The sequence below is a fragment of the Rhizobium sp. P1_E6 genome (genome assembly GCF_056405875.1).
In genome coordinates this window covers 1-55,949 of sequence record NZ_JBFUBG010000024.1, presented here as the reverse complement: position 1 = coordinate 55,949, position 55,949 = coordinate 1, and the positions used below count along the sequence as shown (strand labels likewise).

At 60.3% G+C, this 55,949-nt stretch carries 54 protein-coding genes and 1 pseudogene (1 of these 55 running past the window's edge); 26 read left to right on the top strand and 29 right to left on the bottom strand.

Translation table 11 applies throughout. The features are described from left to right. On the top strand, positions 1 to 279 hold the 3' portion of the coding sequence (locus AC1D35_RS14840; protein ID WP_477938809.1) for a DNA polymerase III subunit chi. 171 nt of this gene lie to the left of the window's left edge; 279 of the gene's 450 nt are visible here — the last part of the coding sequence; the start codon falls outside the window, past its left edge; its stop codon occupies positions 277 to 279. 110 nt (positions 280 to 389) lie between these two features. On the opposite strand, the gene AC1D35_RS14835 is transcribed toward AC1D35_RS14840, so the two are convergent. From AC1D35_RS14835 to AC1D35_RS14815, 5 genes and pseudogenes are all read right to left on the bottom strand, one after another. Next, positions 390 to 941: a GrpB family protein gene (locus AC1D35_RS14835; protein WP_113311630.1), complete on the bottom strand. Its 552-nt coding sequence runs from the start codon at positions 939 to 941 to the stop codon at positions 390 to 392. 75 nt (positions 942 to 1,016) lie between these two features. Next, on the bottom strand, positions 1,017 to 1,943 hold the full coding sequence (locus AC1D35_RS14830; protein ID WP_477938807.1) for a Gfo/Idh/MocA family protein: 927 nt from the start codon (positions 1,941 to 1,943) through the stop codon (positions 1,017 to 1,019). 88 nt (positions 1,944 to 2,031) lie between these two features. Then, positions 2,032 to 2,349: pseudogene (locus AC1D35_RS14825) on the bottom strand (polysaccharide deacetylase family protein); the annotation flags it as partial. A 47-nt stretch (positions 2,350 to 2,396) separates the two neighbouring features. Then, positions 2,397 to 4,283 (bottom strand): ABC-F family ATP-binding cassette domain-containing protein, encoded by a 1,887-nt coding sequence (locus tag AC1D35_RS14820; protein WP_113509190.1) that lies wholly within the window; start codon positions 4,281 to 4,283, stop codon positions 2,397 to 2,399. Positions 4,284 to 4,391: 108 nt separating this feature from the next. Beyond that, positions 4,392 to 5,444, bottom strand: a complete 1,053-nt coding sequence (locus tag AC1D35_RS14815) for a GGDEF domain-containing protein (RefSeq protein WP_477851820.1) — start codon at positions 5,442 to 5,444, stop codon at positions 4,392 to 4,394. Between the two features lie 248 nt (positions 5,445 to 5,692). On the opposite strand from AC1D35_RS14815, the gene AC1D35_RS14810 reads away from it, so the two are divergent. Together AC1D35_RS14810 and ndk are read left to right on the top strand one after the other, a co-directional pair. Next, positions 5,693 to 6,382, top strand: coding sequence for a glutathione S-transferase family protein (locus AC1D35_RS14810; RefSeq protein ID WP_113295255.1), 690 nt, complete (start codon positions 5,693 to 5,695; stop codon positions 6,380 to 6,382). Positions 6,383 to 6,465: 83 nt separating this feature from the next. Beyond that, a complete protein-coding gene (gene ndk, locus AC1D35_RS14805; RefSeq protein ID WP_016553456.1) occupies positions 6,466 to 6,888 on the top strand; it encodes a nucleoside-diphosphate kinase in 423 nt (140 codons plus the stop codon). A 75-nt stretch (positions 6,889 to 6,963) separates the two neighbouring features. On the opposite strand, the gene AC1D35_RS14800 is transcribed toward ndk, so the two are convergent. Beyond that, positions 6,964 to 7,470: a hypothetical protein gene (locus AC1D35_RS14800; protein ID WP_113312283.1), complete on the bottom strand. Its 507-nt coding sequence runs from the start codon at positions 7,468 to 7,470 to the stop codon at positions 6,964 to 6,966. Continuing rightward, positions 7,467 to 8,015, bottom strand: coding sequence for a CGNR zinc finger domain-containing protein (locus tag AC1D35_RS14795; RefSeq protein WP_477938804.1), 549 nt, complete (start codon positions 8,013 to 8,015; stop codon positions 7,467 to 7,469). The genes AC1D35_RS14800 and AC1D35_RS14795 overlap by 4 nt, the downstream gene beginning before the upstream one ends. Positions 8,016 to 8,081: 66 nt before the next feature. Here AC1D35_RS14795 and AC1D35_RS14790 point away from each other — a divergent pair, with 66 nt between their 5' ends. After that, the gene (locus tag AC1D35_RS14790) at positions 8,082 to 8,978 is read left to right on the top strand and encodes a branched-chain amino acid ABC transporter permease (RefSeq protein WP_115035379.1); all 897 of its coding nucleotides are present in this window, start codon (positions 8,082 to 8,084) and stop codon (positions 8,976 to 8,978) included. On the opposite strand, the gene AC1D35_RS14785 is transcribed toward AC1D35_RS14790, so the two are convergent. From AC1D35_RS14785 to AC1D35_RS14765, 5 genes are all read right to left on the bottom strand, one after another. Beyond that, the gene (locus AC1D35_RS14785; RefSeq protein WP_113312281.1) at positions 8,979 to 9,440 is read right to left on the bottom strand and encodes a molybdenum cofactor biosynthesis protein MoaE; all 462 of its coding nucleotides are present in this window, start codon (positions 9,438 to 9,440) and stop codon (positions 8,979 to 8,981) included. It abuts the gene before it with no gap. A gap of 33 nt (positions 9,441 to 9,473) precedes the next feature. Beyond that, positions 9,474 to 9,728, bottom strand: a complete 255-nt coding sequence (moaD, locus tag AC1D35_RS14780) for a molybdopterin converting factor subunit 1 (RefSeq protein ID WP_113295260.1) — start codon at positions 9,726 to 9,728, stop codon at positions 9,474 to 9,476. Then, positions 9,725 to 10,315 carry a CDP-diacylglycerol--glycerol-3-phosphate 3-phosphatidyltransferase gene (gene pgsA / locus AC1D35_RS14775; RefSeq protein WP_113295261.1) on the bottom strand — a complete coding sequence of 197 codons (591 nt, stop codon included), beginning with the start codon at positions 10,313 to 10,315 and terminating at the stop codon, positions 9,725 to 9,727. The genes moaD and pgsA overlap by 4 nt, the downstream gene beginning before the upstream one ends. Before the next feature lie 110 nt (positions 10,316 to 10,425). After that, positions 10,426 to 12,468: an excinuclease ABC subunit UvrC gene (gene uvrC / locus AC1D35_RS14770; protein WP_477851817.1), complete on the bottom strand. Its 2,043-nt coding sequence runs from the start codon at positions 12,466 to 12,468 to the stop codon at positions 10,426 to 10,428. Next, positions 12,465 to 13,232, bottom strand: a complete 768-nt coding sequence (locus tag AC1D35_RS14765) for an SDR family oxidoreductase (RefSeq protein ID WP_113308413.1) — start codon at positions 13,230 to 13,232, stop codon at positions 12,465 to 12,467. Before AC1D35_RS14765 ends, uvrC begins: the two co-directional genes overlap by 4 nt. 363 nt (positions 13,233 to 13,595) lie before the next feature. On the opposite strand from AC1D35_RS14765, the gene AC1D35_RS14760 reads away from it, so the two are divergent. Then, entirely contained in the window at positions 13,596 to 14,228 is a 633-nt protein-coding gene (locus AC1D35_RS14760; RefSeq protein ID WP_113308414.1) for an outer membrane protein, read from the top strand. A gap of 89 nt (positions 14,229 to 14,317) precedes the next feature. Here AC1D35_RS14760 and AC1D35_RS14755 read toward each other — a convergent pair whose 3' ends face one another. Both AC1D35_RS14755 and AC1D35_RS14750 read right to left on the bottom strand, forming a co-directional pair. Beyond that, positions 14,318 to 14,914 carry a glutathione S-transferase gene (locus tag AC1D35_RS14755; RefSeq protein WP_113308415.1) on the bottom strand — a complete coding sequence of 199 codons (597 nt, stop codon included), beginning with the start codon at positions 14,912 to 14,914 and terminating at the stop codon, positions 14,318 to 14,320. A 57-nt stretch (positions 14,915 to 14,971) separates the two neighbouring features. After that, positions 14,972 to 15,841, bottom strand: a complete 870-nt coding sequence (locus tag AC1D35_RS14750; RefSeq protein WP_477938799.1) for a 23S rRNA (adenine(2030)-N(6))-methyltransferase RlmJ — start codon at positions 15,839 to 15,841, stop codon at positions 14,972 to 14,974. A gap of 17 nt (positions 15,842 to 15,858) precedes the next feature. Here AC1D35_RS14750 and AC1D35_RS14745 point away from each other — a divergent pair, with 17 nt between their 5' ends. The 3 genes from AC1D35_RS14745 (at position 15,859) to AC1D35_RS14735 (ending at position 19,943) form a co-directional block, all read left to right on the top strand. Further along, entirely contained in the window at positions 15,859 to 18,048 is a 2,190-nt protein-coding gene (locus AC1D35_RS14745) for a molybdopterin oxidoreductase family protein (RefSeq protein WP_113308417.1), read from the top strand. Next, positions 18,045 to 18,638: an NUDIX domain-containing protein gene (locus AC1D35_RS14740; RefSeq protein WP_113308418.1), complete on the top strand. Its 594-nt coding sequence runs from the start codon at positions 18,045 to 18,047 to the stop codon at positions 18,636 to 18,638. The genes AC1D35_RS14745 and AC1D35_RS14740 overlap by 4 nt, the downstream gene beginning before the upstream one ends. A gap of 135 nt (positions 18,639 to 18,773) precedes the next feature. After that, the gene (locus AC1D35_RS14735; RefSeq protein WP_113308419.1) at positions 18,774 to 19,943 is read left to right on the top strand and encodes an alpha-D-ribose 1-methylphosphonate 5-triphosphate diphosphatase; all 1,170 of its coding nucleotides are present in this window, start codon (positions 18,774 to 18,776) and stop codon (positions 19,941 to 19,943) included. A gap of 10 nt (positions 19,944 to 19,953) precedes the next feature. Here AC1D35_RS14735 and purN read toward each other — a convergent pair whose 3' ends face one another. Next, complete coding sequence (gene purN / locus AC1D35_RS14730) at positions 19,954 to 20,619, bottom strand: phosphoribosylglycinamide formyltransferase (protein WP_113308420.1); 666 nt, start codon at positions 20,617 to 20,619, stop codon at positions 19,954 to 19,956. Beyond that, positions 20,616 to 21,689, bottom strand: coding sequence for a phosphoribosylformylglycinamidine cyclo-ligase (gene purM, locus AC1D35_RS14725; RefSeq protein WP_113308421.1), 1,074 nt, complete (start codon positions 21,687 to 21,689; stop codon positions 20,616 to 20,618). The genes purN and purM overlap by 4 nt, the downstream gene beginning before the upstream one ends. Positions 21,690 to 21,934: 245 nt before the next feature. On the opposite strand from purM, the gene AC1D35_RS14720 reads away from it, so the two are divergent. From AC1D35_RS14720 to ppx, 4 genes are all read left to right on the top strand, one after another. Beyond that, positions 21,935 to 23,059 (top strand): AI-2E family transporter, encoded by a 1,125-nt coding sequence (locus tag AC1D35_RS14720; protein ID WP_113295271.1) that lies wholly within the window; start codon positions 21,935 to 21,937, stop codon positions 23,057 to 23,059. After that, entirely contained in the window at positions 23,052 to 23,765 is a 714-nt protein-coding gene (gene hdaA / locus AC1D35_RS14715) for a DnaA regulatory inactivator HdaA (protein ID WP_113308422.1), read from the top strand. Before AC1D35_RS14720 ends, hdaA begins: the two co-directional genes overlap by 8 nt. A gap of 66 nt (positions 23,766 to 23,831) precedes the next feature. Then, on the top strand, positions 23,832 to 26,036 hold the full coding sequence (locus AC1D35_RS14710) for an RNA degradosome polyphosphate kinase (RefSeq protein WP_113295273.1): 2,205 nt from the start codon (positions 23,832 to 23,834) through the stop codon (positions 26,034 to 26,036). Between the two features lie 10 nt (positions 26,037 to 26,046). Further along, positions 26,047 to 27,567 carry an exopolyphosphatase gene (ppx, locus tag AC1D35_RS14705; protein ID WP_113295274.1) on the top strand — a complete coding sequence of 507 codons (1,521 nt, stop codon included), beginning with the start codon at positions 26,047 to 26,049 and terminating at the stop codon, positions 27,565 to 27,567. Positions 27,568 to 27,641: 74 nt separating this feature from the next. On the opposite strand, the gene AC1D35_RS14700 is transcribed toward ppx, so the two are convergent. The 4 genes from AC1D35_RS14700 to AC1D35_RS14685 all read right to left on the bottom strand — a co-directional run bounded on the left by AC1D35_RS14700 (position 27,642) and on the right by AC1D35_RS14685 (position 32,891). Then, positions 27,642 to 28,997, bottom strand: a complete 1,356-nt coding sequence (locus AC1D35_RS14700) for an esterase-like activity of phytase family protein (RefSeq protein ID WP_113308423.1) — start codon at positions 28,995 to 28,997, stop codon at positions 27,642 to 27,644. 109 nt (positions 28,998 to 29,106) lie between these two features. Further along, complete coding sequence (locus AC1D35_RS14695) at positions 29,107 to 30,168, bottom strand: adenylate/guanylate cyclase domain-containing protein (protein ID WP_113308424.1); 1,062 nt, start codon at positions 30,166 to 30,168, stop codon at positions 29,107 to 29,109. A gap of 72 nt (positions 30,169 to 30,240) precedes the next feature. Further along, positions 30,241 to 31,392, bottom strand: a complete 1,152-nt coding sequence (rnd, locus tag AC1D35_RS14690) for a ribonuclease D (RefSeq protein WP_113295277.1) — start codon at positions 31,390 to 31,392, stop codon at positions 30,241 to 30,243. Positions 31,393 to 31,499: 107 nt separating this feature from the next. After that, on the bottom strand, positions 31,500 to 32,891 hold the full coding sequence (locus tag AC1D35_RS14685; RefSeq protein ID WP_113308425.1) for a multicopper oxidase family protein: 1,392 nt from the start codon (positions 32,889 to 32,891) through the stop codon (positions 31,500 to 31,502). Positions 32,892 to 33,141: 250 nt separating this feature from the next. Between AC1D35_RS14685 and aspS the strand changes: the two genes are divergently transcribed. Continuing rightward, positions 33,142 to 34,932 (top strand): aspartate--tRNA ligase, encoded by a 1,791-nt coding sequence (aspS, locus tag AC1D35_RS14680; protein WP_113308426.1) that lies wholly within the window; start codon positions 33,142 to 33,144, stop codon positions 34,930 to 34,932. 68 nt (positions 34,933 to 35,000) lie between these two features. Here the strand turns inward: aspS and AC1D35_RS14675 are convergent, their stop codons facing one another. Further along, positions 35,001 to 36,191 carry a hypothetical protein gene (locus AC1D35_RS14675; RefSeq protein WP_113308427.1) on the bottom strand — a complete coding sequence of 397 codons (1,191 nt, stop codon included), beginning with the start codon at positions 36,189 to 36,191 and terminating at the stop codon, positions 35,001 to 35,003. Positions 36,192 to 36,416: 225 nt separating this feature from the next. Here AC1D35_RS14675 and parC point away from each other — a divergent pair, with 225 nt between their 5' ends. Together parC and AC1D35_RS14665 are read left to right on the top strand one after the other, a co-directional pair. After that, positions 36,417 to 38,672 carry a DNA topoisomerase IV subunit A gene (gene parC, locus AC1D35_RS14670; protein ID WP_113308428.1) on the top strand — a complete coding sequence of 752 codons (2,256 nt, stop codon included), beginning with the start codon at positions 36,417 to 36,419 and terminating at the stop codon, positions 38,670 to 38,672. A gap of 193 nt (positions 38,673 to 38,865) precedes the next feature. Beyond that, positions 38,866 to 39,363 carry an SRPBCC family protein gene (locus AC1D35_RS14665; RefSeq protein WP_113308429.1) on the top strand — a complete coding sequence of 166 codons (498 nt, stop codon included), beginning with the start codon at positions 38,866 to 38,868 and terminating at the stop codon, positions 39,361 to 39,363. A 9-nt stretch (positions 39,364 to 39,372) separates the two neighbouring features. On the opposite strand, the gene AC1D35_RS14660 is transcribed toward AC1D35_RS14665, so the two are convergent. The 4 genes from AC1D35_RS14660 to hemB form a co-directional block, all read right to left on the bottom strand. Then, positions 39,373 to 40,251 carry a DMT family transporter gene (locus AC1D35_RS14660; protein ID WP_477938792.1) on the bottom strand — a complete coding sequence of 293 codons (879 nt, stop codon included), beginning with the start codon at positions 40,249 to 40,251 and terminating at the stop codon, positions 39,373 to 39,375. Continuing rightward, positions 40,251 to 41,027: an arginyltransferase gene (locus AC1D35_RS14655; protein ID WP_113308431.1), complete on the bottom strand. Its 777-nt coding sequence runs from the start codon at positions 41,025 to 41,027 to the stop codon at positions 40,251 to 40,253. Before AC1D35_RS14655 ends, AC1D35_RS14660 begins: the two co-directional genes overlap by 1 nt. 182 nt (positions 41,028 to 41,209) lie before the next feature. After that, positions 41,210 to 41,668, bottom strand: coding sequence for an RDD family protein (locus AC1D35_RS14650; RefSeq protein ID WP_113295286.1), 459 nt, complete (start codon positions 41,666 to 41,668; stop codon positions 41,210 to 41,212). A gap of 73 nt (positions 41,669 to 41,741) precedes the next feature. Beyond that, positions 41,742 to 42,755: a porphobilinogen synthase gene (gene hemB, locus AC1D35_RS14645; RefSeq protein ID WP_113295287.1), complete on the bottom strand. Its 1,014-nt coding sequence runs from the start codon at positions 42,753 to 42,755 to the stop codon at positions 41,742 to 41,744. Positions 42,756 to 42,890: 135 nt separating this feature from the next. On the opposite strand from hemB, the gene AC1D35_RS14640 reads away from it, so the two are divergent. Together AC1D35_RS14640 and ldtR are read left to right on the top strand one after the other, a co-directional pair. After that, positions 42,891 to 43,328: a DUF6163 family protein gene (locus AC1D35_RS14640; protein ID WP_113308432.1), complete on the top strand. Its 438-nt coding sequence runs from the start codon at positions 42,891 to 42,893 to the stop codon at positions 43,326 to 43,328. A gap of 128 nt (positions 43,329 to 43,456) precedes the next feature. Next, entirely contained in the window at positions 43,457 to 43,969 is a 513-nt protein-coding gene (gene ldtR / locus AC1D35_RS14635; protein ID WP_113295289.1) for a transcriptional regulator LdtR, read from the top strand. A 178-nt stretch (positions 43,970 to 44,147) separates the two neighbouring features. Here the strand turns inward: ldtR and AC1D35_RS14630 are convergent, their stop codons facing one another. After that, the gene (locus AC1D35_RS14630; RefSeq protein WP_477938789.1) at positions 44,148 to 44,867 is read right to left on the bottom strand and encodes a hypothetical protein; all 720 of its coding nucleotides are present in this window, start codon (positions 44,865 to 44,867) and stop codon (positions 44,148 to 44,150) included. Positions 44,868 to 45,113: 246 nt separating this feature from the next. Here AC1D35_RS14630 and AC1D35_RS14625 point away from each other — a divergent pair, with 246 nt between their 5' ends. The 6 genes from AC1D35_RS14625 to AC1D35_RS14600 all read left to right on the top strand — a co-directional run bounded on the left by AC1D35_RS14625 (position 45,114) and on the right by AC1D35_RS14600 (position 51,793). Beyond that, positions 45,114 to 45,863, top strand: a complete 750-nt coding sequence (locus AC1D35_RS14625) for a DUF4145 domain-containing protein (RefSeq protein ID WP_113308434.1) — start codon at positions 45,114 to 45,116, stop codon at positions 45,861 to 45,863. A gap of 621 nt (positions 45,864 to 46,484) precedes the next feature. Further along, complete coding sequence (locus AC1D35_RS14620) at positions 46,485 to 47,786, top strand: L,D-transpeptidase family protein (protein ID WP_113295292.1); 1,302 nt, start codon at positions 46,485 to 46,487, stop codon at positions 47,784 to 47,786. A 179-nt stretch (positions 47,787 to 47,965) separates the two neighbouring features. Further along, positions 47,966 to 49,264, top strand: a complete 1,299-nt coding sequence (glyA, locus tag AC1D35_RS14615; protein ID WP_113308435.1) for a serine hydroxymethyltransferase — start codon at positions 47,966 to 47,968, stop codon at positions 49,262 to 49,264. A 110-nt stretch (positions 49,265 to 49,374) separates the two neighbouring features. Beyond that, positions 49,375 to 49,851 carry a transcriptional regulator NrdR gene (gene nrdR, locus AC1D35_RS14610; protein ID WP_113295294.1) on the top strand — a complete coding sequence of 159 codons (477 nt, stop codon included), beginning with the start codon at positions 49,375 to 49,377 and terminating at the stop codon, positions 49,849 to 49,851. Between the two features lie 2 nt (positions 49,852 to 49,853). Beyond that, entirely contained in the window at positions 49,854 to 51,173 is a 1,320-nt protein-coding gene (gene ribD / locus AC1D35_RS14605; RefSeq protein WP_477851812.1) for a bifunctional diaminohydroxyphosphoribosylaminopyrimidine deaminase/5-amino-6-(5-phosphoribosylamino)uracil reductase RibD, read from the top strand. Next, the gene (locus tag AC1D35_RS14600; RefSeq protein WP_113295296.1) at positions 51,173 to 51,793 is read left to right on the top strand and encodes a riboflavin synthase; all 621 of its coding nucleotides are present in this window, start codon (positions 51,173 to 51,175) and stop codon (positions 51,791 to 51,793) included. The genes ribD and AC1D35_RS14600 overlap by 1 nt, the downstream gene beginning before the upstream one ends. On the opposite strand, the gene AC1D35_RS14595 is transcribed toward AC1D35_RS14600, so the two are convergent. From AC1D35_RS14595 to AC1D35_RS14585, 3 genes are all read right to left on the bottom strand, one after another. Further along, entirely contained in the window at positions 51,774 to 52,289 is a 516-nt protein-coding gene (locus tag AC1D35_RS14595) for a GNAT family N-acetyltransferase (protein ID WP_113295297.1), read from the bottom strand. The genes AC1D35_RS14600 and AC1D35_RS14595 overlap by 20 nt on opposite strands. Before the next feature lie 42 nt (positions 52,290 to 52,331). Beyond that, complete coding sequence (locus AC1D35_RS14590; protein WP_113308437.1) at positions 52,332 to 52,826, bottom strand: cupin domain-containing protein; 495 nt, start codon at positions 52,824 to 52,826, stop codon at positions 52,332 to 52,334. Positions 52,827 to 52,947: 121 nt separating this feature from the next. Further along, positions 52,948 to 53,307, bottom strand: a complete 360-nt coding sequence (locus tag AC1D35_RS14585) for a hypothetical protein (protein WP_113295299.1) — start codon at positions 53,305 to 53,307, stop codon at positions 52,948 to 52,950. Positions 53,308 to 53,652: 345 nt separating this feature from the next. Here AC1D35_RS14585 and ribH point away from each other — a divergent pair, with 345 nt between their 5' ends. The 3 genes from ribH to AC1D35_RS14570 all read left to right on the top strand — a co-directional run. Beyond that, on the top strand, positions 53,653 to 54,108 hold the full coding sequence (ribH, locus tag AC1D35_RS14580) for a 6,7-dimethyl-8-ribityllumazine synthase (protein WP_477938785.1): 456 nt from the start codon (positions 53,653 to 53,655) through the stop codon (positions 54,106 to 54,108). Between the two features lie 2 nt (positions 54,109 to 54,110). Continuing rightward, positions 54,111 to 54,593, top strand: a complete 483-nt coding sequence (gene nusB / locus AC1D35_RS14575; protein WP_113308438.1) for a transcription antitermination factor NusB — start codon at positions 54,111 to 54,113, stop codon at positions 54,591 to 54,593. A 195-nt stretch (positions 54,594 to 54,788) separates the two neighbouring features. Beyond that, positions 54,789 to 55,949: sodium/proton-translocating pyrophosphatase (locus tag AC1D35_RS14570; RefSeq protein ID WP_477938783.1), on the top strand; the 1,161-nt coding region annotated here is incomplete at its 3' end.

Sequence of the window (55,949 nt, the reverse complement as noted above, 5' to 3'; positions counted from 1 at the left end):
CTGCCGCATGGTACGGACGAGGCCGATTTCGCCGAGGATCAGCCCGTTCTCCTGACCGTTTCGCCTGACAATCCGAATGCCGCCACCGTCCGCTTCATCGTCGACGGTGCCGAGCCGCCGGCCGTCGCGGATTATGAGCGCATCGTCTTCATGTTCGACGGTTACGATCCGGAGCAACTTGAAGGCGCGCGCGCCCAGTGGAAGAAGCTGAAAGGCGAGGGGCATAACCTCACCTATTGGCAGCAGACGCCGGAAGGGCGGTGGGAGAAGAAGGCCTGACTAGAGCATGTCGCGCAAAAGTGTGCCGCGGTTTTGCGATAACGACATGCAAAAACAAAGGCCTGAAGCGTGGCAAGCGCGTCTGAAAGATCGCGACACGCTTTAGGCCCTCAGGCGAGGCCCGCTTCCGCCAGAACCCTGTCGATGAAATCCTTCTTCGCTCCGGTATAGGCGGCGCGGCTCTCGGCATATTTCTGCGCCAGGCCGATCTTCAACTCCTCATAGGCAAGCGCGAGAGCCGGATCCTTTTGCAGCCTGTCGCGGAAGAAGACGTTCCGCCTCCAGTTGAAGCCCCGATATTCGACGACATGGGCGAGATGCGTGCGCGTCTCGCCTGTGATGCCGCGGCCGAAGAGATGGTCGTCGGGCACGATGTCGGCACCGGCATAGTCGTAGCCGATCGCTTCCATAGGCTTGATGCAGGCAAGCCCGTCATCAAGGCGCCGAACGCCGATCAGGATATCGATGATCGGTTTCGCCTTGATGCCTGGAATGGCGGTGCTGCCGAAGTGCTGGATGTCGATTGCCAGAGGGCCAAGCGCGTCGCGAATCCTGGCCTCCTCCAGCAGATAGGCCTCCCGCCACTTGGCATTGGGGTCGGCAAGCCTCACCGCCAGATGCGGGACGCCCAACCCAAACGATTCATCCTGCTCCTGCTGCATGGAAAACGTCCCTCACGTTTCGTTTTCCTATCCTAGCATTCTGCAGGCGCAATGGCATCTGCCTGCGAAATCCGATCAGTCGTGGAACGCCTCGACGAATTTGCGCTTGCCGAGCATGAAGGCATCGGCGACATGGCGCAGCGGCGCCAGATCGACATCCGACTTGCCGGCCTTGATGAGTTCGGCAAAACGGCGGTAGAGCGAAGGATATTCGGCTTCAGGTGCAGAGAATGTTAGCACGCCATTGACCGAGAGCTTCGAGCCGCCTTCGGAAAGAACCATCTGTCCGGCCGCCGTTTCGGCGATGATGTCCCAGCTCTGCTTGCCCGTCTGGCGCCAGTCGAATTCGGCATGAACGGGAACGTAGTCGACATTGCGGAAATGCAGATCGGCAGCAATCGGCGAGTCGCGGTTTTCAGGGAATTCCAGCGTGCCGGCGCTGAGGAACATTGCCTTGGGCAGAATATGCGTGACGATCGAGAGCGCATTGATACCTGGATCGAAAACGCCGAGGCCTCCGGCCTGCCAGATCCATTCCTGGTTCGGATGCCAGTGACGCACGTCTTCCTTCCAGATGACGTGCATGCTCTTTATCTCGGTCGAGGCAAGGAACGACTTTGCGGCTTCGACGGCGGCTGCATAACGCGAATGCCAGCTTGCAAACAGCGTCGCACCCTGCTTGGTCGCGAGGTCTTCCAGATCTGCGACTTCGCTCAGTGTTGCGCCCGGCGGCTTTTCGAGGAAAACGTGCTTCCCGGCGGCCAGCGCCTTGTAGGCAGCTTCGTAGCGATACTGCGGCGGCATGCAGAGCGAAACGGCATCGATCGAAGGTTCCGCTGCCAGCATGTCTTCGATCGACGTGTAGGCGGCAACGCCGTCTACCGTGCCGTTGCGGCTTGCCGTCGCCACCAGCTTGAAGTCGGCATTGGCGGCAATGGAGGGGAGATGCTGGTCGCGGACGATCTTGCCGACGCCGACGATGGCGAGGTTGATGGCTGACATGGTGAAGCTCGCGTTCGGTGTTTCGCTAAAAGTATGACTTATTGCGCGCCGTTTTATCAGAAAGCGGTCCGTGGGCAAGTCATCGCAATCAGAGCGAAGCCATTTCCACCGGCGCGGAGCTCTTCCTGAATTTCAGCGTCACTACCTTGTAACCCTCCGCCTCGAGTTTCGAAAGCAGTGTTGGCAATATCGTGGCGGTGCGTTTGTGAATGTCATGCATCAGGATGATGCCGCGGCCGCGCTTGTGCAGAAGGTCCATCGTCAGTTTGATGACAGCAACCGGCGTCGTATTGAAATAATTCTTGCTGTCGATTTCCACATCCATGACCACCATGTCGCGCATGGCAACGGCAGCCCGGAGCTTGTGGTTCTCGGCGAGATAAGGGAAGCGGAAGAAGTTCAGGTTGCCTTCGGCCGACCCGGCTTCAAAAATGGTGGTCGGGAGATGACGCCTCAGTTGGCCATCGCTTCCTCATATTCGGCGGAAAGTTCCAGCCATTGCTCTTCGGCGGCGGCGAGCTTCGCGGCAGCTTCGCCGCGCTGCTTGGCTTTTTCGGCGGCTTTGGCGGGCGCTTTTTCGTACAGCACTGGGTCTGCAAGCTCCACATCAAGTCCCTGAATCAGTTTCTCCAGCTTGCCCGTCAAGGATTCGATTTCGTTGATCTTTTTCTTGAGAGGGGCAAGCGAGGCGCGCTTGTCGGCATTCAGCTTGCGCTGATCGGCCCTCGATGCCTGGTCTTCAGACTGTTTCTGCTTTTCGTCGTCTTTTTTTTTGCCCGAAGCGACGATCAGGTCGCGATATTCTTCCATATCGCCTTCGAAACTCGTCACCGTGCCGTTGTTGACCAGCCAGAGGCGGTCGACGGTTGCCTCGATCAGGTGCCGGTCGTGCGAGATCAGGATGACCGCGCCGTCATAATCGTTCAGCGCTTCGATCAGCGCGCGGCGACTGTCGATGTCGAGATGGTTGGTCGGCTCGTCGAGGATCAGGAGGTTCGGCGCATGGAAGGCAGCAAGCCCCATCAGCAGGCGTGCCTTTTCGCCGCCCGAGAGATCCTTGGCCGCCGTCGCCATCTTTTCGGTCGCAAGGCCCATCTGTGCCACGCGGGAGCGCACCTTGGCTTCCGGCTCGGTTGGCATCAGCCGGCGCACATGCTCGACAGGTGTTTCGTTGGGCACGAGGTCGTCGAGTTGGTGTTGGGCAAAGAAGCCGATCTTCAGGCTCGGCGCCAGGCGTAAGTCGCCGCTCTCCGGCGCCAGCCGTCCCGAAATGAATTTCGCGAAAGTCGACTTGCCGTTGCCGTTCGAACCAAGAAGAGCGATGCGGTCGTCATTGTCGATACGCAGGTTAAGCCCCTTGAGGATCGGCTTGCCCGGCTCGTAGCCGACGGCGCCGCCGCTGATCGCGACGATCGGTGAGGCCGGTTGCTTTTCCGGCTCCGGGAAGGTGATCGGCTGGACGTGATCCTCGATGACGGCCGCAACCGTGCCCATGCGCTCCAGCGCCTTGACGCGCGACTGGGCCTGCTTTGCCTTAGAGGCCTTGGCCTTGAAGCGGTCGATGAAGCTCTGCAGGTGCTTGCGTGCGGCGTCGTTCTTCGCCTTGGCCTTCATCTGCAGCTCGTCGGCTTCCGCCTTCTGCCGTTCGAACTGGTCGTAATTGCCGCGGTAGAAGGTCAGTTTCTTCTGGTCGAGGTGAACGATCGAATTGACCGCGTTATTGAGCATATCCCGGTCATGGCTGATGATGATGACAGTATGCGGATAGCGGCGGATATACTCCTCCAGCCACATCGTGCCTTCGAGGTCGAGATAGTTGGTCGGCTCGTCGAGCAGCAGCAGGTCCGGCTCGGTGAAGAGCACGGAGGCGAGCGCCACGCGCATGCGCCAGCCACCGGAGAAGGACGAGGCGGGCCGTGCCTGCGCTTCCTGATCGAAGCCGAGGCCCGAAAGAATGCTGGCGGCGCGTGCCTCCGCCGAATGGGCGTCGATATCGACGAGGCGCATCTGGATCTCGGCGATACGATGCGGATCGGTTGCGGTCTCCGCCTCGGCAAGCAGTGCCGCGCGCTCCTTGTCGGCAGAAAGCACGATCGTGATCAGCGAATCCTCTGTTCCCGGCGCTTCCTGCTTCACCTGACCCATGCGCGCATTCTTCGGGATCGATATTGTCCCGCTTTCCGCTCCCAGATCGCCGGTTATGACGCGAAAGAGAGTGGACTTGCCGGCGCCATTGCGCCCCACGAGCCCGGCTTTCGTGCCTGACGGCAGCGAGACGCTGGCATGGTCGAGAAGCAGGCGGCCGGCGATGCGGGCAGAAATATCTGAAATCGTGATCATGGGCGCGGTTTTGGCCGAAAGCCGCCGCCAAGGCAAGATGGGAGCGACGAGCTTTGATGATCGGCCCATCCGCTGCGCCAGATGCCGCGTGGTTGTTGCTTCAGAGCGTCAGCGCCCGAAAGCCTGCACCGGCTGGCGCGGATTGGTCCGGGCGGCGAGCAGCGCCACGCGGGCATTGGCCTGGAGCTGGCCTGATGTTGCGGCATCGCCGCTCAGCGCCACGCCGACCGAAATCGTCAGGCCGCCCGCTTCCGACGTGTCGGACGCCGCGAAGATGAGATTGTCTTCGACCGAACTGCGCAGACGCTCGGCGATCGCCAGCGCATCCTGCATGCCGACATTGGCGAAGAGGCAGGCGAATTCGTCGGCTTCCGTGCGGGCAATGAAATCGTTCTTCTTCACCGTCTTGCGGAAGAGGCTGGCGAGCTTCTTCAGAAGCTTGTTGCCGGTCTGCGTGCCGTAGCGGGCATTCAGCCCCTTGAAATCGTTGATGTCGATCATGACCAGCGCGCTGCCGGCAGCCCCTTCTTCCTGGCCATAGAGATTATCGAGCGCCCGATTGAGGCCGATGCGGTTCGGCAGGCCGGTGATCTTGTCGGTGACAGCAGCAGCCTGTACCGCCGAAATGCCGCGCTCCAGTGTCGTCAGCCGCTCGATATCCTCTTCCAGCCTGGTGCCGATCGTCTGTTCTGCTGCAAGGACGGCGGAAAGCGAGGAGGCGAGATATTCGACCTCTGCCATGAAATCGGCAAGGCTCTGGTGATCCTGCTGACCCGAGACGGACCTGAGGACGGTTTCGCAGGCACGCGTGAAGGCCCGGTGATGCAGGCGACCCTCGGCCAGCCGTTCCGCCGTCTCCTTGAGTATTCGGCTCGCCTCGTTACGCGAGCGGTCGCCCGCCAGCCCGTAGTGGCCGACGAGCCGGTAACGCAGGCCGAGTTCGTCCAAGGCCTCCTGCTGCGGATGCGGGCCAAGGGCGGCGATATCCTGCGCCAGCCCGGCATTCAGGCCGATCAGCGCTTCGTAGAACAATTCGTAATTGCGTGGCAGGCCCGCCACATTGAGCCGCATCATGTGCTGAGCGACTTTCTGGATATCGGTCACCGACGCCGGTCGGGCGGTCTCGCGTGCATTCAACGCATTTGCAACGGCAGTCGGCATGACGATCCCCTCATTGCCATCGGCTCCTATACTTCCGCTATGCAGGTAAGCTTTTAAGAGACATTGAATTTTCAAACTTTCTCGGGCGGGAAGCAGCAAAACCGGTTAACGCGGTCTTGCTGTGTTCCGGTCGGGAGTGGCCGAATCCATTTCAGCAGCGGACGCGATGGGCGCCATGAAAATTCCTGATTTGATCGCATCGGCTTTTGGGCGTGGAATGAAACAATTGCGATTGCGAAAGGACGGTCATGACCAGAGCTCTCTATTCCCTGTGCGGCGCCGATGAGCGTCACTTCTTCTCGCCGCATTGCTGGAAGGCGGTGATGGCGTTGGCCCACAAGGGCCTCGATTTCGAGGAAGTTCCAACGACATACGGCCGCATTGCCGATATCGGCGGCGGCTTCTCCAAGACCGTACCTGTCCTTGATGACAATGGCCGTCTGATTTCCGACAGCTTCGATATCGCCCTTTATCTGGAGGAGGCCTATCCGGACCGTCCGTCGCTTTTCGGCGGCGAGGGCGGCAAGGCCCTGTCGCGCATGGTCGAGGGCTATTCGCAGATGGTCGTCCACCCGGCGATCATGCGGATTGCGCTTCTTGATATTCATTCGATCCTCGATGAGGGCGACAAGGTCTATTTCCGCCTCAGTCGCGAAGACCGCCTGGGCAAGCCGCTGGAGGAATTCGCTGCCGGCCGCGAGACGGAGAGGGAGGTTTTTGCCGCCAAGCTGGAGCCGATGCGTCACATGCTCCGGTTCCAGCCCTTCATCGGCGGCGCCAGCCCGCTCTTTGCCGATTACATCGTCTTCGGTGCGCTGCAATGGCTGCGCATCGCCGCCGGCCTTGCCATGCTGGCTTCCGACGACCCCGTCATGGGCTGGTTCGAACGCTGCCTCGATCTTCATGAGAGCCGGGGCCGGACTGTGACAGCGGCGTGAAATTGCCGGAGACCCCTTGTTTTCGGGCGGTGAGGCGGTTAAAGACCGCCCACTTTTCCCCGATGAGTATGAGGATCCGACATATGGCGATTGAACGCACCTTCTCGATGATCAAGCCGGACGCAACGAAGCGCAACCTGACGGGCGCTATCACCAAGATGCTCGAAGATGCCGGCCTGCGCGTCGTCGCCTCCAAGCGCGTCTGGATGAGCAAGCGCGAAGCCGAAGGCTTCTACGCCGTTCACAAGGAACGTCCTTTCTTCGGCGAACTCGTCGAAGGCATGACCTCCGGCCCGACCATCGTTCAGGTTCTGGAAGGCGAAGGTGCCATCCTGAAGAACCGCGAAATCATGGGCGCAACCAACCCGGCAAACGCTGACGAAGGCACGATCCGCAAGGTCCATGCTCTCTCGATCGGTGAAAACTCGGTTCATGGTTCCGACGCTCCGGAAACGGCTGCCCAGGAAATCAAGTACTGGTTCTCCGACACCGAAATCGTCGGCTGATTCAGCCGCAGAGCATTTCCTCGGAATGCATTGAATTAACTTATGAAAGCCGGGCTTCGTCCCGGCTTTTTATTTTCAGTCCGGACATTTGTCAGTGTTCGAAAAATCCGTGGTCCCGTCCGGTTTGAAAACTTCAGGGTTTTTCTCATAACCCGCCCCGAGTACCAGCGGCTTGCTCGGCAGCACGGTCTGGTCGAGATCGGATTTGAACTGCGTCTTCAGTTCCTGCAGCAGCTTGCCGTCCTTGTCGACCAGCTTGACGGTGACCGCATAGGGCCTGTCCTTGTGTACGCAATGCAGGTTCTCGCTTTGGACCGAGATTTTGTCCTCCATCGGAAACACCTTCTGGTTCAGCACCAGCGGCGCGCCGCCCTGGGGGTTTTCGAATTCAGCGACGATGGTCGAGCCGTCGGGAATGGGCGCCGTCTTCTTCAGCGTCAGCAGATAGGTGGCGCTGGCGACGCGGTAGTTGAAGACGAACAGATGCCCTGTCACTTCCAGCATGCTTTCGGCCTCGCGCTGGCAGGCGGAGAGCAGAAGCCCTGTTGTGGCTAGAGCCGTGATGATCGAGCGCCGCTTCATTTCGTCTCCTCCTCCTTTTTCCGCCGGTAGTGCCTGTTAGCCTTGGCGCGGTTGCCACAGACGGCCATGTCGCACCAGGCCCGACTCTTGTTCTTGCTGCGGTCGATGAACAGCCAGCCGCAATTGCCGCAAATCTTCATCCGCTCCGGATCGGACATGGCGATCAGCCGCAGAACCGAATGGGCCGTCGCCGCATCGAGACCCTTTTCCGCAGCACCCCGCAGCGTGCGCGCCAGCGCTTCCAGCAGTTCGGCAAGAAGCCGGTCGTCATTGCCCCCGACCACGCGCTGGCGGAAATAACGGTCAGTCGCTTCGCGCAGTTCGATGAAGTTCGCTCTATTCTGCGCTCCAACCGGCACTATGTCGCCGAAAAGTGCCCGTTCGGCGCAGAATTCCTGCGCCGCCTCGGGGAAACGCTCCATTTGCTCTTCGGCCGCGAAGCGGTCGATGCGGCGCGCAGTATCGTGACGCAGGATGACGMTGTTGGCGACATCAAGCGCCAGTGCGCCGCCGGAAAAACGGTGAGAGGTCCAGGAAAAGCTCATGGGAAAAATATAACTGGTAAAACACATTTTGCCAGTTATTATTTTAAGTCGATCTGGAGTGACGGAATGGCCTATCTTCTGCAGCAACTGGCGAATGCGGTGCCGCTCGCAGCGCTCTACGCTGCGCTTGCCTTCGGCTATTCGATCGCCTTCGGTGTCACGAAGCGGGCCGACATCACCTATGGGGCGATCATCGCCTTCGCCGGCCAGATGCTGCTCTTGTTCACGGACATGGCCTACAATCGCCTGTGGCTGGTGCTGCCGGCAGCAATATCGATCGGCATCTGCGCCTCGCTGATCTATTCGGTGGGCGCAGGGGTCTGGATTGGCCGCTTCGTCATGCAACCGCTCGCCAGCAAATCGCCGAACACGGTCATCGTCGCCGCACTCGGCATGATGATCGTGCTGATGGAGACGGCGCGCCTTGCCGCCAACACCCGCGCCATCTGGTTACCACCGCTCCTGAATGACAACGTCACCTTCTGGAGCAATGGCACCTTCAGAGTGACGCTCACCTATATCCAGCTGCTGAATACGATCTTGATGTGCGCGATCATCGTGATCGGCGCGCTGATCCTGAAGCGCACGGCCTGGGGCCGCCTGTGGCGCGCCGTCATCGACGATCCGCTCGCCGCCGAGCTCTGCGGCACCAGCGCCAGTCGCGTCTTCCTGGTGTCTTATGGGGCCGCGGCACTCGTCGCCACCTGCTGCGGCATCCTCGCGACCTTCTATTATGGCTCGATGGATTTCGGTGCCGGGTTGATGTTTGGCCTCAAGGTGCTGATGATATCAGCCGTCGGCGGCTATTCCGATCCGCTGCGTTCGGCGGGCGGCGCTGCCGGCCTGGCACTCGTCGAGACGCTCTGGGGCGCCTACGGCTCCTTCATCTGGCGCGATCTTGCCATCTTCTCGCTGCTGGTTTTCCTGCTGGTGTTGAGCCGGCGGGAGCGCGTCGTGCTCTGATTATTTCCAGCGGTCGCGCGCCGTGTCGTCGGCATCCTTCGCCGCGATCCAGTCGCCGGTGCGACCGTCCTTGCCGTGTTCCTTCTTCCAGAAGGGAGCCGATGTTTTCAGGAAATCCATGACGAAGCTCGCACCGTCGAAAGCTGCCTGCCGGTGCGGTGCAGCGGCGGCGACCAGCACGATATTCTCGCCGGCGGCGATCTTGCCGAAGCGGTGGATGGCCGTGAGGCCGCTGAGCCCGAAGCGCTCTACGGCGAGTTCGCCGATGCGGGTCATCTCGGCCTCGGCCATGCCGGGATAATGTTCGAGTTCCAGCGCCGAGAGGATGCCGCCTTCATCGCGGCAGAGGCCGGAGAAGGTCACGACCGCGCCGATGCCGGGTTTGCCCTTGGAGAGCCGGTTGACTTCCGCCTGAAGGTCGAAATCGTCGCGCTGGACGCGGATTGTGGGGGTAATGGTCACAGCAGGCTCCTCGGCCCGATGGTACGGCTGTTCTCAGCCGCCCGTCATCGGCGGGAAGATACCGATCTCTTTGGCGCCGCCGATCGGCTCGTCATGTTCCACATGTTCCTGGTCGATCGCCACGCGGATCACATCGGGGTATTGAAGGGCCATCTCATATTCTTCGCCCAGGCCCTTCAAATGATTCAGAAGATCGGAAACGCTGACGACGGAGGAGGGGAGTTCGATCTCCTCCTCGCCCTTGCCGATGCGCTCGCGTACCCAGGCGAAATAGACAAGCCGTGTCATTCTTCGTCGTCCACCACGTGTTTCAGTCCGGCGCGGAAATAATCGTAGCCGGTATAGATCGTCAGAAGTGCGGCGATCCAAAGCAGCGCAATCCCCGTCCAGGTCGTGTAGGGGAAAATGGTGTCGCCCGCCGGGCCGGCAAGCAGGAACGCGATGGCTACGAGTTGCAACGTCGTCTTCCACTTGGCGATGCGCGTTACCGGCACGCTGACCTTCAGTCCCGCCAGATATTCGCGCAGCCCCGAAACCAGGATTTCGCGGCAAAGAATGATGATCGCCGCCCAGAGCGACCAGCCGGCGATCGTTCCGTCGGCAGCGACCAAAAGCAGGATGGCGGAAACCAGCAGCTTGTCGGCGATCGGGTCCAGCATGCGGCCGATATTCGACGTCTGGTTCCAGATGCGCGCGAGATAACCGTCGAGGAAATCGGTAAGCGACGCAATGACGAAGATCCACAGCGCCACCCAGCGCGCCGTATCGCTGCTGTTTAGCCGTCCTTCGATGAAAAAGCAGACGACGATCAGCGGTACCGCCAGGATGCGGCCGTAGGTGAGGAGATTGGGGATACTATACGCACGCGATGCCATGATGCGGTTCTCTTTGATAATGCGGCGGTAGATGACGGCTTTGCTCCTCGACCGTCAACATTCTTTCTGTTTTTTCGCTGCCTTTGCGTGGAATTTGCGACCGGCACCGCTTATTTCGCGGCGTCGTCGTGAAAATGATTATAGACTTGCTTTGCGACGGTCTCGGAAATCCCTTCCACCGCCATGAGATCGGAAAGGGCGGCGCGCGACACCGCCTTTGCCGTTCCGAAGTGCTGCAGCAATGCTCTTTTGCGCGAAGGCCCGATGCCGCCGATCTCGTCGAGCGGGTTCTTGACCATCTCTTTCTTGCGACGTGCCCGGTGCGAGCCGATCGCGAACCGGTGCGCCTCGTCGCGCATGCGCTGGATGAAGTAGAGAACCGGATCGCGCGGCGGCAGCGTGAAGCTTCCCTTGCCGGGCGCAAAGAAACGCTCGCGGCCGGCCTCGCGATCCACACCCTTGGCGACGCCGATGGCGATTACGCTGTCGGTTATGCCGAGCTCTTTGAGGATTGCCCGCACCGCCGTCATCTGGCCCTGGCCGCCGTCGATGAGGATCACGTCCGGCCAGGCAGGGAAGGGCAGGTCGGCCGCGTCTGCGACGGAGACCTGCGCGCTGCGATCCGGAATGCCTTCTTCCTTCAGCAGCCGGGAGAAGCGCCGCGTCATCACCTCGCGCATCATGCCGAAGTCGTCGCCCGGGGTGATCTCGGTCGATTTGATGTTGAACTTGCGATACTGGTTCTTCACGAAGCCTTCCGGCCCTGCAACGACCATGCCGCCGACCGCATTCGTGCCCATGATATGCGAGTTGTCGTAGATCTCGACACGCTGCGGCACATAGGGCAGGGCGAATGTGTCCTTGAAGCCTTCGAGCAGGCGCGATTGCGAGGCGGTTTCTGCGAGCTTGCGCCCATGCGCCTCGCGAGCGTTGGCGATGACGTGCTCGACGAGATCGCGCTTTTCACCCCGCTGCGGAACGAGGATCGAAACCTTGTGCCCGGCCTTTTCGCCGAGTGCGGCGGCCAGCAGTTCGAGTTCCTCCACCGTTTCCGACAGCATGATCTGCCGCGGCACCGGCTTGTCGTCGTAGAACTGCGCGAGGAACGCGTTCAGCACCTCGGCGCCGGAAAGCTGCGGGTCGGCCTTCGGGAAATAGGCGCGGTTGCCCCAGTTCTGCCCGGTGCGGAAGAAGAAGACCTGGATGCAGGAAATCCCGCCTTCGTGATGAATGGCGAAAACGTCCGCCTCTTCGACGCCGGCCGGATTGATGCCCTGATGGCTTTGCACGTGCGAAAGCGCGGCGAGCCGGTCGCGGTAGATGGCGGCCCGTTCGAAATCGAGATCTTCGGCGGCAGCGTTCATCGCCTCCGCTATATGCGCCTTCACGTTCTGGCTCTTGCCGGAGAGGAAGTCCTTGGCCTCCTGCACCAGCTCTGCATAGCCTGCGTCGCTGACCTCATGAGTGCAAGGCCCGGAACAGCGCTTGATCTGGTAGAGCAGGCATGGCCGCGTGCGGGTTTCGAAGACGCTGTCCGTACAGGTGCGGATCAGGAAGGCGCGCTGCAGCGAATTGATGGTGCGGCCGACGGCGCCGGCCGAGGCGAAGGGGCCGAAATAATCGCCCTTGCGGGCGCGGGCGCCGCGATGTTTGAAGATGGCGGGCGCGCGGTGGTCGCCTGTTATGAGAATATAGGGAAACGACTTGTCGTCGCGCAGCAGCACGTTAAAGCGCGGTCGCAAGCGCTTGATCAGATTGGCTTCCAGCAGCAGCGCCTCGGTCTCCGTCCGCGTCGTGACGAATTCCATATTGGCTGTCTGGCGAACCATCTGGGCGATGCGGTTGGAGTGCACGCGGCCGACAGCATAGTTGCCGACGCGCTTCTTCAGGCTGCGGGCCTTGCCGACATAGAGCACGTCGCCCGCCTCGTTGAACATGCGGTAGACGCCGGGGCTGTTCGGCAGGCGCTTGACGAATTCGGCGATCAGCTCTGCGCCGATGAGGCCGGTTTCGTTGATGCTGCCGGCATTCCAGTCGACCGACGCAGAAATCGGCGCGGCAGAGGCGTCGCCTTCCACCTCGACGATGTCATCGTCATTTTCATCGGTCTCGTCGTAAAGAACACCACCATCAGGCAGCTTCTTGGCATTCATTCCTTGATCTCCAGCACGTCAGGCGTCTGCCACGCAAGATGCTGGCCGCCGTCGAGTGCAATCATCTGACCCGTAATCGAAGGGGTCTCGAACAGAAAACGAATCGTTCGGCCGAATTCATCGAGCTCAGGTCCCCGCTTCAAGATAAGGGCTGCGACCTGCGCTTGGAAGTCTTCCTGCAATTGCCGTTCGCTCGGCATCGAAGGGCCGGGGCCGATCGCATTGACGCGGATGCGCGGCGCTAAGGCCTGCGCCATGGTCTGCGTCGCCGTCCACAGTGCCGATTTCGAAAGGGTATAGGAATAGAAGCTCGGCCGCAGCGCCCAGACGCGCTGGTCGATGATGTTGACAACCAGTCCTTCGGCCGTCTCCGGCAACTGTTCCGCAAATTTGGCAGTCAGTATCGAAGGCGCCCGCACATGGACGGCGAAATGCCGATCCCACACCTGCGCATCGAACTTGCGCACAGAGTCCTCAAGAAAAATCGACGCGTTGTTGACGAGCAGGTCGATCGGCCCCAGCGCTTCGCAGGCCTTCCCGACAAGGCCGCCGACCTCATCGAATTTGGCAAGATCGGCCTTGATCGCAACTGCTCGGTGGCCCTTTTGCCGCAATTCCGCCACAAAATCTTCAGCCTCGGCCAGCGCGCCGTTGGCGTGGATTGCAACCGAAAATCCATCAGCAACAAGGTCTTCGGCGATTGCCCGGCCTATTCTTTTGGCGGCACCAGTCACGAGCGCCGCGCGAAGTCTTTTCTGGGTCAAGATCCTGCCTTTTGGTCCTTCGAGTCTGGTGCTGACTATATAAGGGCAGGTCCCGATTATATAAATAGGCCGAAAGCATTGCCTGTGAGGCTCGGATATTCTATGTATTATTTGCGATCGCGATTTATTAAAATAGGTATTGTAAGTTTAACTGAATATTATCCTTAATAAATGGTATGTTGCAGTCAAGCAACATCGAATTTTCGCCGCTGCAGAGCCACAATGATATCACAATTTGGCTCTTTCAAATCCGCATTTGCATTCCAATTTCACTCTCGAACCGGAAGGGACATTTAGTAATCCCCCGTGAATGCTTCGCCGAAGTTTAAGTTGACGAGCGCGCGGGACTGAAAGGAGACAAGTATGCGTATACTCTTTGCTGGCCTCATGGCTTCCGCTCTCGCCGTTGGCGGTTTCTCGGTAGCCCAGGCAGCCGATGCCGTGGATCAGATCCCGCAGGCACCGGTCGCTGAGGACACCCCAGCTCCGGTCAACAACTGGCAGGGCTTCTACCTCGGTGGCGCCGCGACCTATAACGCGGGCAGCTTCGGTTCCGACCGCAACACCTATGATTGGGGCGGTCAGCTCTTCACCGGTTACAATTTCCAGCAGGGTCAGATCGTTTACGGCGCTGAAGCCGATCTCGGTTATGGCGATGCAGACGTCACCCAGGGCGGCATCAAGAACAAGACCGGCTGGAACGGCTCCGTCCGCGGCCGCGTCGGTTATGACCTGAACCCGTTCCTGCTCTATGGTACCGCAGGTCTCGCGCTCGCCGATACCAAAGTTTCCGACGGCACATCTTCCGACAGCAAGACAGCCTATGGCTATACGGTCGGCGCCGGTGTGGAAGCCTTCGTGACCAACAACATCACGACGCGCCTCGAATACCGCTACACCGACTATCAGGACAAGGACTACAACCTCAACTCCGGTAGCGTTTCGCGCGGTTTCGACGAAAACAGCGTCAAGGTCGGTATCGGCGTCAAGTTCTGATACGGACATACCGAACACGAAAAAAGCCGGGCACAAAGCCCGGCTTTTTGTCTGGGTCGATCGCAGGCCTCTCAGGTCCTGCAGATTTCTCAGCTGTGCGGCTTCAGCTGTTCGTAGCCGTCGAACTTCTTTTCGAATTCTCTCAGCCAGCCGATCAGCTCGGCATGGTCTTCTTCCCACTGGCCCTTGAAGCGCAGGTCGAGGTAGCCGACCGTGGCGGCGAGCGCGAAATGCCCGCCATGCAGCCTCTTGCCAAGCTTCGGCGTATTGGCCGCCAGGTAGTTCAGCGCAGTAGCGACCTTCTTCCATTGACGGTCGATCCAGGGCTGATGCACCTTTTCTTCATCGCGGAAGCGACGTTCGTAGACGATCGCCAGCAGGCAGTCGCAGACGCCGTCGCATAGCGCTTCCAGCACTTCGGCATCGGTGCGCTTGCCCTTCTTGGAAGGATAGAGCGCGCCCTTCGTCAGCCGGTCGAAATAATGCATGATGGCGATGCTGTCGAAGATGGAAACGCCGTCATCCGTCAGCAGTGTCGGGATCTTGCCGAGCGGATTGTTGTCCACGAGAATCGCCGGTCCCGCATTCGTATCAACCCGGATCTCCGTAATCCCAAGGTCGAGATGGCGCGCTGCCATGCACACCTTGCTGGAGAAAGGGGAGGTCGGGGAGCAGAGAAGCTTCATGAGGCACCTTTTGGAAATGCAGATGGCGCCGGACTATCCCGAGCGCCGGGGAACGGGTCAGTCGGCCTTGGCGGGCTTCGTTTCAYCGCGCAGCCAGAAGGCACGCTGCGAGGCGAAACGGTCCTGCGCCAGATGGTCTTTCAGGGCCTGCAGCAACTGGTGCAGCTCGTCCTTCAGCGTGAATGGCGGATTGACGACGATGAGGCCCGATCCGGTCAAGCCCGTCGTCTCGCGATCACTGCGCACGGCAAGTTCGGCGCAGAGGATCTTCGGAATGTCTGTCGCCTGCAGAGCCTCGTGGAATTCCTTGATCGGCGCGCCCTTCTTCAGCGGATACCAGAGGCAATAGGTGCCGCCAGGAAAACGCCGGTAGGCCCTGGCGAAGCCATCCACCAGTCGTTCATATTCGCCATCCTCCTCGAAAGGGGGATCGACGAGCACGATGCCGCGCTTTTCCTTGGGCGGCAGATGCGCGCCGAGCGCCAGCCAGCCGTCGAGTTCGGTGATGCGCGCATGATGATCGCCTTCGAAGACGCGATGCAGCCGGACAAAATCTTCCGGGTGTAGCTCCATCGCCGAAAGCCGGTCCTGCGGGCGAAAGAGCATGCGCGCGAGCTTCGGCGAGCCGGGGTAGAAGCGCAGGCCACCCTGCGGGTTCAGTTCGCGGACTGCAGAGAGATAGGGCTCCAGAAGCTCCGAGACCTGCGGCCCGAGATCGGTTTCCAGGAGCTTGCCGATGCCATCATGCCATTCGCCTGTCTTCTGCGCTTCCTCGGAGGAGAGATCGTAGAGGCCGATGCCGGCATGCGTGTCGAGCACCCGGAAGCCAGCGTCCTTTTTCTGCATGTAACGGATCAGCCGCGCCAGCACTGCATGCTTCAGGACATCGGCAAAATTGCCTGCATGGTAGATGTGGCGATAGTTCATTTTCGCTGATGCCTGTTATGAATTCGGATCATTGGGAGTTTTTGTGCCTTTTGGGCGGTCGAGCCTTGGCATATAGAAATCGCATGAACATTGCGACCCCCATCCACGCCAAATCCCGGATCGGTCACACGGCCTGTCCGCACGACTGTCCCTCCACCTGCGCACTGGAGATAGACCTTACGGAAGACGGCCGCATCGGCCGTATCAGGGGCGCCAACGATCATTCTTATACGTCAGGTGTCATCTGCGCCAAGGTCGCCCGTTACGCCGAGCGGCTCTACCATCCGGATCGTCTCATGCATCCGCTGCGGCGCACCGGCGCCAAGGGGGCAGGGCAGTGGCAGCAGATCTCCTGGGACGACGCGCTGGACGAGATTGCCGAAGCCTTCGTGAAGTCCGAGGCGAAGGACGGCAGCGAAGCCATCTGGCCCTATTTCTATGCCGGCACCATGGGCTGGGTGCAGCGCGACTCGATCGAGCGCCTGCGCCACGCCAAGCGCTATTCCGGCTTCTTCTCCTCGATCTGCACCAACCCCGCCTGGACCGGCTTCACCATGGCGACCGGCATGTTGCGTGGGCCCGACCCTCGCGAGATGGCGCGCACCGACTGCGTGGTCATCTGGGGCACCAATGCGGTCGCCACGCAGGTCAATGTGATGACCCACGCAATCAAATCGCGCAAGGAACGCGGCGCGAAGATCGTCGTCATCGACATCTACGACAATCCGACGATGAAACAGGCCGACATGGCCCTGATCGTCAAGCCCGGTACCGATGCAGCACTTGCCTGCGCCGTCATGCACATTGCCTTCCGCGACGGTTATGCCGACCGCGATTACATGGCGAAATATGCCGACGATCCCGCCGGCCTCGAAGCGCATCTGCAAACAAAGACGCCGGAATGGGCGGCCGCGATAACAGGTCTTTCGGTCGATGAAATCGAAGTCTTCGCCAAGCTCGTCGGCACGACCAAGAAGACGTTTTTCCGTCTCGGCTACGGATTCACCCGCCAGCGCAATGGCGCGGTCGCCATGCATGCGGCTGCCTCCGTCGCCACAGTGCTCGGCTCCTGGCAATATGAGGGCGGCGGCGCCTTCCATTCCAACAGCGATATCTTCCGCATGAACAATGCGGAGCTGACCGGCAAGTCGATGAAGGATGCCGATATCCGCATGATCGACCAGTCGCAGATCGGCCGTGCGCTGACCGGCGATGCCGTCGCACTCCGCCATCGCGGACCGGTGACGGCCATGCTGATCCAGAACACCAATCCCGTGAATATCGCCCCGGAACAGCGGCTGGTAAAGCGCGGTTTTGCGCGCGACGACCTCTTCGTCGCCGTCCACGAGCAGTTCATGACCGAGACGGCCGAAATGGCCGATATCGTCATTCCCGCCACCATGTTCGTCGAGCATGACGACATCTACCGCGCCGGCGGCCAGAACCACATCCTGCTCGGCCCCAAACTCGTCGAACCGCCACCGACCGTGCGCACCAACCTCTTCGTCATCGAGGAACTGGCAAAACGCCTCGGTGTCGCCGATCGCCCCGGCTTCGGCTTCACGGCGCGCGAGATGGTCGACCGCGTCCTGGCCGCGAGCAACCTGCCGGACTACGACCATTTCCTCGAACATAAATGGTTCGACCGCCAGCCGGCCTTCGAGGAAGCACACTATCTTGATGGTTTCGCTCATCCCGACGGCAAGTTTCATTTCCGGCCGGACTGGGTGAACGGTCCCGCCCCGAACAAGCCGCCGGCTTCCGTCGGTACGCTCGGCCCCTATGCAGAGCTCCCGCCGTTCCCGGATCAGGTCGACGTCATCGAGCTCGCCGATCCCGAGCATCCTTTCCGCCTGGCGACTTCGCCGGCGCGCAACTTCCTGAATTCAAGCTTTTCGGAAACCAAGACGTCGCGCCAGAAGGAAGGTCGCCCGGAAGTGATGATCAATCCCGCCGATGCCGAAGCCAATGGCATCGACAATGGCGATCTCGTCCATATCGGCAATGTGCGCGGCGACCTGCGCATTCATGCCCGCGTGACAACAGAGGTTAAACCTGGCGTCCTGATTGCCGAGGGTCTCTGGCCCAACAAGGCGCATGTCGATGGCGAAGGCATCAACGTTCTCACCGGCGCCGATCCCGTGGCGCCCTATGGCGGCGCTGCCGTCCACGACAACAAGGTCTGGCTTCGCAAGGACGTCATATGACGCAATCTAAGGCAAAAGTGGAAATCGTCGGCAAGGAAATCCTGTCCGACGGCTGGACGAAGCTGGTCGGCTATCAGCTCGACTATACCGACCGGAAGGGTGAGACCCATCGCCTTCCGCGTGAGGTCTATCACCGCACGCCGGCCGCCTGCATCCTGCTCTACGATCCCAAGCGCGATATCGTCGTTCTGGTGAAGCAGTTTCGCCTGCCGGCCCACGTGAATGGCGACCCAGCGTGGATGATCGAAGTCCCGGCCGGCCTGCTCGACGGAGACGAACCCGAAGCCGCCATCCGCCGCGAGGCGATGGAAGAGACCGGCTATACGATTCGTGACGTCCGCTTCCTGTTCAAATCTTACACGGCTCCAGGCTCCATCACCGAGGTCGTGCATTTCTTTGCAGCGGCAATCGATACCGCCGACCGCACATCCGACGGCGGCGGTTTGGCGGAGGAGCACGAGGATATCGAGGTGTTGGAAATACCGCTGCCGGAGGCTGTCGCGATGATCGAAAAGGGCGAGATCATCGATCTCAAGACGATCATGCTGCTGCAGTGGATTCTGTCGAACAAGGGCCTGCTTTCCGGCTGATCGCTCGGCGTGCAACGCGATGTCTGCCCGTCCATTCGCCTTGGCTGAGTTTCTGGGAATTCTTCATGCAATTGTCATGATGCGGGACTAAGCGCTGCCCTTTAACAATCATCGGATGCGGTCAGGAGAAAGCCCATGTGGCTCGGTAATTTCACCCTCGTTTTGCCCAGCGAGGTTGTGAGCGAAGGTTCTGTGCGGATCGAAGACGGTGTGATCGTCGAGATCCGGCCAGAGCCGGTCACCGATGCCGTGATCGACGGCGGCGGACGTCTGCTGATGCCGGGTTTCGTCGATCTGCACGGCGACATGATCGAGCGCGAGATTGCGCCGCGCCCGAACGCCCATATGCCGATCGATTTCGGCATCCACGAACTGGACAAGAAGCTCGCGGCTGCCGGCGTGACCACGGCCTTCGCCGCCGTCTCCTTTGCGACGGAAAGCGTCTACGGCCACGTCCGCTCGCTGGAGACGACATCGGCCGTCATCGAAGGCATCAACACGCTACGCGACAATCTGCTGATCGATCACCGCGTCCATGCCCGCTACGAGATTACCAATATCGGTGCGGCGCCGACTCTGGAGCGCCTGCTGGAAGCCGGCCATATCGACATGGTCTCGCTGACCGACCACACGCCGGGGCAGGGCCAGTACAATGACATCAAGAGCTATATCCAGAGCATTTCCGAGCGCCGCGCCATATCCGAGGAAATGGCCGCCGAAGTTGTCGCCAAGCGCATCGCCATGCGTGACAATCCCGAGATCGACGCCAAGCTGAAGGACATCGTCGCGCTTGCGAAGAAGCATGGCCTCTCGCTCGCCTCGCACGACGATGACAGCGTCGAGAAGGTCATCGAAATGTTCGATCTCGGCGTCACGATCAGCGAATTCCCGGTAACGCTGCCGGCGGCCGAGGAAGCCCGCCGCCGTGGTCTCTGGACGCTGATGGGTGCGCCGAACGCACTGCGCGGCAAGTCCATGTCCGGCAATCTGAGCGCGCTCGATGCCGCAAAGGCCGGTCTGTTGACCGTGATTGCCGCCGACTATCATCCAGCGGCTTTCGTGCCCGGCATCTTCAAGCTGGCAGAAACCGTCGAGGGCGGTCTTCCGGCCGCGGTCGCGATGGCGACATCAAACGCGGCGCGTTCCGCCGGCCTGATGGATCGCGGCGAGATCGCCATCGGCCAGCGCGCCGATATGGTTGTGATCGAGCCGGGCGACGTGCATCGCATCCGCGCCACGTTCCGCGGCGGCCAGTTCGTCTACAGCGACGGCACCCTGCATCCGCTTCAGGCCCTCGCGGCCTGAAGTTGAAGCGTCAGTCGGCGATCAGCGAAATGAGCTGGGATTTGGGGGCGGCGGCGGAAGCTGTCGCCCCGATTGCTTTGCCGCCTTCCATCTTCACTTTGCCTTCGGCAAAGAGCTTGAGCGCCTGCGGATAAAGCTGGTGCTCGATGGTCAGCACGCGTCCGGCCAGCGCATCGGCGGTATCGCCTGTCAGTATCGGTACGGCCGCCTGGCCGATGACAGGGCCTTCATCCATGCCTTCGGTGACGAAATGCACGGTGCAGCCGGCGATCCGCATGCCGGCGTCGATCGCCCGCTGATGCGTATGCAGTCCCGGAAAAAGCGGCAGCAGGGAAGGGTGGATATTGATGATCCGGCCTTCATGACGCTGGATGAAGGCGCCAGTAAGCAGCCGCATATAACCGGCAAGGCAGATGATGTCGGGCGAAAGCGCGTCGAGCGCGGCAAGGATCGCCGCCTCGTGTTCGTCCTTGCTCGCATAGTCCTTGCGCACGAAGGCGAAGGTGGGAATACCCTCGGCGGCCGCCTTGGCAAGCCCGCCCGCATCTGCCTTATCGGAGATCACGCCAACGATCTCGGCCGGATAATCGGCCGATTTTGCCGCCTGCACCAGCGCCATCATGTTGGAGCCGCTGCCGGAAATGAAGACGACAGTGCGTTTGCGCGGCGAACTCATAGGGCGAGCGTGCCCTTGTAGATCGTGCCGGCTGCGCCCTCGGCCCGGGCGACCATGCGGCCGAGGGTGACGACCGTCTCGCCTTCGGCTTCAAGCGCCTTGGAAACGGCGGCAATATTCTCTTCGGCAACGACGACGATCATACCGATGCCACAGTTGAAAGTTCGCAGCATTTCCGTGGCCTCGACGCCACCGGTCTTGGCAAGCCATGAGAAGACGGCGGGCGCCTTGACGGCCGAGAGATCGATTTCGGCTGCAAGATGCTTCGGCAGCACGCGCGGAATATTCTCCGGGAAGCCGCCGCCGGTGATATGCGCCAGCGCCTTCAGCGCGCCCGTCTCACGGATCGCCTTCAGAAGCGGCTTCACATAGATGCGGGTCGGCGTCAGCAGTGCTTCGCCGAGCTTCTTGCCTTCGGCAAACGGTGCCGGTGCATCCCAGCCGAGGCCGGAAAGCGAAACGATCTTGCGCACCAGCGAGAAGCCGTTGGAGTGGACGCCGGATGAGGAAAGGCCAAGAATGACGTCGCCCTCGTCGATATCGCCCGACGGCAACAGCTTGCCGCGTTCGGCCGCACCCACTGCAAAGCCGGCGAGATCATAATCGCCCGAGGAATACATGCCCGGCATTTCGGCCGTCTCGCCGCCGATCAGCGCGCAGCCCGCCTCGCGGCAGCCGGCAGCAATGCCACCGACGATCGCGGCACCCTGATCGGGATCGAGCTTGCCGGTCGCGAAATAGTCGAGGAAGAACAGCGGCTCTGCGCCCTGCACGACGAGATCGTTGACGCACATGGCGACGAGATCGATGCCAACAGTGTCATGATAGTCGGCATCGATGGCGATTTTCAGTTTCGTGCCGACGCCGTCATTGGCGGCGACCAGCACGGGATCCGTGAAACCGGCAGCCTTGAGGTCGAAGAGACCGCCGAAGCCGCCGATCTCTCCGTCTGCGCCCGGCCGGCGCGTCGAGCGCACGGCTGGCTTGATCTTTTCCACCATCAAGTTGCCGGCATCGATGTCGACGCCTGCGTCGCTATAGGTCAGGCCGTTTTTTCCAGACTGGCTCATGCTGATCTCCGGAGGGTTTTTAACGCTGCGGACGAGACCGCGTCACATGCCGGTCGCAATTGCATGAGAGGGCGCTTTATGCAAGCGTTGCATGGGAAAAGCCCCCAATTTCCAGTTCTTCCCAGCACGCTTTCCGGATTCGGTGCAATAGGGTTGACCATCTTTGCGCCTCCATCCTATGTGCTGGAGCGGCCAGGGTCGTTCTAAAGCGGCATGGGCAGGGGCGAGCGAGCAGCGGGGAAGCGATGCCACAACAGGTCAGCGGAACGATATTGAAGCGCCAGGTCATCTTCTGGGCGACGGTTCTGCTCTTCTTCGTCGCCTTCCTTTACATCTTCAGCTCGATCCTGCTGCCCTTCATTGCCGGCATGACGATCGCCTATTTTCTCGATCCGGTGGCCGACAGGCTGGAGCGGCTGGGCTTGAGCCGCCTGATGGCGACCATCGTCATCCTGGTAGCCTTCGTCATCGTCTTTGCGTTGGCGCTGATGATCCTCATTCCCGTGCTCATCAACCAGTTCAACGATTTCGCCCAGCGCCTGCCGGGCTACATCACCCAGTTGCAGCAATTCATCGCGGACTATCAGGATTCTGTGTTGCCCGGCTGGATCAAAAGCCAGCTTGGCACCATCAAGAATAATTTCTCGACCATCCTGTCGGAAGGCATGGGTTTCCTGACGGGGCTCTTCGGCCAGATATGGAATTCCGGCAAGGCGATCGTCGACGTCATCTCGCTGCTCGTCATCACCCCGGTTGTCGCCTTCTATATATTGCTCGATTGGGACCGCATGGTCTCCAAGGTCGATGAATGGGTTCCGCGCAATTATGTGAAAGACGTCCGCCAGATCGCCAGGGAGATGGATCAGGCGATTGCCGGCTTTATCAGAGGGCAGGGTTCGCTCTGCCTCATCCTCGGCATCTATTACGCTGCTGGCCTCTCGATCGTCGGCCTGAATTTCGGCCTGCTTATCGGCCTTTTCGTCGGCATGATAAGCTTCATCCCTTATGTTGGTTCGATGGTTGGGCTTGTGCTGGCAATCGGTGTGGCGATCGTCCAGTTCTGGCCGGATTATATCTGGATCATCGCTGTTCTTGCCGTCTTCTTCAGCGGCCAGTTCCTGGAAGGTAACATCCTCCAGCCGAAGCTCGTCGGCTCGAGCGTCGGCCTGCATCCCGTCTGGCTGATGTTCGCGCTCTTTGCCTTCGGCGCGCTCTTTGGTTTCGTCGGCCTGCTGATCGCGGTGCCGGCCGCTGCTGCCGTCGGCGTTCTTGTCCGCTTTGCGCTTTCGCGCTACCTTCAAAGCGATCTCTACTATGGCAGGTTGCCGAGCGGCCGGGCCGGGAAGACGAACTCTGTTTCCGATGAATGACGTGAAGAACGCTGATCCGAAGCGCAAGGCCGGAGAACAGCTTCCCTTGGCCTTTTCGCATGACGCTGCTACCGGCCGCGACGACCTCCTGATGTCGGAGCGCCTCGCTGCCGCGATTTCGATCGTCGATGCCTGGCCGAACTGGCCATCGCCGGTCGTCATCCTTGCGGGTCCCGTCGGCTCCGGCAAATCGCATCTCGCCGGCATCTGGAGGGAACTGAGCGGGGCAGAACTCATCCATCCCACCGCTGGTTCCGAAGCAGCAGTTGCGGCCGCCAACGGCCCCGTGTTGTTCGAGGATGTCGACCGGACAGGCTTCGATGACGCCTCGCTCTTCCATGTCATCAACAGCGTGCGGGAAAACGGCACCAGCCTTTTGATGACAAGCCGCCTCTGGCCCATGTCCTGGTCGGTCACGCTGCCCGATCTGCGCTCGCGCCTGAAGGCCGCGACGGTCGTGGAGATCGGCGAACCCGACGAAGAATTGCTGTCGCAGGTCATCGTCAAGCTCTTTGCCGACCGGCAGCTTTATATAGATGACAAACTCGTCCTTTATATCGTCAATCGCATGGAGCGGTCGCTCAACGCCGCCCAGACGATTGTCGAAAGGCTCGATCGGCTGGCGCTTTCCAGAGGCACAAGAATTACCCGTACTCTCGCTGCCGAAGTATTGAATGAATTGGGTAATTCCGGCTCCGGCGATTGACTGTCACAGTTCCGTCGTGAAACTGATATATTCGCCAAAAGCGATTGCAAGCGGGGTGAGTGGACCATGGACAGCGCATATCAGGAACATCAGGAACCCACTCCGGACAACAATGCAGACCTGCCGCCGCTGGAGCAGCTTCTCTCCAGCCCCGAGCGCTTCATCAACAGAGAATTCTCTTGGCTGCAGTTCAACCGACGTGTCCTTGAAGAGACGCTGAATACTGAGCATCCGCTCCTTGAGCGCGTGCGCTTCCTGTCGATCTCGGCCGCCAACCTTGACGAATTTTTCATGGTGCGCGTTGCCGGCCTCGAAGGCCAGGTGCGCCAGAGCATCGTCGTCAAGAGCCCGGATGGCCGTACGCCCGCAGAGCAGCTCGACTCGATCCTCAGCGAAATCGACCATCTGCAGATGGAGCAGCAGGCCTCGCTTGCCGTCCTGCAACAATACCTCGCCAAGGAAGACATCCTGATCGTGCGTCCCGGTGCGTTGAGCGATGCCGATCGCCAGTGGCTGGCAAACGAGTTCGAGCAATCGATCTTCCCGGTGCTGACGCCGCTGTCCATCGATCCGGCCCATCCGTTCCCGTTCATTCCGAACCTCGGCTTCTCGATCGGCCTGCAACTCATCAGCCGAAGCGGCCGTGAGCCGATGACGGCGCTGCTGCGCCTGCCGCCGGCGCTCGATCGCTTCGTTCGCCTGCCCGATGACCGCAACACGATCCGCTATATTACGTTGGAAGACGTCGCCAACATCTTCATCCACCGGCTCTATCCAGGTTACGAGGTGCAGGGCTCGGGCACCTTCCGCGTTATCAGAGACAGCGATATCGAAGTCGAAGAAGAGGCCGAAGATCTCGTCCGCTTCTTTGAAACCGCACTGAAGCGCCGCCGTCGCGGCAAGGTCATCCGCATCGAGACGGATTCCGAAATGCCGGCCTCGCTGCGCCAGTTCGTGGTCCAGGCGCTCAGCATTCCGGACAATCGCGTTGCCGTTCTGCCGGGCTTGCTGGCGCTGAACACGCTCTCTGAAATCACCAAGGCGCCGCGCGACGATCTGCGTTTTCCGCCTTATAACGCCCGATTTCCGGAACGCGTCCGTGAACACGCCGGTGATTGCTTCGCCGCCATCCGAGAAAAGGACATGGTGGTCCACCATCCCTACGAATCTTTCGACGTGGTGGTGCAGTTCCTTATCCAGGCTGCGCATGATCCTGACGTCCTGGCGATAAAACAGACGCTTTACCGTACATCGAACGACAGTCCGATCGTGCGTGCTCTTGTCGATGCCGCAGAGGCCGGAAAGTCGGTGACGGCGCTGGTCGAGCTCAAGGCGCGTTTCGACGAAGAGGCCAATATCCGCTGGGCGCGCGACCTTGAACGGGCCGGCGTGCAGGTCGTCTTCGGCTTTATCGAGCTCAAGACCCACGCCAAGATGTCGCTTGTGGTGCGCCGTGAAGAAGGCAAGCTGCGAACCTACTGCCACCTTGGCACCGGCAACTACCATCCGATCACAGCGAAGATCTATACCGACCTGTCCTTCTTCACCTGCAACCCTGTCATCGCCCACGACATGGCGAACATCTTCAACTTCATCACCGGTTACGGTGAGCCGGAAGAGGGGATGCAGCTTGCCGTGTCGCCTTACACGCTGCGTTCGCGCATCATTCGACACATCAATGAAGAGATCGAACATGCCCGCAGCGGTCGCCCGGCGGCGATCTGGATGAAGATGAATTCGCTTGTCGACCCCGATATCATCGACGCGCTCTATACGGCTAGCCGTGCCGGCGTCGAGATCGATCTCGTCGTGCGCGGTATCTGCTGCCTGCGCCCTCTGGTGCCTGGTCTTTCCGACAGGATCCGCGTGAAATCGATCATCGGTCGTTTCCTCGAGCATAGCCGCATCTTCTGCTTCGGCAATGGTTATGGCCTGCCGTCCGATAAGGCTCTGGTCTATATCGGCTCGGCGGACATGATGCCGAGAAACCTCGATCGCCGTGTCGAAACGCTCGTTCCGCTGACGAATCCGACCGTTCACGAGCAGGTTTTGTCACAGATTATGCTCGGCAACGTGATTGACAATCAACAAAGCTACGAGATATTGCCCGACGGTACGTCACGGCGCATGGAAGTGCGTAAGGGCGAAGAACCGTTTAATGCGCAGCAGTATTTCATGACCAATCCCAGCCTGTCCGGCCGTGGTGAAGCTCTGAAATCGAGTGCGCCGAAGCTGATCGCCGGTCTGCTTGAAGGCCGGAACAACAAGTAAACTGGACCTAATGGTTGAATCTGAAGCCCAGGGGCGACTTCCGGGTATCGCCCCGGTCTCCGTTGTCGATATCGGATCGAACTCCATCCGTCTGGTCGTCTACGAAGGCTTGTCTCGTTCGCCGACCATTCTCTTCAATGAAAAGGTTCTCTGCGGTCTCGGCAAGGGCATAGCCCTCACGGGCAAGATGGATGAGGAAAGCGTCGCACGGGCGCTTCAGGCCCTTCATCGTTTCAAGGCTCTCTCCGATCAGGCGCGCGCCGCCACCATGTATGTGTTGGCGACGGCTGCCGCGCGCGAGGCGAGCAACGGGCCTGATTTTATCCATCAGGCCGAAACGATCCTGCAGCGGCACATCCGTATACTATCCGGCGAGGAAGAAGCACGTTTCGCTTCGCTCGGCATTATCAGCGGTTTCTACAAAGCCGATGGCATTGCTGGCGACCTCGGCGGCGGCTCTCTGGAACTGATAGATATCAGGGGCAAGGATGTCAGCGGCGGTATTACCCTGCCGCTTGGCGGCCTGCGCCTGTCCGAATATGCCGGTGGCTCGCTCGCCAAGGCGCGCGCTTTTGCCCGCAAGCAGGTCAAGACTGCCAAGCTTCTCTCCAAGGGGGAAGGGCGAACCTTCTATGCTGTCGGCGGCACCTGGCGAAATATCGCCAAGCTGCACATGGAGATTACCCGTTATCCACTGCACATGATGCAGGGCTACGAGGTCTCCCTCGAGGGCATGACGCAATTCCTGGATCAGGTCGTCATGGCCAAGGATTCCAAGGAACCGGCTCTGCAGGCCGTTTCCAAGCACCGCCGTTCGCTGCTGCCCTTCGGCGCCATCGCCATGAAGGAAGTGCTGAATGCCATGAAGCCTTCGGTGATCTCCTTCTCCGCGCAGGGTGTGCGCGAAGGTTATCTCTATTCGTTGCTGTCCGAATCCGAACGCCGCACCGATCCGTTGCTGGCCGCTGCGGGCGAGCTTGCCATCCTGCGCGCCCGCTCTCCGGAACATGCCCGCGAGCTGGCCGATTGGACCGGCCGTATGATGCCGTTCTTCGGCGTTCAGGAAACCGACGAGGAAAGCCGCTACCGTCAGGCAGCCTGCCTGCTTGCCGATATCAGCTGGCGCGCCCATCCCGACTATCGCGGCGCTCAGGCGCTGAACGTCATTGCCCACTCGTCCTTCGTCGGCATCAGCCACCCCGGCCGTGCCTTCATTGCCCTGACCAATTACTATCGCTTCGAAGGCCTGCACGACGATGGCTCCACGGCGCCGCTCGCTTCGATCGCCGGTCCGCAATTTGTCGATCGCGCCAAGCTGCTCGGCGGCATACTGCGCGTCGTCTACCTGTTCTCGGCCTCCATGCCGGGCATCGTGCGCAACCTGACCTTCCGCAAGGCTTTGTCATCTGATCTCGATCTGGAATTCGTGGTGCCGCACGAGTACCACGACTTCGCCGGCGAGCGGCTGGATGGCCGCCTGCAGCAATTGTCGAAGCTGACAAACAAGCGGCTGGCGTTCCGGTTCGAATAGGCCTTCTCTGGCATCGGGAAACAAAAAAGGGCGGCGCTTTCGCACCACCCTCTCAATCTCACACCAAAACCGAATTACTTCGCGTTCAGGAACTCGCCAACTTCGAGGATGCTGAACTCGTTGTTGTCGGCCTTGTTGACGGTGCGGCCGGCCGAGAACGGCAGGTTGTTGTCGTTGCCGATGATGATGTGGGTGGCGTCGACGCGGTCGACGTTTTCGATCGTCACGAACGGCATGTTGTAAACGCCAGCGATATCGCCGGCCTTTTTCTTGTTGTCCGGATCCTGGATGTTCAGGAGGTCGATATAGCCGATCTTGCGGACTGCCTTGCCGACGTTGGCGTCGTTGAACTCGATCTTGTAGACGCGCTTCAGCTCGGCCGGAGCTTCGAAGCAATCCGGCTTCGGCTGCTTGGGATCGGCGCAAGCCTTGTCCTTCGTACCGGCGCCGTTGTCGCGCTCGATGACGAGAGCGGTGGATTCGTCGAGCATATTGAAGTCGCCGATCGAAGCACCCTTGTCTTCAAACGGATAGAGCCAGCTGCGGCCCGTCCACTTCTTGGAGGCGACGTCGAATTCGATGACGCGGATGGCAGTGTGGCCGTCAACTGTTTCCATCTGGCCGTCATTGTAGATGGCGCCTTCGAGCAGGCCGTAGAGCTTGGAGCCGTCCTTCGACATGGCCAGGCCCTCGAAGCCGCCGGAGCGCTTCAGGTTGAAGACCGGGTTCTTGGCGGCCGGATTGCCCGGGAGCTGGATCAGCGGATTGTCGGGGGACAGGACCGGCTTGCCATCGAGCGTGGTGGGGATCACGTCGGTCAGGCGGCCTTCGGTATCGATCTTCAGCAAATAGGGACCGAATTCGTCGCCGAGCCAGAAGCCGTCGGCAACCGGCTGTACGGATTCGATGTCGAAGTCAGCGCCGGTGAGATAACGGGTGTCGGAGGCTTCCGTGACGATCGGGAACGGAGCGATCTTGTTCGGGTCGGACAGGAAGATGTTCTTGACGACGTCAACCTTGTTGGCGTTCCAGTCGAACTTCAGCTGATGCAGGAACAGCATGGAGTCGGAGGAAGTGAACTTCGAGCCGAAGCCGTTGTCGGAGAGCGTCCAGAAGGTGCCGTCGGGCATGGTCTTGATGCCGGAAAAGCCCTGGATCGGCTGACCGTCGAGCGGCAGCTTGACGTCGGTGACGCGGGCGCCGTCCTTGCCGTCGACAGTGCCAAGCTTTTCGGTGCGCTTGCGGTCGGGAGTGGTGAACTTGCCCGAGGTCTTCAGGAAGGCCGGTGCATCGGCCGGAGCCGGGGTCAGCGTGTTGGCAGGCAGGATGGCCTGGCCGGCGAGCTTCGCCGGGAAAAGCTGCTGGTCGGCGGAGGCAGAGCCTGCGGCGAGCATGAAAAGTGATACGGAAGCAAAAAGAACGTTCTTCATGATGTCCCCATAGAACGGAGTGCAAAAGCGCCATCCGCTTAGCAGGGCATTCATGTCGGCACATTGACGATTGGGTGAAGCTTTGGTGACGGGTGAATAAAGCCCGGGCTCAACCGCGCCTGAGGGTGGCAGGCTGCTTGAGGACGGTCACCGCGCGAGAGGAAAGCGCAACTACATCCAGCCCCTGGCCGCGGCCGCGCACGGCGTGATTGCCGAGGTTTTCGCCGACGATCTCCTCAGGCAGCGTCATGCGCTGGGCAAGCTCGGCGGAGATCAGCACCGGCCGGTTCAGCGTCCGGCAGAGCGACTCCAGCCGCGAGGTAGTGTTCACCGTATCGCCGAAGAAGCTGATCTTGTGATGATCGACGCCGACTTCGGCTGTAATGATGAAGCCGCCGTGAAGTGCCGCCCTCAGTTTCGGCACATGGCCATAGCTCTTCTTCCAGCTTGCCGCATTGGCTTCGATGTCGGCGAGAATATCGAAGAGGCAGCGTACGCAGCGCGCATCCTTGACGCCGCGCGCTAAGGGCCAGGTGATAATCGCAGCATCGCCGACATAATCGTTGATCAGGCCCTTGTGACGCCGCACCGGCTCGGCGAAGGCGGCAAACAGCGAACTTAGAAGCTGCTGCGCGCGCAGGTCACCATACTTTTCCGCAAAGGCGGTGGACTCGGCGAGATCGATGAACAGGAAGACGCGTTCTTCCTTCACCGGTCTGCGGTAGCGGCTGATCAGCATGCTGACGAAGACTTCGCGCCCCAGCAATTCGCGCACCCTGAGCAGGAAGATCAGCGTGGCGCAGACGGCAAGTGCGTAGAGGAAAACATCGAACGGCATGATCAGCACGTCGATCATTTTCGGCGGCTTCAGCACGCCGAGCACTGCGAGGAGGAAACCGGCCGCCGCAAAGCCGATGCTCATCAGGATTTCATAGATCACGAGCTCGGAGATAATGAAGAGAAGGGTCGGCAGCCTCTGAATGCGCCGATAGAGGCCGCGTAGAAACACCTTACGCTCGAAGGTGAGGATCGGCATGCCGATGAAAAGCGCGAAGATCGCTCCGATAACGGGTGTCTGTCCCGTAAAGAAGTACAAATCATAGACCACGCCGCTGAGTGCCAGGACGAGTGTAATCAGGATCCAGTTCTGCGCCGAGGATATCTCTCTCATTCCGCCCTTTCGCAGAAGCACTTCATTCGGCTATTGTTTCCGGCGCGGGGTGGTGGTCAAGAGATTTCGGATTCACTCCTGCAGAGCGACGGTCTCGACCTTGCGGCCGGCAAAGCGCAGGGCGATCTCGCCGCGGATGAGCTGCAGCGCCGGCTCGCCGAAAAGATCGCGCCGCCAACCGTTCATGGCCGCGACATCGGCCGTTTCGCCCTCAGCCGCAATCCTGTCCAGGTCGTCGCTGTTGGCGATCACCTTGGGCGCTACGCCGTGCTTTTCGGAAATCAGCTTGAGCAGCACCTTGAGAAGCTCGACGGCCGCCGCAGCGCCTTCCGGCGGTTGCGCCTGGCGCGGCACATGCGGCATTTCGGAGCGTGGCAGGGCAAGCGCGGTATTGACCGCTTCGAGCACCGCCCCTCCGGTAGCCGAACGCTCCCAGCCCTTCGGGATCGTGCGCAGGCGACCGAGCGCCTCGGTATCCTTCGGCTGCTGCTGGGCGATCTCGTAGATCGCATCGTCCTTCAGCACCCGCGAGCGCGGCACGTTGCGCGACCGCGCCTCGCGCTCCCTCCAGGCGGCGACATATTTCAGGATCGCCAGTTCCTGGGGCTTGCGCAGCCGCAGCTTCAGCCGCTGCCAGGCGTCGTCGGGATGGATGTCGTAGGTCTCGCGCGATTCCAGAACGTCCATTTCCTCGCGCAGCCAGGAGGCGCGGCCCTCGCGCTCCAGTTCCGCCTTGAGGTAGAGATAGGCGTCGCGCAGATGGGTGACGTCGGCCAGCGCATATTCGAGCTGCTTGTCGGACAGCGGCCGGCGGCTCCAGTCGGTAAAGCGCGAAGACTTGTCGATATGGACGTTCTTGGTGCGGCTGATCAGCTGATCGTAGGAAACGCTGTCGCCGAAACCGCAGACCATGGCGGCGACCTGCGTATCGAAGATCGGGTGAGGGATCAGGTTTCCGCGATTGAAGATGATTTCAATGTCCTGTCGCGCAGCATGAAATACCTTCAGCACATCAGGATTGGCCATCAGCTCGAAGAAGGGCGCAAGATCGATATCCTTCGCCAGCGGATCGACCAGCACTTCCACCGTCGGGCTCGCCATCTGGATCAGGCACAGCTCCGGCCAGAAGGTCGTCTCACGCAGGAATTCCGTATCGATGGTAATGAAATCGGACTTGGCCAGCTCTTTGCAGGCGGCCGCCAGATCGGCGGTGGTTTCGATCATATCAATTCATTCGCAAGGAAGAGGTCGGTTAGTCTTCCTTCCCCTTTCGAACGGAGATGTCAATACGGCGAGCGAGCTTAGCCTTCGTCAAGCTTGCTCATGCGACGTCAAACTACTCGCACATAGCTCGTCATGCCGGTCTTCTGGTGCTCGATGATATGGCAATGCAGCATCCAGTCGCCGGGATTGTCGGCGACGAAGGCAAGCTGCACCTTTTCATCCGGCTGGATGAGGTAGGTGTCCGAAACGAGCGGCATCACCTCGCGCGTCGAGGATGAAATGACGGTGAAGCTCATGCCGTGCAGATGGATCGGGTGCGTGTGAGGTGTGACGTTTTCCAGGTTGAAGACGTAGCTCTTGCCGAGCTTCAATTCGGCGAGCGGCGCCGTCGGGTCGGGCGTATCGCCCGGCCACGGCACCTTGTTGATGGCCCAGAAACTGTAGCCGAGCGTGCCGCATATGCTTTCGACGGCGGCGTTCTCTGCGGTGGCGGACAACATGAGCGGGATTGTTTCCGCAGAAGAGAGATCGGCCTTGGGCACCGGATTTTCCGCGAGCGCGCCGAGATCGCCGATATTGCGCTTCAACGATTGCCCGGTGGCGCTGAGGCTAGCGACCACCTTCGGCGTCGTGCCGCGAATGTCTTCCAGCGTTGCAACCGCGCCTTCGCTGTCCGGCATTCGAACGGCGAGGTCGAGCCGCTGCCCCGGTCCGATCTGCAGGAGATCCAGCGGGAAGCGCTTCGGCACCGGATTGCCGTCGATGGCGATGACTGTCGCATCGGCGCCTTCCATCTTCAGCTGGAGGATGCGGGTCACATCGGTGACGGCGATGCGAAGGCGGATCAGCCCGCCCGCAGGCGCATCATATTTCGGCTCCTGATGCCAGTTTGCGGTGCGCACCGTGCCATATGTGCCGGCCTTTGCCGCATCGCGTGGCCGGAAGGGAGCGATGAATTGCCCGTCACCGCCGAGCCGCCAGTCGCGCAGGTTGAGCACGACTTCCGCATCGAAGACGGGATCGGACGGGTCTTCGACGACAAGCACACCCGTCATGCCGTGGCCCATCTGGGTCAGCGTGTTGCAGTGCGGGTGATACCAGAAGGTGCCGGCATCGGGCGGCGTGAAGAGATAGTCGAAATTGTCGCCCGTATAGACATAGGGCTGCGTCATGAAGGGCACGCCGTCCATCTTGTTGTCGATGCGCAGTCCATGCCAGTGGATTGTCGTCGGCTCATCGAGGCTGTTGGTCAACCGCGCCGCATAGGGCTTGCCGCGCGGCATGCGCAGCACCGGCGGCAGGCCGTCATCGCCCCATGTCATGATGTCCCGCGTTGGCGCGCCATCAATGATCTGCGCCCCGGTCTTCCGCGCCGTCAGCACACGCAGCTCCGGTGCTGCTTCCGCCAGTCCGAACCGCCCGGCAATCGCCATGCCCGCGCCATAGGCACCGGCGACGGCGGAAGCTTTGAGCAGATTGCGGCGTGTGAGGAGGGGCATCGGCAGGCTCCGTCTTGGATGATGTCCCCTTTTAAAGTTGACTATCGTCTTCATCAATATGCCGCGTTCGGCCAAACTGCCGCAGCGGGAGCCCCCAACTCCTTCGGAAACGAGGGAGCAAACGGCCCGTAGGCTGCGCCAAGCCTTGACAAATCAGAGCGTCCATGCGCTTTTCCGCCCGATTTTCTTGTCGGCGCTGCAGGTCTTCGGCCATGCCGCCGTCTTAAGCCAAATGCCAGGAATTGAGATCATGCACCGCTACCGCAGCCACACATGCGCCGCTCTTCGCAAGTCGGACGTCGGCTCGAATGTCCGTATTTCCGGCTGGGTCCATCGTGTTCGAGATCATGGCGGCTTGCTGTTCATCGACCTTCGCGACCACTACGGCACGACGCAGATCGTTGCCGACCCGGATTCGCCTGCCTTCAAACAGGCAGAGACCGTTCGCGGCGAATGGGTCATCCGCATCGACGGCCTCGTGAAGGCCCGCACAGAAGATACCGTCAACAAGAACATGCCGACCGGCGAAATCGAGCTATACGCGCAGGAGATCGAAGTCCTCTCCGCCGCCAAGGAACTGCCGCTGCCGGTCTTCGGCGAGCCGGACTATCCGGAAGACGTTCGCCTCAAGTACCGCTTCCTCGATCTTCGCCGCGAAACGCTGCACAAGAACATCGTCAAGCGCACGCAGGTGATTTCCGCCATGCGCCGCGAAATGGGCAATGTCGGCTTCACCGAATATACGACACCGATCCTGACAGCGTCTTCGCCGGAAGGCGCGCGCGACTTCCTCGTGCCGAGCCGCATTCATCCCGGCACCTTCTACGCGCTGCCGCAGGCTCCGCAGCAGTACAAGCAGCTGCTGATGGTCGCCGGCTTCGACCGCTACTTCCAGATCGCGCCCTGCTTCCGCGACGAAGACCCGCGCGCAGACCGCCTGCCGGGCGAATTCTACCAGCTCGACCTCGAAATGAGCTTCGTAGAGCAGGAGGACGTCTGGAACACGATGGGTCCGCTGATGACCTCGATCTTCGAGGAGTTCGCGGAAGGCAAGCCAGTCACCAAGGAATGGCCGCGCATCCCCTATGACGAAGCGATCCGTAAGTACGGCTCCGACAAACCGGACCTGCGCAACCCGATCGTCATGCAGGCCGTGACCGAGCATTTCGCCGGCTCCGGCTTCAAGGTTTTCGCAGGCATGATCGCCTCCAACCCAAAGGTCGAGATCTGGGCTATTCCGGCCAAGACCGGCGGCTCCAGAGCCTTCTGCGACCGTATGAACGCCTGGGCGCAATCGACGGGCCAGCCAGGCCTCGGCTACATCTTCTGGCGCAAAGAAGGCGAAAAGCTCGAGGGCGCAGGTCCGCTTGCCAAGAACATTGGCGAGGAGCGTACCGACGCGATCCGCACGCAGCTCGGCCTCGATGACGGCGACGCCTGCTTCTTCGTTGCCGGCGATCCCGCCAAATTCTACAAGTTTGCCGGTGAAGCCCGCACCAAGGCTGGCGAGGAGCTTAACCTTGTCGACCGCGACCGCTTCGAACTGTGCTGGATCGTCGACTTCCCGTTCTTCGAATGGAGCGAGGAAGAGAAGAAGGTCGATTTCGCCCACAACCCGTTCTCGATGCCGCAGGGCGGCCTCGATGCGCTCACGAACCAGGATCCGTTGACGATCAAGGCGTTCCAGTACGATGCCGTCTGCAACGGTTTCGAAATCGCCTCGGGCTCGATCCGTAACCAGTCGCCGGAAACCATGGTCGCCGCTTTCGAAAAGGTGGGCTTGAGCCAGCAGGACGTCGAGGACCGTTTCGGTGGCCTCTACCGCGCCTTCCAGTATGGAGCGCCTCCGCATGGCGGTGCAGCCTTCGGTATCGACCGTATTGTCATGCTGCTCGTCGGCGCAAAGAACCTGCGCGAGATTTCGCTCTTCCCGATGAACCAGCAGGCTCAGGACCTCTTGATGGGCGCACCGACCCCGGCAACGCCCGCTCAGCTGCGCGAACTGGCGATCCGCCCGATCCCGCCGCAGAAGAAAGACTGAGGCGGAAGTCACTCAACAAAAAAGCCCGGCGATATCTCGCCGGGCTTTTTTGTTGGCTGGAACCGAATTTAGTCGTTCGCCGAAACTTTCACGCCGAGCATCTGCGGCACCGTGTTCGGTGCGCCCATGGCCGCGCCGACGATCATCGGGAAGGCGACTGGCTTGTCGGGTGTGGCCTTCACGGTCAGGCTCTTCGGATTGTCGAGGAAGCTGCTGACGGCAGCTGCGATCGCATTCTGCAGTTCCGGAATGTTGAGTTGCGCGAGCATGATCGGCGCCATGGCCTTCAGCGAATCCGCCATCTGCTGTCCGGAGACGTTCTGCTTCGAGCCGGCATAATCCAGCGCGCGCTTGGTAATCGATGCATCCTCGAAACGGATCTGGGCGGAATCGAAGGTTAGCTGCTGGGCAAGGCCGAGCATTGCGAGGCCGAGCGCCTGCTGTGCTTCTTCCTTGTTCGGGTTGGCTTCGGACTGAGTAATTGCGTCTTGCATCGACTTTACGAACGCCATCGTATAGCCGGAGATTTTGAAGCCAAAATTCAGCTTGCCGATATTGGTGAAGTCGAACGAAAGTTCGGAGAGATCGATCGTGCCAGGCTCGAGATCCCAGCCGCCCTTCATGGAGACGTCACCCTGGACATGCTGAAGGGCGAGCTTCTCGATAGCTTCCTTGCTCGCCGGATCATCGCCGGCCTGGCTGAGATCGGCCTTCAGGCTCTTGAAGGCGCCGTCGAAATCGAAGCCGGATTCATCTTCTCGCAGAACAGCGTTCATGTCGCTTTCGAGCACGGAGAACACTTCTGTGCCATCCTTGACCACCTTGATCGCGCCGGTATGGCCGCTCTCGGCAAACAGCATCGAATTGATGGTATCGCCGGGTTGGGCGGGAACGGAAATGCCGCCAAGCGTTAGTTCCACGGCGCTCACCGTTACGCCGTCCTTGGACGAGTTGATGTCGGGGAATGCTGCCTCTTCGATATAGTAGCTGCCGTCATCCTGCTCTTCCACGCCTGACAGCGTGACCTCGCCGATGGAGACCGCTTCGCCGCCGGCCGGCTTGACGCTGAAGTTCTTGAGCGTGACGGTCGTGCCGTCGATATCGACGCCGTCTGCGGCGATGACCATCCCGCCCTGTTGGCTATAGGCAGCATTGATCTTTTTCAGGAGGTCGTCGCCGTCGAGCGCGAAAGCGGAGCTCGCGAATGAAAGGATGGCTGCGCTCGACAGCATCAGCCGCGTTGTGCGGTAAAAAGTCATGAGAAGGCCCCCTGATGGCGTGCGCCGTTGAATATTGCAATGAAGCTACTGCGTAACGGTCGGCTTATATTTGCAGACCCCTAAATTTCTGTTGAAAGGATCAGCAAACAAAGTCCAAATTCAGGCGATACTTTTGTTGCTTTTCATGTCAGCAGGAAGACGTCATCCACAGCCGGAATGCCCGGATTCCTTGCCCCTCAAGGGTTTCTGAGCTAGTCAGGACCTATGGGACAAGAGATTTTACCGCCTTCTGGCGGAGACGGCGACAATATTCAACCGGTCGACCTGAAGGCGGCACTCGAAGAGCGCTACCTTCGCTATGCATTGTCGACCATCATGCACCGGGCGCTGCCGGATGTGCGTGACGGCCTGAAGCCGGTCCATCGCCGCATCGTCTATGCGATGCACGACATGGGCCTGCGGCCGAATGCGGCCTTCAGGAAATGCGCAAAGATCGTCGGCGAAGTGATGGGTAATTACCACCCGCACGGAGACCAGTCGATTTATGATGCGCTGGCACGCTTGGCGCAGGATTTTTCGCAGCGCTACACGCTGGTGAACGGGCAGGGCAACTTCGGCAATATCGACGGCGATAGTCCCGCCGCCATGCGATACACCGAATCGAAGATGACCGCGGTCTCCGAGCTGCTGCTCGAAGGTATCGACCAGGATGCCGTCGATTTCCGTGATACCTACGACGAGTCCAATTCCGAGCCGATCGTTCTTCCCGGCGCCTTCCCGAACCTTCTGGCGAACGGTTCCTCGGGCATCGCAGTCGGCATGGCGACATCCATTCCCTCGCACAATGTGCATGAGATCTGCGATGCCGCACTGCACCTGATCAAGCATCCCGATGCCACGATCGAGAAGCTCGTCGAATTCATCCCCGGCCCGGATTTCCCGACGGGCGGCATCATCATCGATAATAAAGAAAGCATCATCGAGAGCTACCGCACCGGCCGCGGCGGTTTTCGCGTGCGTGCGAAATGGGAGACGGAAGATCTCGGCCGCGGTGGCTACCAGATCATCGTCACCGAAATTCCTTTCCAGGTGCAGAAGTCGCGCCTGATCGAAAAGATCGCCGAGCTCCTGATCGCCCGCAAGCTGCCGCTGCTGGAAGATATCAGGGACGAATCGGCCGAGGACATCCGCGTCGTCCTAGTGCCGAAGAGCCGCACCGTCGATCCGACCATTCTCATGGAATCCATGTTCAAGCTGACTGAGCTTGAAAGCCGTTTCCCGCTGAACATGAACGTCCTGTCGATGGGCGTGATCCCGCGCGTCATGGCGCTGAACGAAGTGCTCAAGGAATGGCTGGCGCACCGCCGCGAGGTCCTGCAGCGCCGCTCGCGCTTCCGTCTTGCGGCCATCGACCGGCGCCTCGAAATCCTCGGCGGTTTGCTGATTGCTTACCTCAACATCGATGAGGTGATCCGCATCATCCGCGAGGAGGATGAGCCCAAGCCGGTGATGATGGCCCGCTGGGACCTGACGGACAATCAGGTCGAGGCGATCCTCAACATGCGGCTGCGTGCCCTGCGCAAGCTCGAAGAATTCGAGATCCGCAAGGAGCACGACGAACTCACCAGGGAAAAGACCGATATCGAAGCGCTGCTCGCCTCCGACGAGAAGCAGTGGCAGACGGTCGCCTGGGAAATCGGTGAGGTGAAGAAGAAATTCGCCAAGGCCACAGAGGTCGGCCGTCGCCGCACGCAGTTTGCCGAAGCCCCTGATGCTGACGAGGAAGCCATTCAGCACGCGATGATCGAGAAGGAACCGATCACCGTCGTCGTCTCGGACAAGGGCTGGATCCGCGCTCTGAAAGGCCACATCTCTGATACTTCGACCCTGACCTTCAAGGAAGGTGACGGCCTGAAGGTGGCCTTCCCGGCACAGACGACGGACAAGATCCTGATCGTCACGACCGGTGGCAAGGTCTTCACGCTCGGCGGCGACAAGCTGCCCGGCGGCCGCGGCCACGGCGAACCATTGCGTATCATGATCGACATGGAAAACGATCAGGATGTTCTGACCGCCTTCGTCCACGATCAGACGCGCAAGATGCTGATCGTCTCCACGGAAGGAAATGGTTTCGTGGTTCCGGAAACGGAAATGGTCGCCAATACCCGCAAGGGCAAGCAGATCATGAACGTCTCGATGCCTCACGAGACCAAGCTTCTCGTTCCGGTGAGCGGCGATCATGTCGCGGTCGTCGGCGAAAACCGCAAGATGCTGGTCTTCCCGCTGAGCCAAGTGCCGGAAATGACGCGTGGCAAGGGCGTGCGCCTGCAGCGCTACAAGGACGGCGGCATTTCTGACGTTCGCTGCTTTGCCATCGCCGATGGCCTGAACTGGGAAGATAGCGCAGGCCGCACTTTCACGAAGAACAAGGACGAGCTTGCCGAATGGCTGGCCGACCGCGCCACCGCCGGCCGCACCGTGCCGAAGGGCTTCCCACGCAGCGGTAAATTCGCCGGCTGATCCCGGAATTTTGATGCTCCGCCCTTGGCAGGCGGAGCAATTCCGCTATCTCAGTCCTGTCACCAAAAAGAAGGGCCAACAAGAAGGGCAACGTCGTTCCGCGGGCGGGCGGGATGGCCATAGCCGTACGCTTGTGAGCGCGCGCGAACAATGGAGGCCCCGACAACGGAGGCCCACCACCGGAGGAACGCCGATGCCTGCCGCCAATACCATCAAACTGCACGTAGCCCACAGTTACAGGGCGCCGCCTGCCACGGTCTATGATGCCTGGCTCAATCCCGAAATCGCCCGCCGCTTTTTATTTGCGACCGATGACGGCCACGTCATTCGCGCCGATATCGATCCGCGCGTCGGCGGCCGCTTCTTCATCGTCGACCGCCGCCCGACCGGCGACGCCTTTCATCACGGCGTATTCCTGGAGTTGAAGCGCCCCAGACACATCGTCTTCTGCTTTTCGGTCGAGGAGCACGACCACAATTGCGATCGCGTCGAGATCGATATCGAACCGCTCGGCAGCGGCAGTCGCCTGACCATCACGCATGAAATGTGCGCCGAATGGGCGGAATATGAGGAAAAGACCCGCCAGGGCTGGACGCATATTGTCGAAGGGCTGGATCGAGAACTGGAGCTTTCCACTGGTTCGAAGCGATCGAACTCCGAGGTAGGTCAGTCCGCCGGTGCTATGATGTGAGGGGGCCGATCAAGCGGACTGAGCGCTCTTGCCTCTCGCCATCCAGACGGAATGCGYGGCAATCGCTGCAACCAGTATCGCGCCGCCGATGAGCGTCATGGTAGCGGGCGTTTCGGCGAAGATCATCCAGACCCAGATCGGCGCAAGCACTGTCTCCAAGAGATAAAACATGCCGACCTCGGGCGCGGAGAGGTAACGCGGTCCCGTCGCCAGGCACCAGAAGGCGACCGGCATCAGGATGGCACCATTGAAGAGGATCCAGCCGGGATGGGTGATTGACAGCCCGGATGGCAGGATCTGTGTTAGGCCGAGTGCTGCCGGCAGGATGGCGGCAAGCAGTGGCACGAAGCCCATCTCCCGGCGCGAGGCACGCCCAACTGTGATGGCCGCGGCGAGGATAAGCGCGCTGAGCAGCGCCATGACGTCCCCGAAGACGTGGCCGCTCGAAAGCCCTTCGTTCACGATCAGTCCGACGCCGAAGATCATGAACAGCATGGCGATTAGCGTCGCTGGCTGTGGCCTCTCCTTTAGGAACAGCCAGGAAAGTAATGCCCCGAACATCGGGTTGAAAGCGACGATGAAGACAACATTGGCCGTGGCTGTATTGAAGACCGCCAGCACGAAGGTGAGGGAGGAGATGCCGTAGAGCAGACCGGCCACCACACCGGGCCGTCCCAGAATGAGCACCGGCCACTTGCCGGAGAAAAGGCGGATACCGATCAGGATGATGAGTGCGGCGAGAACCGTGGCCACGCTTCGCATGCCGAGGATCGACCATATATCGCCCTCGGCAAGACGGACGAGCGGAATGTCCATGGAAAGTGCCAGACCGCCGATTGCCGTCAGCAGCAGGCCTTTCCGGTGATCGGAAAGGTGGGCAAGGGGCATCAGTCCTGCGGATCGTCCTCGAGAGAAGAGGGATCGAAGCGTTCCCAACCGCGCGGGGTCAGATGCTCCTGCGGCTGGAAGCGTGTCTTGTAATCCATCTTCCGCGACCCTTGAACCCAGTAGCCGAGATAGACATGCGGCAGGCCGAGCGCTCTCGTGCGGCGCACGTGATCGAGGATCATGAAGGTTCCGAGCGAGCGCCGGTCGAGATCCGGATTGAAGTAGGAATAGACCATCGAAAGGCCGTCGCTCATCGTATCGGTCAGGGCGGCGGCGAGCAGTTCACCCTTCGGTCGCGTCTCCAGCCCTGAACCTTCCTCGCGTCGGCGATACTCGATGATCTTGGTGTTTACATGCGTGTCTTCCACCATGATCGCATAGTCGAGCACGGTCATGTCGGACATGCCGCCCTGCTGGTGGCGAAAATCGAGATAACGGCGGAACAGGGAATATTGCTCGCTCGACGGCTGAGCCGGAAATTCCGTGGCGATGATATCGGAATTGCCAGTCAGTACCCGCTTCATTGATTTGGTGGGCTCGAATTCCTGCGCCAGGATACGTACAGACACGCAGGCGCGGCAGGCCTCGCAGGCGGGACGATAAGCGATGTTCTGCGAGCGGCGGAAACCGCCCTGGGTCAGGATATCGTTCATCTCCGCCGCACGGGGGCCGACGAGATGAGTGAAGACCTTGCGCTCCATCTCATGCGGCAGATACGGACAGGTAGCCGGAGCCGTCAGATAAAACTGAGGGGATGGCGTGGTCTGCGTATTCATCTCTCGCGGAGATTTCCTTTCGGGGCGCCTGTCGATGCGGACAGCATGACGCAAGAATAAAAAACGTCAACCGCACGGCATTCAGTGCCGCGCAATCGAATATTCGATTTCTTGGATATGGCGTCCTTTTATGGCCGGCAAAGGGCGGGCGGAGACTTTATTTCGTCCCCGCCGGGACTGAATCAGTTGGTGCGGACAGTCGCCGTGCCGACGAGGAAATCGTGCAGCAGGCGCGAGCGCTCTGTGAACAGGCCGACCAGCAGAATGAGCGGCGTCAGCACCGAGTTCAGGATCCAGAATAGCGCCAGGTGAACGATCGCCGTCAGGAAGTCCATCTGCCGCCCGTCGACGCGCACGATCGCGATGCCCATCGCGCGCATGCCGAGGGAGGCTTGTAACGGACCGCCGACACTCAGGCCGAAGTAGATGCCCGCGACGATGACGAACAGCGCCGGATAAAGAAAGAAGCCGAGCCCCAGTGTCACGATTCCCAGGAAGAACACCACGATCGCCGCCGGAATGCAGAGCAGGGCGACGATGACATAGTCGAGGATGAAAGCGAGGACGCGACGGCTCAGCACACCGCTATAGGCGCGCCAGTCCTCCGGTGCGGCATAAAGCGGGTTGGGATCGTAGCTCATCCATATCTCCCTTCGAAAAACGATGCCGCTGATATGGTATCGTCAGGGGGAAATACAATAATTCGCCCCAAAATCACCTTTTGGCGAGGATTTTCGCCACTTCCGGCGCAAAATAAGTGAGGATGCCGTCGCAGCCCGCGCGCTTGAAGGCGAGCAGCGTCTCCATCATGATCCGCTCGCCGTCGATCCAGCCGTTCATCGCCGCAGCCTTGATCTGCGAATATTCGCCCGAGACCTGATAGGCGAAAGTCGGCAGGCCGAACGCCTCCTTCACCCGCCAGCAGATATCGATATAGGCAAGGCCCGGCTTGACCATCAGCATGTCGGCGCCTTCCTCGACATCGAGGGCGGCATCGCGGATCGCTTCGGTGCCGTTGGCCGGATTGATATAGTAGCTGTTCTTGTCGCCCTTCAGCAGGCCCTTGGTGTTGATCGCCTCGCGATAGGGACCGTAGAAGCCGGAGGAGAACTTCGTCGCATAGGACATGATGCCGACGCTCTGATGCCCGGCGGCATCGAGCCCGCGGCGGATCGCGCCGATGCGCCCGTCCATCATTTCCGAGGGGGCGATGATGTCGGCGCCGGCATCGGCCTGCAGGATCGCGGCCCGGACGACCTGATCGACCGTCTCGTCATTGACGATCTCACCGTCGCGCAGGATGCCGTCATGCCCGTGGCTGGTGAATGGGTCGAGCGCCACATCGGTAATAATGCCGATATTAGGCACCGCCTTTTTGATGGCCGCCGTCGTCTGATTGATGAGGTTATTGGCAACCAGGCTGTTGGAGCCCGTTTCGTCGCGCAATTCCATCTCGATATCAGGGAAGGTGGCAAGCGCCGGGATGCCGAGATCGGCCGCTTCCCTGGCCGCCTCGACCGCCTTGTCGACGCTCATGCGGTTCACGCCGGGCATCGCCGCGATCGGATCGACGATGCCGGTTCCCGGAACGATGAAGATCGGCCAGATCAGATCGTCAACCGTCAGGCGGTTTTCCTGCACCAGCCGGCGCGTCCAGTCCGCCTTGCGGTTGCGCCGCATGCGGCGGTGACCGGTGATTTCATCGACGAGATGCGTCTTGTCCTGCATGATATCTGTCCCTGGGCCATTCCATTTATCGGAGCGGTCATTATCATGCGCCCCGGGAAATCCAAACCGGACGATTGGCCGCGGCGGATGAAACCCGAAAAATCGAAGCCGCGACTTGGAACGTGAGGTCTCGCCATGGAAACCGATTCTCCGACGATACCGAAACGGACGCTGACGGATATCCTCTTTATCTTCTTCCTGCGGCTCGTCGCCGTTTCCTGTTTCTGGTTCGGCCTGCAATATTGGGCGATGCTCGTCGGCTACTCGCTGGTCGGCGCCGGCCGCTTCGATCTGTTGAGCCTGCCATGGAAGGTCGCAAGCACCTGCCTTGCCGTTCTTTTCCCTGTCGCCTCGCTCGGCCTTTGGCTTACAGTTTCCTGGGGACCGGTGATCTGGGTGCTTGCCGCCGGCGGCCAGATCCTCATGTACGGCCTGCTTCCGCAGACCTTCGGGGCCAACCAGCTGATCATCCTGCTCCATGTGATCGTGGCCGTCATCTACTGGATTTTCAGGCTTTCCCTGTGGCTGGAGCGACGCCGCCAGCGTCGCCAGGTAAGCGTTGATTTACCCTGATACAGCAAGAGGTTTTCGTAAGCCTCTGTTAAGCCTGCGGTTTAAGTCGAATTTTATATGTATTCGATAGGGTCTCACTCAAGGCGGGAAGAAAACGACACCGCCAAACAAAACAGTGAGGCAGTCAAATGAACACGAAAATCAAGCCGCAGGCGGTATCGACTTTCCATGCACACGAACAGGGCATCCGTGATCTTTACATGGAATCCCTTCACCTTGTTGAACGTCTTCATCGTCGTCTTCTCGACGTGATCAAGGACGAGTTCGACCGTCAGGGCCGCAGCGACGTCAACGCCATCCAGGCGCTCCTGCTTTTCAACATCGGCAATTCCGAGCTGACCGCCGGCGAACTGCGTTCCCGCGGCTACTACCTCGGCTCGAACGTCTCCTACAACGTCAAGAAACTGGTCGACCTTGGTTTCATCAACCACCAGCGCTCGCGCATCGACCGCCGCTCGGTCCGCATCAGCCTGACCGAAACCGGCCAGGACATCGCCGAAACGGTCGCCAAACTCTACGAACGCCACATCGCCTCGATCGACAAGGTCGGCGGCATCGGCACCGACGAGTTTACGCAGATGAACAAGCTCCTGCAGCGTCTCGATCGCTTCTGGAACGATCAGATTTTGTACCGTCTGTAATCCAGTACGACGCTGTAACTGGTTCAATATTAGAATACTCCAACTGGCGCGCAAGTGCACTAAAAGGCACGAGATGGTACAGGGTGGCGCTCGTTTGCGTGCCACTTGCATGCCAGTAAATCCGACCTCCAATCGGCAATTGAACGCATCACGGCTTCCCTCCGTGGTGCGCTTTTCGTTAGAAGGGAATGTCGTCGTCCAAATCCCGTGAGAAGTTGCCTTCGGAAGGGCCGGTAATCTGCTTCGGGGGAGGCGGCAGCTTCCTGCGCTCGGGAGGGGGCGGCAGCTGATTCTGCTCGGGCTCTTCATCCTTGGCGTTGCCCATGATGGCCTGAATACGCCGCAGAAGCTCATTGATGGGCTTGAGGGTGTTCGTCCCWTTGTCCACGACGCCGACAATGTCGATTGCCATTAGGGTGGCGTTCTCGAATCTTGTCCGTACCCTGTCCACATCCGCTTCGAACGCGTTAAGCTTGCTGAACAGCGAATTGCGTTTGCGGTCCTGCAGGTCGGCAGTCGTCAGAACGTCCCGGATCTCTCGAATGAGATTGTGGATGCGCTCCTTGTCCTCTGGGCTGAGCTGGACCGAATAGACCTTTGTGACGCGAGACTTCCGGACCTTCACTTCCATCACGTAGCGCTTCAGCGCGCGGTCGAAGTTTGTGAAAACGGGGTAGATGTCGTCCCAGTCCTCGGGAATAGTCCAGTTCTCAAATCCGAGGATTTCGAGACCCTGTGCGACGCCCAGCATGGTGTTCATGAACTCGACGGCCGCTGAGCGGGTGTCTTGCACGCCGTGGGTCTGCTCCTGATATTCTTGGTTATGCCGCTCGTACAGTCGGACGAACGCAACTTCGGGGTCGTCCGGAAGGTCATCATATTCAGGAAAGTCGTTCATCTTACCCCTCTTGCTGGAGAGAAAGTAAGTAACGGAAGTTGTGCGCACAATACCGTAAACCGCAAACCCACAGGGCAACTGAAGCCTCCGGGCTGGGTGCTCGATTGTGAAAGCATAGTTGCGGGGAGAATTAAGTGGCTGGCAGCACCTCGATGGGGAGGGCGCGGATGGTGACGTGACAGCTTGCGGAAACTCGCCTTTCCGGCCTTTGATTTAACTGTGTGAGCGTGATTCGGGGAGGCAGGAATGGACCAAGGGCTCTGGAGGAGATCGTTCTCGTCGTTTCCCGGCTACGGTTGCCCGAGATGCACGCGGGGCTCTCTCGGGCTGGTCTCTAAGACCATGAGTACTGTACAGGCCACCTATGCCGATCGCCAGCATAGGGAGGAAGGCTACCATCCATACAACGACGTGACGCGGTTCGCCTGCCTGTTGCAATGTGACGCGTTTTCCTGCGGAGAAGTTGTCGCAGTCAGCGGTGACATCACGCATGATGTCGATATCCAATACGATGAGGATGGTGCTCAAGAGCATTACCGGCCCGAGTACCTTCCCCGGAGCATGTTCCCGGCACCTCCAGTGTTTCGCCTGTCCGACCAGTTACCGAAACATTGCGCTGAGCATTTGAGCGCGGCTTTCGGTTTGATGTGGGGCGATACCGGCGCCTGCGCAAATCGCATCCGCGTCTTCGTTGAGGCGCTGCTTGACCACTACGGCATTCCGAGAGAGGGAATGACCAAGAAATCCAAGCCGACGCGTTACGATCTTAGCAAGCGGATCGACCTGTTCGAGGACCAAAAGCCGGGCCATAAAACGCTTTTTGATGCTCTCCGATGGGTCGGGAATCTCGGCAGTCATGCAGGCCCGATGAAATGGGACACCATTCTCAAGTGCTTCCAGATCGTTGAGCACCTAATTGAAATCCTGATTGATGACAAAGCGGGGGCTATCAAGGCGCTTGCACAGGAAATTGTGGACAAGAAGGGCAAAATCTAGCACTTGCAATTCGCGAGCATATGATGAACGGACGGCGTCATGTCCAGCCGTAAAGGCGAGCCCACACCGGCCGAAATAGACCGGACCCACCCCATCAAATTGCGCTGCTGGCTGAGTGTCCCTCGGTAAGTTAGGCGCCGAGCAGGCGGCGTTCTGCCACGGAAGCCGGCTGCTCATCTGCTCACGCGGCCATCAGGTTAGATGTTGACGAAAACCGGCTGCGTTCTCAGCGCGCCCAGTTTGGCCATTCACCTCTGCGTGGCATCTTTGCAACGCACGGCAACCAAGCACAAAGCCCGGTATTCAAGCCGTTTTTTAGTCGTTATTAACCGGCACGGTTTACCCGTCTTATGGTTCGTGGCATGCGGTTCCCGGCAACCGGCAGTCTGTCTTCCGGCCCGGCAACACGAATTGGCCATATTGATGTGACAGCGGAATATTCGATAGCCGGCGTCCTCGATGGACCATTGGCACCATCCAGGTTGCTCGCAATCTTGTGATGGGACTGGCGGAATTTCCTGCTGCGCCGGAAGAACGAACGGATAGGGATCTGCGTTAAAGCGCGGTGATATCGCAAATGGCTGCGGCTTCCTCCACCGCGGCATTGAGTGGTTGGGACGAATGTCTAAGAAGAACGGAATTGAAGCTCTCTCCCGCCGCGCCTTCTTGGCGTCGGCGGCAACGGTTGGTGCCGGCGCGCTTGCCGGACCCGCATTCGCGCAATCGGCGCTGGATGGGCTCCTGAATGCCCCCAAGCGCGGTAACTGGGACGACCAGTTCGATGCCAAGGCCGCCTCGCGCACGGCGACTGCCGTTCTCTCCAATACTCCGATCCTCAGCCCGCAGTCGGTGCCGAGCACCCAGCAGGCGATCATGCAGTATCAGCAGATCGCTTCCGCCGGCGGCTGGCCTGAGGTCAATCCTGGCGATCAGCGCCTGCAGCTCGGTGTTAGCTCCCCCACCGTCCAGGCGCTGCGCCAGCGTCTCGCGATCACCGGCGATCTGCCGCGTGAAGCCGGCCTGTCCAACGCCTTCGATTCCTATGTCGACGGCGCCGTCAAGCGCTTCCAGGCCCGTCACGGCTTGCCCGCCGATGGTGTGCTCGGCGAATTCACGCTGAAGGCGATGAACATTCCCGCCGATGTGCGCCTGCAGCAGTTGAACACCAACCTCATCCGCCTGCAGACCTTCCCGGAAGACCTGGGACGCCGCCACCTGATGGTCAACATTCCGGCTGCCTATGTGGAAGCCGTTGAAGACGGCAGCGTTGCGACGCGCCATACCGCGGTTGTCGGCCGCCTGAGCCGCCCGACGCATCTCGTCAACTCGAAGGTCTACGAGGTCATCCTCAACCCCTACTGGACGGCACCCCGCTCGATCGTCGAGAAGGACATCGTGCCGCTGATGCGCAAGGATCCGACCTATCTCGAAAAGAACGCGATCCGCCTGATCGACGGCAAGGGCAACGAAGTCCCCCCCGAGACCGTCGACTGGAACGGCGAGGCGCCGAACCTGATGTTCCGTCAGGACCCCGGCAAGATCAACGCCATGGCGTCCACGAAAATCAACTTCTACAACAAGAACGGCGAGTACATGCACGACACGCCGCAGCAGGGCCTGTTCAACAAGCTCATGCGCTTCGAATCGTCGGGCTGCGTGCGCGTCCAGAACGTCCGCGACCTGTCGAACTGGCTGCTGCGCGAAACGCCCGGCTGGAACCGCCAGCAGATGGAGCAGGTGATCGCAAGCGGCACCAACACGCCGATCAAGCTCGCGACCGAAGTTCCCGTTTATTTCGTCTATATCTCGGCCTGGGGCATGCCCGACGGCGTCGTTCAGTTCCGCGACGACATCTACGAGATGGATGGCAATGCCGAACTGGCGCTCGACACTACCTCGGGTATGGAGCAGCCGGTCCAGTAATCCGGACATCAAACGATCCTCAAAAGCCGCGCCATTTGCGCGGCTTTTTTGTTTCTGCGGCCCCCACTTCAATCAAAGTGATCGGCCCGCGCGCTTAGCCCAGCAAATGTCGTTCTTCGTATTGCCCTCGCATCGGCGGAAGGCTAATACCTTGCCGCATTCCACCGTAGGAGCCCGCCATGACCAATGCTTCCACCGAATCCTTCTTCAATCGCTCGCTTGCGGACGTCGATCCGGAAATCTTTGGCGCGATCGGAAAGGAACTCGGTCGTCAACGGCATGAGATCGAATTGATCGCATCCGAGAACATCGTTTCCCGCGCCGTTCTGGAAGCCCAGGGCTCCATCATGACCAACAAATATGCCGAGGGTTATCCGGGCAAGCGCTACTACGGTGGCTGCCAGTTCGTCGATATCGCCGAGGAATTGGCCATCGAGCGCGCCAAGAAGCTCTTCGGCGTCAATTTTGCCAACGTTCAGCCGAACTCCGGTTCGCAGATGAACCAGGCGGTATTCCTGGCGCTGCTGCAGCCGGGCGATACCTTCATGGGCCTCGACCTGAACTCCGGCGGTCACCTGACGCACGGTTCGCCGGTCAACATGTCCGGCAAGTGGTTCAACGTCGTGTCTTACGGTGTGCGCGAAGGCGACAACCTGCTCGATATGGATGAAGTCGAGCGCAAGGCCAAGGAAACCAAGCCGAAGCTGATCATCGCCGGTGGCACCGCCTATTCGCGTATCTGGGACTGGAAGCGCTTCCGCGAGATCGCTGACAGCGTCGGCGCTTACCTCATGGTCGACATGGCCCACATTGCCGGTCTCGTTGCCGGTGGCGTACATCCGTCGCCGTTCCCGCACTGCCATGTTGCGACGACGACGACCCACAAATCTCTGCGTGGTCCGCGCGGCGGCGTCATCCTGACGAATGACGAGGATCTGGCCAAGAAGTTCAACTCGGCTGTCTTCCCCGGTCTCCAGGGCGGCCCGCTGATGCACATCATCGCCGCCAAGGCTGTCGCATTCGGCGAAGCCCTGCAGCCGGAATTCAAGGATTATGCTGCGCAGATCGTCAAGAACGCCAAGGCGCTCTCCGAAACGCTCATCGCTGGCGGCCTCGATGTCGTCTCCGGCGGCACGGACAACCACCTGATGCTGGTTGACCTGCGCAAGAAGAACGCCACCGGCAAGCGCGCCGAAGCAGCGCTCGGCCGCGCCTACGTCACCTGCAACAAGAATGGGATTCCCTTCGATCCTGAAAAGCCCTTTGTCACCTCGGGTGTGCGCCTCGGCGCTCCGGCCGGCACGACGCGCGGCTTCAAGGAAGCGGAATTCCGCGAAATCGGTAACCTCATCGTCGAGGTTCTCGATGGCCTGAAGGTTGCTAATTCCGACGAGGGCAATGCCGCCGTCGAGGCTGCCGTCCGCGGCAAGGTGGTGAACCTGACCGATCGCTTTCCCATGTATGATTACATGGGCTAGAGCGCCATGCGCCCGTTCGGGCGCACGAAGGACGCTCTAACTCTTTGAATCTACGCATCAGGCTTTCCGAAAATCGATTTCGATTTTCGGGCCGATGCTAAGGAGAAGGCATGCGCTGCCCCTATTGCGGTTCGGAAGACACTCAGGTCAAGGATTCACGCCCGGCGGAGGATAACACCTCCATCCGCCGGCGCCGCATCTGCCCGGATTGCGGCGGCCGCTTCACGACCTTCGAGCGCGTGCAGTTGCGCGAACTGATGGTCACCAAGAAGACCGGCAGGAAAGTTCCCTTCGATCGTGACAAGCTGGTCCGTTCCTTCGACGTGGCGCTGCGCAAGCGCCCTGTCGATCGCGACCGCATCGAGCGCGCCGTTTCCGGCATCGTGCGCCGGCTGGAAAGCTCGGGCGAGACGGAAATCTCCTCCGAACAGATAGGCTTGCAGGTTCTCGAAGCCATGAAGAGCCTCGATGATGTCGGCTTCGTCCGCTACGCTTCGGTCTATCGCGATTTCTCGCATGCCGAGGATTTCGAAAAACTGATCGCCGAGATCAACGCCAAGATCGGCCGCGATCCGCTGGACGTCTGACCATGGGCGAGGGGATCGCGCAGCCTGAGGATGAACGCTTCATGGCAGCCGCGATCCGCCTGTCGCGCTGGCATACGGGCCAGACTTCCACGAACCCATCCGTCGGCTGCGTCATCGTCCGTGATGGTGTGATCGTCGGCCGTGCCGTGACCGCGCTCGTCGGCCGCCCGCATGCCGAGCCGCAGGCGCTGGCCGAAGCCGGTGAACTCGCCCGCGGTGCGACGGCCTATGTCACGCTTGAACCGTGCTCGCATCACGGCAAGACACCGCCCTGCGCCGAGGCTCTGATCGCTTATGGCGTCGGCCGCGTCGTCATCAGCGTCACCGATCCTGATGTCAGAGTGTCCGGCCGCGGCATTGCCATGCTGCGCGATGCCGGCATCGAGGTGACGTCGGGCGTGCTGGAGGAGGAGGGCAGGCAGTCCCTGTCAGGCTATCTCACCCGCCAGACGAAGAACCGCCCCTATGTGACTCTCAAACTTGCCGTTTCAGCCGATGGCATGATCGGCCGCGAGGGGGTAGGGCAGGTGGCGATCACTGGCCCGGAAGCCCGCGCCCAGGTGCAGGCGCTGCGCGCCGAAACCGATGCGATCCTCGTTGGCATCGGCACCGCGATTGCTGACGATCCGTTGCTGACGGTGCGTGCGCCCGGGCTTGAAACGCAATCGCCTGTTCGTATCGTGCTTGATCCCACTCTTTCGCTGCCGCTGACGAGCAAGCTTGTCGAGACGGCGCGGGAGGTGCCGGTCATCGTTGTGGCGAGTGAAGAGGTTTCACCGCTAGGGTCGGAGGCGGATGGGACACCCCCCTCTGTCCTGCCGGACATCTCCTCCACAAGCGGGGAGATCGGCAAGGCGCTMGCTCCGAATTCCCAAGATGGTCGCTCGTCACCCGCAGCGGAAAATGTGGTGCAGGGAGCTGGCCTCCAGCCAATCTCCCCCCTTGTGGGGGAGATGTCCGGCAGGACAGAGGGGGGTAACACACCCACTGACCCAACCGAGATGGACTCCCGCCGCGCAGCACTCGAAGCCGCCGGCGTCGAAATCCTTTACTGCAATCCCTATCATCCCGAAGTCCTGCTGCCGGCCCTTGCCACACGCGGCATCTCCTCGCTCCTGGTCGAAGGCGGCGCGAAAACCGCGAGGCTTTTCCTCGAAGCCGGTCTCGTCGATCGTATCCAGCTTTATCAGGCGCCTCTCGTCATCGGCGAGGGCGGTATTGAATCTCCGTTGCAGGCAACCGACATACCATCCGGCTTCGCCCACAGGGGCACTTATATATTCGGCGCGGATCGCCTGGACGAATACGAAAGAGAGAATTGATGTTCACCGGAATTGTTACCGATATCGGCACGATCGAATCCGTTTCGCCGTTGAAGGAAGGCATCAAGCTTCGCGTCGCGACGAATTACGATCCGGCGACCATCGATATGGGCGCTTCCATCTCCCATTCCGGCATCTGCCTCACCGTGACCGGCCTGCCGCAGGACGGCAGCAACGGCCGCTGGTTCGAGGTCGAAGCATGGGAGGAGGCGCTGCGGCTTACCACCGTTTCCACCTGGCAGGCGGGCAACCATATCAATCTTGAGCGTTCGCTGAAGATCGGCGACGAGCTGGGCGGCCACATCGTCTCCGGCCATGTCGATGGCAAGGCCGAGATCCTGTCGGTCACGGAGGAAGGCGATGCTACGCGCTTCCGTCTGCGCGCGCCTTTCCATCTCGCGAAATTCGTGGCACCCAAGGGTTCGATTGCGCTCGACGGCACGTCGCTGACCGTGAATGCCGTCGATGGTACGGATTTCGACGTGCTGTTGATCCGCCACACGCTTGAGGTCACCACCTGGGGCGAACGCAGGGCAGGCGACTTCGTCAACTTCGAGGTCGACACGATGGCGCGTTATGCCGCCCGTCTTGCCGAATTCCCTAGCGCAAAAACTGAATGACCGGACCGCTATAGTCCGTCCGCGCTGTTTCCCTGAAGCCGAGCTTCTCGGCTACTTTCAGGGAAGGGGAATTGTCCGGGCTGATGATGCAGCTCATCGGTCGTCCCGGAAACTGCTTCTCGCCCCAGCCGATGATTGCCTTCAGCGCTTCTGTGGCATAACCCTTGCCGTGCGCGGAAGGCAGCAACGCCCAACCCACCTCCATCGTGCCTTCGATCGACGGCTGCATGTCCCGTTTGGCTTCGAGAAAACCCGCTTCGCCGATGAAACGGCCGCTTTCTTTCGCCTCGATCGCGAAGAAGCCGAAGCCCATATAGTGCCACATGCCGGCAAGGCGCAGCATGCGCGACCAGCTCTGCTCGCGGGTGGAAGGTACGCCGCTGATGAAGCGCACGACGTCCTCGTTTCGCCAGAGATCGTAATGAGCATCGAAATCATCGATGTGGTGAGGGCGTAACACGAGCCGCTCGGTCTCCAAGGTCGGAATATCGATCATGATGAGAATGCTTTAAACAAATTGTCGAGAGGTGGCCGAGGTTCAGAGGCCGGGTTCGCCGTCCCAGTAATCGAGCGCATTTTCTCCCCGGCCGATATGGTCGAAGGAGCTTCCTTCGCGGTTGGTCTTGGCGAGAAACTTGCCGGAATCGGGATATTCGCAGATCTCGGTCTTCGCCTTGGTCGACAGGCCGAAATAGATGAGCGGCGTTGATCCGGTGTTGATGATCTGATGCGCCGTTTCCGGCCCGCCTGCGGGCGCGCCCAGCACGTCGCCCTTCTTGATCGCATAGCGCTGGTCGCCGAAACGATATTCGCCCGTGCCCTCGATGATATAGAAGAGCTCGTCCTCGACATGATGATTATGGAAGGGGCAACCGGATTTGCCGGGCGGCACTTCGCTGTAGCTGATGCCGAGATTGGTGAGACCCAGGTGTTTTCCGAACGAAGTGTCGCGGCTTTCGAAAAGCCGTCCTCTCGTCCAGTGCTCAAGGGGTAGGTCGGCCGTATTGATGACCGGCTTTGCATTCATCGCCATAGGGTCCTCCGCTTTGGCGAGAAGACAACCCTATCCGGCGGAAAATGCAACAGCGATTTCGGGAAAAGGCGGCATGGGCGGTGAGGAGATCAGCCGCCCATGCCCGCCTTCCGTGGCAGCCTCAGCGAACGTAGAACGTAATGCTGCCGTCGGCTGCCTGTTCGGCGTTCACGACATTGCGGATATTGACACCATCACTGTTCAGCCTGTGTGCTAGCGACCTGTTGGCGTCGATGGAGGCCTGTATGGCGTGGACAGCACTCTGGGAGCGCTGGAGGACGGAGCGCGGACCGGTGCTTTCGTCGTCGAGGTTGTGCCAGTCGTAGACGGGCTGGATGTCGAAGTCGTTGCCCTGGAAGGTGCGAAGGGTCTGTTCGATACCTTGGGCGGTATTCATGCCGAGGCTTTCAGCCCGGCTGACGCCGGCAAATGCAAGGGAGGAGAAAGCGGCGGCAATAGCGATTTTAGCAACGCGGTTCATGATAGTATCCTTTCGTCAGCTGGGACGGTCGGCTGTCGTTGCAGGGGATCGTCGGCGTTACGACAGGGATTTGGCGCTGCAGCATCGGCGTTTCAATGGCCTAAGCTACTGAAAACAAATTACAAATTGTTCATGAAATCTGCCTTGGAATTGCCGTTATTCCGGCACCCGGCTAAGCATGTTTTTTGCGTCGTTGCGCCTGACAATGCCTGCCTCTGCTATCCCATTGCAGATATTTCGTCTTTCCTTTAGAGCGCCACCCGAATTTGCTTGCCATTCGGACGAAGGCATGTTTTGACCGCGGCCTGCCCGAGTGGAAAATGCCCCTCCAAACGAAGGTGAACCATGCCGAAAGAGACCRCTCCCCATATTTTGATCGTCGAAGCACGCTTCTATGACGACATGGCTGATGCTCTTCTGGAAGGCGCGACCTTCGCGCTGGAAGAGGCGGGCGCTACTTGCGACGTCGTCACCGTGCCCGGCGCGCTGGAAATTCCGGCGGCGATTGCCATGGCGCTCGATGGCGCGGATAATGACGGCACGCAGTATGATGGTTTCGTTGCCCTCGGCATGGTCATCCGCGGCGAGACCTATCATTTCGACATCGTGTCGAACGAGTCCTCGCGCGCTCTTATGGATCTCGCTGTCAGCGAGTCCCTTGCCATTGGCAACGGTATCCTGACCGTCGAGAATGATGAACAGGCCTGGGTGCGCGTGCGCCGCTCGGAAAAGGACAAGGGCGGTTTCGCTGCCCGTGCAGCTCTCACCATGATCGAGCTGAAGAAGAAGTTGGGTGCATAAGAATGACTGACGAAAATACCGAACGACCGGTCAAGGCTGCCAATCAGCGGGGCGCTGCGCGTCTTGCGGCTGTGCAGGCGCTTTATCAGATGGATATCGGCGGCACCGGCGTTCTGGAAATCGTGGCGGAATACGAGGCCCACCGCCTTGGACAGGAAATCGACGGCGCAACCTATCTGAAGGCTGACGCCGGCTGGTTCCGCTCGATCGTTTCTGGCGTCGTGCGCGACCAGCTTCGTCTGGATCCGCTGATCGCCTCCGCCTTGCAGGACGACTGGGCGCTATCGCGTCTGGACAGCACCGTCCGCGCCATCCTGCGCGCCGGCGTCTTCGAACTCGTCGACCGCAAGGACGTGCCCGTCGCTGTCATCGTTACCGAATATGTCGAGATCGCCCGGGCCTTCTTCGACGATGATGAGCCGAAGCTCGTCAATGCTGTTCTGGACCGCATCGCCAAGCAGGTGCGCGGCGACCAGAAGAAATAGGCACTTAGCCGCCAAACGATCCCTCCCTTTGTTTCTGCGGAACTGCAAGGCTTTTGAAGTTTTGCAGTCTTGACGCGACGTTATCGACCACGCAATCTCCGCTCGCCTGCTGGGCGTTTCTATGGAGAGGAGTCGATTCAGCAGCATTCGTCGCCGGAGAAGGAGTGAGCTCCGGCTTATGGGAGGAAAGAGCGAATGACCATTCTTTTATTGGTAATCGCATGTGGCCTGCTCTCGGTGGTCTATGCCATCTGGGCAACCCGGTCGGTACTTGCTGCCGACCAGGGCAACAGCCGCATGCAGGAGATCGCGGGCTATATCCGCGAGGGCGCACAGGCTTATCTGACGCGTCAGTATAGAACCATTGCCATTGTAGGCATTGTTGTTTTCATTGCAGCATGGCTGCTCCTTTCCGCCACGGCCGCGATCGGTTTCCTGATCGGCGCCGTCCTCTCGGGTGCCGCCGGCTTCATCGGCATGCACGTCTCCGTCCGCGCCAACGTGCGCACCGCCCAGGCAGCATCCACCAGCCTCTCGGCCGGCCTGGACATCGCCTTCAAGTCGGGCGCGATTACCGGCCTTCTGGTTGCCGGCCTCGCGCTGCTTGGTGTTTCCATCTATTATTATGTGCTGACTATCGTGCTCGGCCATGAGGCCGGCTCGCGTGAAGTCATCGACGCCCTTGTGTCGCTCGGCTTCGGCGCCTCGCTGATCTCGATCTTCGCCCGTCTCGGTGGCGGCATCTTCACCAAGGGTGCCGACGTCGGCGGCGATCTCGTCGGCAAGGTCGAAGCCGGTATTCCGGAAGACGATCCGCGCAACCCGGCAACCATTGCTGACAACGTCGGTGACAATGTCGGCGATTGCGCCGGCATGGCGGCCGACCTGTTCGAGACCTATGCAGTCTCCGTCGTCGCCACAATGGTTCTCGCGGCAATCTTCTTTGCCGGTGCACCCATACTGCAGTCGGCTATGATCTATCCGCTGGCAATCTGCGGCGCCTGCATCATCACGTCGATCATCGGCACCTTCTTCGTCAAGCTCGGCTCGAACGGCTCGATCATGGGCGCCCTGTACAAGGGCCTTATCGTGACGGGCCTCTTGTCGATCATTGGTCTCGGCGCAGCAACCTCGCTGACAGTCGGTTGGGGTTCGCTTGGCCAGGTAGCAGGTTTCGACATTACCGGAACGAAGCTCTTCTTCTGCGGTCTCGTCGGCCTCGTCGTCACAGCGCTGATCGTCGTCATCACTGAATACTATACCGGCACCGGCAAGCGCCCGGTCGTCTCGATCGCCCAGGCATCGGTCACCGGCCACGGCACCAACGTCATCCAGGGCCTTGCGGTATCCCTGGAA

Excerpts from the sequence above, each read along its gene's own strand:
- AC1D35_RS14835 (WP_113311630.1), bottom strand. The coding sequence starts at position 941 with ATGCAGCAGGAGCAGGATGAATCGTTTGGGTTGGGCGTCCCGCATCTG.
- AC1D35_RS14830 (WP_477938807.1), bottom strand. The coding sequence starts at position 1,943 with ATGTCAGCCATCAACCTCGCCATCGTCGGCGTCGGCAAGATCGTCCGC.
- AC1D35_RS14820 (WP_113509190.1), bottom strand. The coding sequence starts at position 4,283 with ATGATCACGATTTCAGATATTTCTGCCCGCATCGCCGGCCGCCTGCTT.
- AC1D35_RS14815 (WP_477851820.1), bottom strand. The coding sequence starts at position 5,444 with ATGCCGACTGCCGTTGCAAATGCGTTGAATGCACGCGAGACCGCCCGA.
- AC1D35_RS14810 (WP_113295255.1), top strand. The coding sequence starts at position 5,693 with ATGACCAGAGCTCTCTATTCCCTGTGCGGCGCCGATGAGCGTCACTTC.
- ndk (WP_016553456.1), top strand. The coding sequence starts at position 6,466 with ATGGCGATTGAACGCACCTTCTCGATGATCAAGCCGGACGCAACGAAG.
- AC1D35_RS14800 (WP_113312283.1), bottom strand. The coding sequence starts at position 7,470 with ATGAAGCGGCGCTCGATCATCACGGCTCTAGCCACAACAGGGCTTCTG.
- AC1D35_RS14790 (WP_115035379.1), top strand. The coding sequence starts at position 8,082 with ATGGCCTATCTTCTGCAGCAACTGGCGAATGCGGTGCCGCTCGCAGCG.
- moaD (WP_113295260.1), bottom strand. The coding sequence starts at position 9,728 with ATGACACGGCTTGTCTATTTCGCCTGGGTACGCGAGCGCATCGGCAAG.
- pgsA (WP_113295261.1), bottom strand. The coding sequence starts at position 10,315 with ATGGCATCGCGTGCGTATAGTATCCCCAATCTCCTCACCTACGGCCGC.
- uvrC (WP_477851817.1), bottom strand. The coding sequence starts at position 12,468 with ATGAATGCCAAGAAGCTGCCTGATGGTGGTGTTCTTTACGACGAGACC.
- AC1D35_RS14760 (WP_113308414.1), top strand. The coding sequence starts at position 13,596 with ATGCGTATACTCTTTGCTGGCCTCATGGCTTCCGCTCTCGCCGTTGGC.
- AC1D35_RS14755 (WP_113308415.1), bottom strand. The coding sequence starts at position 14,914 with ATGAAGCTTCTCTGCTCCCCGACCTCCCCTTTCTCCAGCAAGGTGTGC.
- AC1D35_RS14745 (WP_113308417.1), top strand. The coding sequence starts at position 15,859 with ATGAATTCGGATCATTGGGAGTTTTTGTGCCTTTTGGGCGGTCGAGCC.
- AC1D35_RS14740 (WP_113308418.1), top strand. The coding sequence starts at position 18,045 with ATGACGCAATCTAAGGCAAAAGTGGAAATCGTCGGCAAGGAAATCCTG.
- AC1D35_RS14735 (WP_113308419.1), top strand. The coding sequence starts at position 18,774 with ATGTGGCTCGGTAATTTCACCCTCGTTTTGCCCAGCGAGGTTGTGAGC.
- purN (WP_113308420.1), bottom strand. The coding sequence starts at position 20,619 with ATGAGTTCGCCGCGCAAACGCACTGTCGTCTTCATTTCCGGCAGCGGC.
- purM (WP_113308421.1), bottom strand. The coding sequence starts at position 21,689 with ATGAGCCAGTCTGGAAAAAACGGCCTGACCTATAGCGACGCAGGCGTC.
- AC1D35_RS14720 (WP_113295271.1), top strand. The coding sequence starts at position 21,935 with ATGCCACAACAGGTCAGCGGAACGATATTGAAGCGCCAGGTCATCTTC.
- hdaA (WP_113308422.1), top strand. The coding sequence starts at position 23,052 with ATGAATGACGTGAAGAACGCTGATCCGAAGCGCAAGGCCGGAGAACAG.
- AC1D35_RS14710 (WP_113295273.1), top strand. The coding sequence starts at position 23,832 with ATGGACAGCGCATATCAGGAACATCAGGAACCCACTCCGGACAACAAT.
- ppx (WP_113295274.1), top strand. The coding sequence starts at position 26,047 with ATGGTTGAATCTGAAGCCCAGGGGCGACTTCCGGGTATCGCCCCGGTC.
- AC1D35_RS14700 (WP_113308423.1), bottom strand. The coding sequence starts at position 28,997 with ATGAAGAACGTTCTTTTTGCTTCCGTATCACTTTTCATGCTCGCCGCA.
- AC1D35_RS14695 (WP_113308424.1), bottom strand. The coding sequence starts at position 30,168 with ATGAGAGAGATATCCTCGGCGCAGAACTGGATCCTGATTACACTCGTC.
- rnd (WP_113295277.1), bottom strand. The coding sequence starts at position 31,392 with ATGATCGAAACCACCGCCGATCTGGCGGCCGCCTGCAAAGAGCTGGCC.
- AC1D35_RS14685 (WP_113308425.1), bottom strand. The coding sequence starts at position 32,891 with ATGCCCCTCCTCACACGCCGCAATCTGCTCAAAGCTTCCGCCGTCGCC.
- aspS (WP_113308426.1), top strand. The coding sequence starts at position 33,142 with ATGCACCGCTACCGCAGCCACACATGCGCCGCTCTTCGCAAGTCGGAC.
- AC1D35_RS14675 (WP_113308427.1), bottom strand. The coding sequence starts at position 36,191 with ATGACTTTTTACCGCACAACGCGGCTGATGCTGTCGAGCGCAGCCATC.
- parC (WP_113308428.1), top strand. The coding sequence starts at position 36,417 with ATGGGACAAGAGATTTTACCGCCTTCTGGCGGAGACGGCGACAATATT.
- AC1D35_RS14665 (WP_113308429.1), top strand. The coding sequence starts at position 38,866 with ATGCCTGCCGCCAATACCATCAAACTGCACGTAGCCCACAGTTACAGG.
- AC1D35_RS14655 (WP_113308431.1), bottom strand. The coding sequence starts at position 41,027 with ATGAATACGCAGACCACGCCATCCCCTCAGTTTTATCTGACGGCTCCG.
- AC1D35_RS14650 (WP_113295286.1), bottom strand. The coding sequence starts at position 41,668 with ATGAGCTACGATCCCAACCCGCTTTATGCCGCACCGGAGGACTGGCGC.
- hemB (WP_113295287.1), bottom strand. The coding sequence starts at position 42,755 with ATGCAGGACAAGACGCATCTCGTCGATGAAATCACCGGTCACCGCCGC.
- AC1D35_RS14640 (WP_113308432.1), top strand. The coding sequence starts at position 42,891 with ATGGAAACCGATTCTCCGACGATACCGAAACGGACGCTGACGGATATC.
- ldtR (WP_113295289.1), top strand. The coding sequence starts at position 43,457 with ATGAACACGAAAATCAAGCCGCAGGCGGTATCGACTTTCCATGCACAC.
- AC1D35_RS14625 (WP_113308434.1), top strand. The coding sequence starts at position 45,114 with ATGGACCAAGGGCTCTGGAGGAGATCGTTCTCGTCGTTTCCCGGCTAC.
- AC1D35_RS14620 (WP_113295292.1), top strand. The coding sequence starts at position 46,485 with ATGTCTAAGAAGAACGGAATTGAAGCTCTCTCCCGCCGCGCCTTCTTG.
- glyA (WP_113308435.1), top strand. The coding sequence starts at position 47,966 with ATGACCAATGCTTCCACCGAATCCTTCTTCAATCGCTCGCTTGCGGAC.
- nrdR (WP_113295294.1), top strand. The coding sequence starts at position 49,375 with ATGCGCTGCCCCTATTGCGGTTCGGAAGACACTCAGGTCAAGGATTCA.
- AC1D35_RS14600 (WP_113295296.1), top strand. The coding sequence starts at position 51,173 with ATGTTCACCGGAATTGTTACCGATATCGGCACGATCGAATCCGTTTCG.
- AC1D35_RS14595 (WP_113295297.1), bottom strand. The coding sequence starts at position 52,289 with ATGATCGATATTCCGACCTTGGAGACCGAGCGGCTCGTGTTACGCCCT.
- AC1D35_RS14590 (WP_113308437.1), bottom strand. The coding sequence starts at position 52,826 with ATGGCGATGAATGCAAAGCCGGTCATCAATACGGCCGACCTACCCCTT.
- AC1D35_RS14585 (WP_113295299.1), bottom strand. The coding sequence starts at position 53,307 with ATGAACCGCGTTGCTAAAATCGCTATTGCCGCCGCTTTCTCCTCCCTT.
- nusB (WP_113308438.1), top strand. The coding sequence starts at position 54,111 with ATGACTGACGAAAATACCGAACGACCGGTCAAGGCTGCCAATCAGCGG.